Annotated in this window: 62 protein-coding genes and 2 pseudogenes (2 of these 64 cut by a window edge); 53 read left to right on the plus strand and 11 right to left on the minus strand. The window is 50.8% G+C overall.

Annotated elements, in window-relative coordinates:
- From M1F17_RS21575 to M1F17_RS21685, 23 genes are all read left to right on the plus strand, one after another.
- Positions 1-758, plus strand: partial view of a phosphohydrolase gene (locus M1F17_RS21575; protein WP_413242994.1) — the 3' portion only. It extends 25 nt beyond the left edge of the window; 758 of the gene's 783 nt are visible here — the last part of the coding sequence; the start codon falls outside the window, past its left edge; the stop codon is at positions 756-758.
- Between the two features lie 283 nt (positions 759-1,041).
- On the plus strand, positions 1,042-1,386 hold the full coding sequence (locus tag M1F17_RS21580) for a hypothetical protein (protein ID WP_163440207.1): 345 nt from the start codon (positions 1,042-1,044) through the stop codon (positions 1,384-1,386).
- A 77-nt stretch (positions 1,387-1,463) separates the two neighbouring features.
- Entirely contained in the window at positions 1,464-1,766 is a 303-nt protein-coding gene (locus M1F17_RS21585) for a hypothetical protein (protein ID WP_000410925.1), read from the plus strand.
- 77 nt (positions 1,767-1,843) lie between these two features.
- Positions 1,844-3,469 (plus strand): DNA cytosine methyltransferase, encoded by a 1,626-nt coding sequence (locus M1F17_RS21590; protein WP_000201432.1) that lies wholly within the window; start codon positions 1,844-1,846, stop codon positions 3,467-3,469.
- A 60-nt stretch (positions 3,470-3,529) separates the two neighbouring features.
- The gene (locus tag M1F17_RS21595) at positions 3,530-3,961 is read left to right on the plus strand and encodes a hypothetical protein (RefSeq protein WP_000687894.1); all 432 of its coding nucleotides are present in this window, start codon (positions 3,530-3,532) and stop codon (positions 3,959-3,961) included.
- A gap of 73 nt (positions 3,962-4,034) precedes the next feature.
- On the plus strand, positions 4,035-4,589 hold the full coding sequence (locus M1F17_RS21600; protein ID WP_275146233.1) for a hypothetical protein: 555 nt from the start codon (positions 4,035-4,037) through the stop codon (positions 4,587-4,589).
- Positions 4,590-4,821: 232 nt separating this feature from the next.
- Positions 4,822-5,208 carry a hypothetical protein gene (locus M1F17_RS21605; RefSeq protein ID WP_223370756.1) on the plus strand — a complete coding sequence of 129 codons (387 nt, stop codon included), beginning with the start codon at positions 4,822-4,824 and terminating at the stop codon, positions 5,206-5,208.
- Positions 5,209-5,296: 88 nt separating this feature from the next.
- Positions 5,297-7,750 carry a phosphoadenosine phosphosulfate reductase gene (locus M1F17_RS21610; RefSeq protein WP_275146234.1) on the plus strand — a complete coding sequence of 818 codons (2,454 nt, stop codon included), beginning with the start codon at positions 5,297-5,299 and terminating at the stop codon, positions 7,748-7,750.
- 484 nt (positions 7,751-8,234) lie between these two features.
- Entirely contained in the window at positions 8,235-9,623 is a 1,389-nt protein-coding gene (gene ltrA, locus M1F17_RS21615; protein WP_275146235.1) for a group II intron reverse transcriptase/maturase, read from the plus strand.
- 245 nt (positions 9,624-9,868) lie between these two features.
- Complete coding sequence (locus M1F17_RS21620) at positions 9,869-10,072, plus strand: hypothetical protein (RefSeq protein WP_223370754.1); 204 nt, start codon at positions 9,869-9,871, stop codon at positions 10,070-10,072.
- A 71-nt stretch (positions 10,073-10,143) separates the two neighbouring features.
- Positions 10,144-10,749 carry a 5'-deoxynucleotidase gene (gene yfbR / locus M1F17_RS21625; RefSeq protein WP_275146236.1) on the plus strand — a complete coding sequence of 202 codons (606 nt, stop codon included), beginning with the start codon at positions 10,144-10,146 and terminating at the stop codon, positions 10,747-10,749.
- Entirely contained in the window at positions 10,742-11,008 is a 267-nt protein-coding gene (locus M1F17_RS21630) for a hypothetical protein (RefSeq protein WP_275146237.1), read from the plus strand. Before yfbR ends, M1F17_RS21630 begins: the two co-directional genes overlap by 8 nt.
- Entirely contained in the window at positions 11,005-11,217 is a 213-nt protein-coding gene (locus tag M1F17_RS21635) for a hypothetical protein (protein WP_013141585.1), read from the plus strand. The genes M1F17_RS21630 and M1F17_RS21635 overlap by 4 nt, the downstream gene beginning before the upstream one ends.
- Before the next feature lie 69 nt (positions 11,218-11,286).
- On the plus strand, positions 11,287-11,844 hold the full coding sequence (locus M1F17_RS21640) for a pyruvate dehydrogenase (protein ID WP_275146238.1): 558 nt from the start codon (positions 11,287-11,289) through the stop codon (positions 11,842-11,844).
- 75 nt (positions 11,845-11,919) lie between these two features.
- A complete protein-coding gene (locus M1F17_RS21645; protein ID WP_275146239.1) occupies positions 11,920-12,771 on the plus strand; it encodes an NgrC in 852 nt (283 codons plus the stop codon).
- Between the two features lie 205 nt (positions 12,772-12,976).
- Complete coding sequence (locus tag M1F17_RS21650) at positions 12,977-13,123, plus strand: hypothetical protein (RefSeq protein WP_001032043.1); 147 nt, start codon at positions 12,977-12,979, stop codon at positions 13,121-13,123.
- 106 nt (positions 13,124-13,229) lie between these two features.
- Positions 13,230-13,616, plus strand: coding sequence for a hypothetical protein (locus M1F17_RS21655; RefSeq protein ID WP_001077337.1), 387 nt, complete (start codon positions 13,230-13,232; stop codon positions 13,614-13,616).
- Positions 13,617-13,793: 177 nt separating this feature from the next.
- The gene (locus M1F17_RS21660; RefSeq protein ID WP_163440188.1) at positions 13,794-15,521 is read left to right on the plus strand and encodes a toprim domain-containing protein; all 1,728 of its coding nucleotides are present in this window, start codon (positions 13,794-13,796) and stop codon (positions 15,519-15,521) included.
- Complete coding sequence (locus M1F17_RS21665) at positions 15,508-15,789, plus strand: hypothetical protein (protein WP_071681612.1); 282 nt, start codon at positions 15,508-15,510, stop codon at positions 15,787-15,789. Before M1F17_RS21660 ends, M1F17_RS21665 begins: the two co-directional genes overlap by 14 nt.
- Positions 15,790-15,861: 72 nt before the next feature.
- Complete coding sequence (locus M1F17_RS21670; protein WP_318837455.1) at positions 15,862-16,101, plus strand: permease; 240 nt, start codon at positions 15,862-15,864, stop codon at positions 16,099-16,101.
- 9 nt (positions 16,102-16,110) lie between these two features.
- Positions 16,111-16,227 carry a hypothetical protein gene (locus tag M1F17_RS21675; RefSeq protein WP_013141592.1) on the plus strand — a complete coding sequence of 39 codons (117 nt, stop codon included), beginning with the start codon at positions 16,111-16,113 and terminating at the stop codon, positions 16,225-16,227.
- Between the two features lie 120 nt (positions 16,228-16,347).
- The gene (locus M1F17_RS21680; protein ID WP_163440186.1) at positions 16,348-16,722 is read left to right on the plus strand and encodes a hypothetical protein; all 375 of its coding nucleotides are present in this window, start codon (positions 16,348-16,350) and stop codon (positions 16,720-16,722) included.
- A gap of 113 nt (positions 16,723-16,835) precedes the next feature.
- Complete coding sequence (locus M1F17_RS21685; protein WP_000988731.1) at positions 16,836-17,561, plus strand: hypothetical protein; 726 nt, start codon at positions 16,836-16,838, stop codon at positions 17,559-17,561.
- Positions 17,562-17,880: 319 nt separating this feature from the next.
- Here the strand turns inward: M1F17_RS21685 and M1F17_RS21690 are convergent.
- A protein-coding gene (locus M1F17_RS21690; protein ID WP_318837456.1) for an IS3 family transposase occupies positions 17,881-19,010 on the minus strand; the annotation gives its coding sequence in 2 pieces (ribosomal slippage) (positions 17,881-18,758 and positions 18,758-19,010; 1,131 coding nt in all).
- Between the two features lie 261 nt (positions 19,011-19,271).
- Complete coding sequence (locus M1F17_RS21695) at positions 19,272-19,682, minus strand: winged helix-turn-helix transcriptional regulator (protein ID WP_105712538.1); 411 nt, start codon at positions 19,680-19,682, stop codon at positions 19,272-19,274.
- 99 nt (positions 19,683-19,781) lie between these two features.
- Here M1F17_RS21695 and M1F17_RS21700 point away from each other — a divergent pair, with 99 nt between their 5' ends.
- Together M1F17_RS21700 and M1F17_RS21705 are read left to right on the plus strand one after the other, a co-directional pair.
- The gene (locus M1F17_RS21700) at positions 19,782-20,618 is read left to right on the plus strand and encodes an enoyl-CoA hydratase/isomerase family protein (protein WP_056511438.1); all 837 of its coding nucleotides are present in this window, start codon (positions 19,782-19,784) and stop codon (positions 20,616-20,618) included.
- A gap of 245 nt (positions 20,619-20,863) precedes the next feature.
- The gene (locus M1F17_RS21705; RefSeq protein WP_109018074.1) at positions 20,864-21,643 is read left to right on the plus strand and encodes an APH(3')-VI family aminoglycoside O-phosphotransferase; all 780 of its coding nucleotides are present in this window, start codon (positions 20,864-20,866) and stop codon (positions 21,641-21,643) included.
- A 507-nt stretch (positions 21,644-22,150) separates the two neighbouring features.
- On the opposite strand, the gene M1F17_RS21710 is transcribed toward M1F17_RS21705, so the two are convergent.
- A protein-coding gene (locus M1F17_RS21710; protein ID WP_318837457.1) for an IS3 family transposase occupies positions 22,151-23,295 on the minus strand; the annotation gives its coding sequence in 2 pieces (ribosomal slippage) (positions 22,151-23,031 and positions 23,031-23,295; 1,146 coding nt in all).
- Between the two features lie 85 nt (positions 23,296-23,380).
- Here M1F17_RS21710 and M1F17_RS22605 point away from each other — a divergent pair.
- Together M1F17_RS22605 and M1F17_RS21715 are read left to right on the plus strand one after the other, a co-directional pair.
- Positions 23,381-23,475, plus strand: a pseudogene (locus tag M1F17_RS22605) (RHS domain-containing protein); the annotation flags it as partial.
- 99 nt (positions 23,476-23,574) lie between these two features.
- A complete protein-coding gene (locus M1F17_RS21715) occupies positions 23,575-24,027 on the plus strand; it encodes a hypothetical protein (protein ID WP_162923918.1) in 453 nt (150 codons plus the stop codon).
- A 15-nt stretch (positions 24,028-24,042) separates the two neighbouring features.
- Here M1F17_RS21715 and M1F17_RS21720 read toward each other — a convergent pair whose 3' ends face one another.
- Positions 24,043-24,645 (minus strand): hypothetical protein, encoded by a 603-nt coding sequence (locus M1F17_RS21720; RefSeq protein WP_163440239.1) that lies wholly within the window; start codon positions 24,643-24,645, stop codon positions 24,043-24,045.
- Between the two features lie 260 nt (positions 24,646-24,905).
- Between M1F17_RS21720 and M1F17_RS21725 the strand changes: the two genes are divergently transcribed.
- The 6 genes from M1F17_RS21725 to M1F17_RS21750 all read left to right on the plus strand — a co-directional run bounded on the left by M1F17_RS21725 (position 24,906) and on the right by M1F17_RS21750 (position 29,589).
- The gene (locus tag M1F17_RS21725; RefSeq protein ID WP_000575657.1) at positions 24,906-25,187 is read left to right on the plus strand and encodes a hypothetical protein; all 282 of its coding nucleotides are present in this window, start codon (positions 24,906-24,908) and stop codon (positions 25,185-25,187) included.
- A 298-nt stretch (positions 25,188-25,485) separates the two neighbouring features.
- Entirely contained in the window at positions 25,486-26,022 is a 537-nt protein-coding gene (locus tag M1F17_RS21730) for a hypothetical protein (protein WP_080783715.1), read from the plus strand.
- Between the two features lie 2 nt (positions 26,023-26,024).
- Positions 26,025-27,035 (plus strand): tyrosine-type recombinase/integrase, encoded by a 1,011-nt coding sequence (locus M1F17_RS21735; protein ID WP_000543934.1) that lies wholly within the window; start codon positions 26,025-26,027, stop codon positions 27,033-27,035.
- A 4-nt stretch (positions 27,036-27,039) separates the two neighbouring features.
- Positions 27,040-27,909 carry a 3'-5' exonuclease gene (locus M1F17_RS21740; RefSeq protein WP_080783714.1) on the plus strand — a complete coding sequence of 290 codons (870 nt, stop codon included), beginning with the start codon at positions 27,040-27,042 and terminating at the stop codon, positions 27,907-27,909.
- Positions 27,906-28,397, plus strand: a complete 492-nt coding sequence (locus M1F17_RS21745; RefSeq protein ID WP_000139717.1) for a hypothetical protein — start codon at positions 27,906-27,908, stop codon at positions 28,395-28,397. Before M1F17_RS21740 ends, M1F17_RS21745 begins: the two co-directional genes overlap by 4 nt.
- A 316-nt stretch (positions 28,398-28,713) precedes the next feature.
- Entirely contained in the window at positions 28,714-29,589 is an 876-nt protein-coding gene (locus tag M1F17_RS21750; RefSeq protein ID WP_080783713.1) for a DNA replication terminus site-binding protein, read from the plus strand.
- 336 nt (positions 29,590-29,925) lie between these two features.
- Here the strand turns inward: M1F17_RS21750 and M1F17_RS21755 are convergent, their stop codons facing one another.
- Both M1F17_RS21755 and M1F17_RS21760 read right to left on the minus strand, forming a co-directional pair.
- Positions 29,926-30,930, minus strand: a complete 1,005-nt coding sequence (locus tag M1F17_RS21755) for an IS110-like element IS5075 family transposase (protein WP_000427614.1) — start codon at positions 30,928-30,930, stop codon at positions 29,926-29,928.
- Between the two features lie 99 nt (positions 30,931-31,029).
- Positions 31,030-31,464: a mercury resistance transcriptional regulator MerR gene (locus M1F17_RS21760; RefSeq protein WP_000414383.1), complete on the minus strand. Its 435-nt coding sequence runs from the start codon at positions 31,462-31,464 to the stop codon at positions 31,030-31,032.
- 71 nt (positions 31,465-31,535) lie between these two features.
- On the opposite strand from M1F17_RS21760, the gene M1F17_RS21765 reads away from it, so the two are divergent.
- The 15 genes and pseudogenes from M1F17_RS21765 (at position 31,536) to M1F17_RS21835 (ending at position 50,508) form a co-directional block, all read left to right on the plus strand.
- Positions 31,536-31,886, plus strand: coding sequence for a mercuric transport protein MerT (locus M1F17_RS21765; RefSeq protein ID WP_001294666.1), 351 nt, complete (start codon positions 31,536-31,538; stop codon positions 31,884-31,886).
- Positions 31,887-31,901: 15 nt separating this feature from the next.
- The gene (gene merP, locus M1F17_RS21770) at positions 31,902-32,177 is read left to right on the plus strand and encodes a mercury resistance system periplasmic binding protein MerP (protein WP_000732290.1); all 276 of its coding nucleotides are present in this window, start codon (positions 31,902-31,904) and stop codon (positions 32,175-32,177) included.
- A gap of 71 nt (positions 32,178-32,248) precedes the next feature.
- Positions 32,249-33,934, plus strand: coding sequence for a mercury(II) reductase (gene merA / locus M1F17_RS21775; protein ID WP_000149288.1), 1,686 nt, complete (start codon positions 32,249-32,251; stop codon positions 33,932-33,934).
- A 14-nt stretch (positions 33,935-33,948) separates the two neighbouring features.
- Positions 33,949-34,587: an organomercurial lyase MerB gene (gene merB / locus M1F17_RS21780; RefSeq protein ID WP_000761850.1), complete on the plus strand. Its 639-nt coding sequence runs from the start codon at positions 33,949-33,951 to the stop codon at positions 34,585-34,587.
- A gap of 111 nt (positions 34,588-34,698) precedes the next feature.
- The gene (merD, locus tag M1F17_RS21785) at positions 34,699-35,064 is read left to right on the plus strand and encodes a mercury resistance co-regulator MerD (RefSeq protein WP_000995361.1); all 366 of its coding nucleotides are present in this window, start codon (positions 34,699-34,701) and stop codon (positions 35,062-35,064) included.
- Positions 35,061-35,297: a broad-spectrum mercury transporter MerE gene (gene merE / locus M1F17_RS21790; protein WP_001087810.1), complete on the plus strand. Its 237-nt coding sequence runs from the start codon at positions 35,061-35,063 to the stop codon at positions 35,295-35,297. Before merD ends, merE begins: the two co-directional genes overlap by 4 nt.
- Positions 35,294-36,283, plus strand: coding sequence for a DUF3330 domain-containing protein (locus M1F17_RS21795; protein WP_001276635.1), 990 nt, complete (start codon positions 35,294-35,296; stop codon positions 36,281-36,283). The genes merE and M1F17_RS21795 overlap by 4 nt, the downstream gene beginning before the upstream one ends.
- 183 nt (positions 36,284-36,466) lie before the next feature.
- On the plus strand, positions 36,467-37,027 hold the full coding sequence (locus M1F17_RS21800) for a recombinase family protein (protein ID WP_034064682.1): 561 nt from the start codon (positions 36,467-36,469) through the stop codon (positions 37,025-37,027).
- A gap of 3 nt (positions 37,028-37,030) precedes the next feature.
- Positions 37,031-39,998, plus strand: a pseudogene (locus tag M1F17_RS21805) (Tn3 family transposase).
- Between the two features lie 78 nt (positions 39,999-40,076).
- Positions 40,077-41,081: an IS110-like element IS5075 family transposase gene (locus tag M1F17_RS21810; RefSeq protein WP_000427614.1), complete on the plus strand. Its 1,005-nt coding sequence runs from the start codon at positions 40,077-40,079 to the stop codon at positions 41,079-41,081.
- Between the two features lie 375 nt (positions 41,082-41,456).
- The gene (locus tag M1F17_RS21815; protein ID WP_080783711.1) at positions 41,457-42,497 is read left to right on the plus strand and encodes a DNA-binding protein; all 1,041 of its coding nucleotides are present in this window, start codon (positions 41,457-41,459) and stop codon (positions 42,495-42,497) included.
- A gap of 286 nt (positions 42,498-42,783) precedes the next feature.
- Entirely contained in the window at positions 42,784-44,295 is a 1,512-nt protein-coding gene (locus M1F17_RS21820; RefSeq protein WP_011872866.1) for a UvrD-helicase domain-containing protein, read from the plus strand.
- A gap of 110 nt (positions 44,296-44,405) precedes the next feature.
- Positions 44,406-45,446 (plus strand): conjugal transfer protein TraF, encoded by a 1,041-nt coding sequence (gene traF / locus M1F17_RS21825; protein ID WP_069369949.1) that lies wholly within the window; start codon positions 44,406-44,408, stop codon positions 45,444-45,446.
- 1 nt (position 45,447) lies between these two features.
- Positions 45,448-46,881: a conjugal transfer protein TraH gene (locus tag M1F17_RS21830; RefSeq protein WP_000256129.1), complete on the plus strand. Its 1,434-nt coding sequence runs from the start codon at positions 45,448-45,450 to the stop codon at positions 46,879-46,881.
- 12 nt (positions 46,882-46,893) lie between these two features.
- Positions 46,894-50,508: a conjugal transfer protein TraG N-terminal domain-containing protein gene (locus M1F17_RS21835; RefSeq protein WP_109913385.1), complete on the plus strand. Its 3,615-nt coding sequence runs from the start codon at positions 46,894-46,896 to the stop codon at positions 50,506-50,508.
- A gap of 36 nt (positions 50,509-50,544) precedes the next feature.
- On the opposite strand, the gene M1F17_RS21840 is transcribed toward M1F17_RS21835, so the two are convergent.
- Complete coding sequence (locus tag M1F17_RS21840) at positions 50,545-50,907, minus strand: hypothetical protein (protein ID WP_000683483.1); 363 nt, start codon at positions 50,905-50,907, stop codon at positions 50,545-50,547.
- Positions 50,908-51,622: 715 nt separating this feature from the next.
- On the opposite strand from M1F17_RS21840, the gene M1F17_RS21845 reads away from it, so the two are divergent.
- Genes M1F17_RS21845 through M1F17_RS21860 form a run of 4 tightly spaced genes read left to right on the plus strand, consistent with a single transcriptional unit; the run spans position 51,623 to position 53,595 of the window.
- Positions 51,623-51,895 carry a helix-turn-helix domain-containing protein gene (locus M1F17_RS21845; protein WP_000356489.1) on the plus strand — a complete coding sequence of 91 codons (273 nt, stop codon included), beginning with the start codon at positions 51,623-51,625 and terminating at the stop codon, positions 51,893-51,895.
- Positions 51,895-52,428 (plus strand): transglycosylase SLT domain-containing protein, encoded by a 534-nt coding sequence (locus tag M1F17_RS21850; RefSeq protein ID WP_000790610.1) that lies wholly within the window; start codon positions 51,895-51,897, stop codon positions 52,426-52,428. Before M1F17_RS21845 ends, M1F17_RS21850 begins: the two co-directional genes overlap by 1 nt.
- A gap of 10 nt (positions 52,429-52,438) precedes the next feature.
- A complete protein-coding gene (locus M1F17_RS21855) occupies positions 52,439-53,047 on the plus strand; it encodes a hypothetical protein (RefSeq protein ID WP_000891157.1) in 609 nt (202 codons plus the stop codon).
- Positions 53,044-53,595, plus strand: coding sequence for a FlhC family transcriptional regulator (locus tag M1F17_RS21860; protein WP_001020646.1), 552 nt, complete (start codon positions 53,044-53,046; stop codon positions 53,593-53,595). Before M1F17_RS21855 ends, M1F17_RS21860 begins: the two co-directional genes overlap by 4 nt.
- A gap of 58 nt (positions 53,596-53,653) precedes the next feature.
- Here the strand turns inward: M1F17_RS21860 and M1F17_RS21865 are convergent, their stop codons facing one another.
- The 4 genes from M1F17_RS21865 to M1F17_RS21880 are packed head-to-tail and all read right to left on the minus strand — an operon-like array spanning position 53,654 to position 55,645.
- A complete protein-coding gene (locus M1F17_RS21865) occupies positions 53,654-54,073 on the minus strand; it encodes an H-NS family nucleoid-associated regulatory protein (RefSeq protein WP_000651490.1) in 420 nt (139 codons plus the stop codon).
- Between the two features lies 1 nt (position 54,074).
- Positions 54,075-54,368, minus strand: coding sequence for a hypothetical protein (locus M1F17_RS21870; RefSeq protein WP_080783722.1), 294 nt, complete (start codon positions 54,366-54,368; stop codon positions 54,075-54,077).
- A gap of 16 nt (positions 54,369-54,384) precedes the next feature.
- Positions 54,385-55,368, minus strand: a complete 984-nt coding sequence (locus M1F17_RS21875; RefSeq protein WP_000077457.1) for a ParM/StbA family protein — start codon at positions 55,366-55,368, stop codon at positions 54,385-54,387.
- On the minus strand, positions 55,304-55,645 hold the full coding sequence (locus tag M1F17_RS21880; protein ID WP_318837460.1) for a hypothetical protein: 342 nt from the start codon (positions 55,643-55,645) through the stop codon (positions 55,304-55,306). Before M1F17_RS21880 ends, M1F17_RS21875 begins: the two co-directional genes overlap by 65 nt.
- A gap of 221 nt (positions 55,646-55,866) precedes the next feature.
- Here M1F17_RS21880 and mobI point away from each other — a divergent pair, with 221 nt between their 5' ends.
- Positions 55,867-56,042: the beginning of a conjugative transfer protein MobI(A/C) gene (gene mobI, locus M1F17_RS21885; protein WP_001447712.1), read on the plus strand. 364 nt of this gene lie beyond the right edge of the window; the window shows 176 of its 540 coding nt (coding positions 1-176); its start codon is at positions 55,867-55,869; its stop codon lies off the right edge, out of view.

Genomic DNA, 56,042 nt, shown 5'->3' on the forward strand with positions numbered 1-56,042 from the left:
AGCATGGCTTCAAGGGAGAGATGCTCAAGAATAACTCTCGGAGTCATCCGCACATGGTTGGTACGCCGAATGGTATTGTTGAGTTAGCCCGAGATGCAGCAAAGGAAGCGACTCGACGCAAATTCCCACAACAGGCGGCAAGTCTTCAAACTCGCTGGTGCTCTAGTGCCTTGAAGATTGATGTTGGCCGTAGAGCGGTCACTTGCCAAGAACGATTCATCGACAAAAAGGTGTTATTCGTTACGGGTGAGCGTCGTGAGGAATCAAGTAATCGAGCCAAGTACAATCAGTTGGAACCTCATTCAACTGACACTGTTCGCAAAAGTGCAAAACCATTGAAACCGCGTCATGTTGATGCGTGGAGACCAGTGTTACACCTGAGCGAAGAGGAAGTATGGCAGATGCTCTGTGACTGGCGCATTAATCCACCTGTGCCGTATCGGCTTGGATGGGGACGCTCTAGTTGCCAGACTTGCATCTTTAACGGTGATCGTATATGGGCAACCATAGCGCATTACTGGCCTGAACGAGCCCTTGCTATTTCTCAGTACGAGGAAGAGTTTGGGACAGCAATCAGCCGGAATGGTAAAACAGTCATCGAGAGAGCTGCGATGGCAGAGCCATTAGAAATTGCTGATGAGTTGGCGCTACGTCAATCGATCTGCAAAGAGTATAAGCTGCCAATCTTTGTTCCAGAAAAACAACCGTGGATACTGCCTGCTGGCGCGTATAGCGGATTGTCGGCTGGAGCTAATTGAGAAACCAATCCTGCCCTCCTGGGCAGGATTTTTACTCACTACATTAAAGTGACGCTTGCCGTGTGTCAGATCTATTTTTCTGGGGTAATATGAAAAACTGTTTCCCAAGTTGTTTATGTTTAAGCCGTGAGAAGTTAAATAACTTGGAAAGCGAGATTTTGCTCTCTGACGAGAGTGAATAGTGAGGTAGCTGGCCTCCCCAAACAAACAGCATTCTACATAACCCTTGGGGGATCATTGCCCCTCGGGCTGGTGGTTCCCTGACAAACATGGAGCCACAACTATGACTACTCTTGCCAGCTTTGCGAATCCGATTTCTGTTATTCAACGCTCACCAACCAGTGGGGTGTTTGGCACAAATCAGTTCGTAGGAGACAAAGAGGGATTTGTACAAAAGGTGCTCGGAAAGTGGTACTGCAATCCAGGGAATACCATTCCCGTTGAGAGCATGTCCCACCTTGAGCAGGCGGAGAAACTGTATGACTTCTATGTCAAGTATCTCCAAGTGAAAGAAAAGAACTCTGTGAACCTTGGCCGGGTGCTGCATAAGCTGTACAGCACTGGTTCTATCAAGGAAGCAGAGATCGTGCTTGAAGCAATAAAGGCTCAGGCTGGCGTAACAGCTTGAGCAATCTACTAACCCTAAACCGGGTGCATCCGCCCGGTTCGGGACGTGGTGCGCCCCCAAACTATTTGGAGTGCATCATGGAAAAACATAACCTCAAATCCGGATTCAGCATCTATTTCGCTGACGTCCATTTCGAGAAACAAGTCTACGCATTCGGCTCAGGACTTGGCTTCACCTCTGTGATTTACGCCTACTCGCTGGGCCGAGATCCGGAAGAAGCTGAGAAGCTGGCGCTTGAAAAGTACGACTCTGACGAAACGAAGGTGAAGAAGGTGCATGTCAATCTGGCTCGCAGCCAGGACATCAACCGCTACACCTTCCCTGAACAAATGGCTGGCTTTGCTAATGCCATTCAGTCTCACGGCATCGCTGTGAACTGAGAACCACTTTAAACCCATCGGGGCCATTACTTCCCGATTGGGACGGTAGTGGCCTCTCAACCGAAAGGAGAGAGCTCATGGCTACTATCGTAAACACCAAGTTAGGAGAACATCGAGGCAAGAAGCGCGTCTGGCTGGAAGGCCAAAAGCTACTGCGTGAAGGTTACTATCCTGGCATGAAGTACGATCTGGAGCTGAAAGATTCCCAGGTTGTGCTTCGCGTCAAAGAGGAGGGTAAGTTCACCATCAGTAAGCGTGAGCGCAATGGCCGGGTGTCTCCAATCATCGATCTGACCGTGCAGGAGCTTGCTACCGTTTTTGACGGTGTAGAGATGCTCCGCGTGTTCATCCGTAACGGCGCAATTGTGATCTCTGCTCACCATCAACAAGAGCGAGTGATCGAGCGCGTCAACCGGCTTATCAGTAAGCTGGAGAATGGAGAATCGCTTTCGGTATGCAGCCTCTTTCATGGGGGTGGTGTGCTTGATAAAGCGATTCACGCCGGTTTTCACAAGGCGGGAATTGCCAGTGCCATATCTGTGGCCGTGGAGATGGAAGGGAAATATCTCGATTCGTCTTTGGCAAATAACCCGGAGCTTTGGAACGAAGATTCTATTGTTATCGAATCGCCAATCCAGGCTGTGAATCTCAGCAAACGCCCACCACAGGTGGATGTTTTGATGGGGGGCATACCGTGTACCGGCGCGTCAAAGTCAGGTCGCAGTAAGAACAAGTTGGAGTTTGCCGAATCGCATGAGGCGGCAGGTGCCATGTTCTTCAACTTCCTGCAATTCGTAGAAGCGCTAAACCCAGCCGTTGTGCTGATTGAGAACGTGCCTGAGTACCAGAACACCGCTTCGATGGAAGTGATTCGTTCGGTGCTCTCTTCGTTGGGTTACTCCCTACAAGAGCGCATTCTCGACGGCAATGAGTTTGGGGTTATTGAGCGCCGCAAGCGTCTTTGTGTTGTTGCGCTTTCCCACGGGATCGACGGGTTTGAACTTGAGAAGGTTCAGCCTGTTCGCACCAAGGAAAGTCGCATACAGGACATCCTGGAGCCAGTTCCGCTCGATTCTGAACGTTGGAAGTCATTTGATTATCTGGCTGAGAAGGAGTTGAGAGACAAAGCTGCTGGCAAGGGGTTCTCTCGCCAGCTTCTGACTGGCGACGATGAGTTTTGCGGCACCATAGGTAAGGACTATGCAAAATGCAGAAGTACCGAACCTTTCATTGTTCATCCAGAACAGCCGGAGTTATCTCGCATCTTTACACCGACAGAACATTGTCGAGTGAAAGGGATACCAGAGGAACTCATCCAAGGTCTGTCGGACACTATTGCCCACCAGATTCTCGGGCAATCGGTAGTCTTTCCCGCGTTCGAGGCTTTAGCCCTCGCATTAGGGAACAGCCTGTGGAGCTGGGTTGGAATGATGCCAATCATGGTCGAAGTCGTGGATGAATCACAGCCGGTGATCGGTGGTGAAGACTTCCATTGGGCAACGGCACTGGTTGACGCAAAGGGCACTCTCAAGCTGTCACCGGCAGCGAAAAAACAGGGGATGCCCTTCAACATTATGGACGGTCAATTGGCTGTCTATTCACCTAACGGAACTAAAAAGAGCTGCGGCCATGAGCCTTGCGAATATCTCCCGGTAATGATGTCCGGAGACGCAATCATGGTCACTTCATCTTTGGTTCATTAGTAACTTACCGGGGCAATGCCGAAGGGCCTTTGCTCCGGCCTATCCGAAAGGAGAGTAATCATGAAAATCGAAACTGTTGTGCCTTTACCTCCCGAGGATTCAGGCCTTCAACACTGCATTGCCAGGTTCCATAACCGCAACATGGATTCCAAGCGAAAAGACAAGACCCGTTTTTTCAGGAGGGAGCCGGTTATGATCGTAAACCCAGAGACCAAAGCAAAGGTTCTCCGGTATGCGATGGGCAACCCTGGGAATTTATCCATCACAAAGCTGGCGGTCGCGCTGGATTACGATGCGGTAGATGCTCTGGGTGTTCGTTTTAAAGACACTGTAAATCTTGAGGTTCGCAGAGCCAGGCGCTGGGAAGTCTGGCAGTGGTTCTGGAACCATCCGGATCAAAGTGTCCAACTGTCAATCAAATTGGGCGTGGTTGGCGCTGTGTTGGGAGTCATGGGCTTCCTGACTGGCGTAGCTCCGTACCTCTTGGGATAAACCAATAAAGCCGTTAACGGGCAATGTAAGTCCGGAGACGGCTTGCATTGCTCTCTCGAAAGTGGAGAGTTAAATGAATATGTTAAAACAACTTGTAGATCAGATGGTACTTGAGGATGGGCTGAAAAAGGCGAAGCCGTTGGCCGCGCAAATGGGACTTGAATCAGTACCTGATGAGATGCTTGAAATGATCTGCCCGAACTTAAACTACTCTGGGCAATTCACGCCAACTTTGTACGCAAGATTTCAAAGCGTAAAGCGATTGCTGAAACAGTTGTCGGAACAAACCTTACCCAAGCACGGACATATTGTGAAGTTTACCAATCAATATGGGAGCTACGATGAGTCTGCTTTGTTGATCAAAGAAGGGGAAGTCAGAAACCAGAACCTAATTGCTTGTGTAGGTGGAAAAACGCTGAACCTCGGAGAATTAGAGCTTCGAGATTATGGGCTCGATATGCACATTGGTTGCGGTGGCCCATTTGAGCCGATCTCAGAATCGCAGATTCAGTCGTTGTCTGAGTTTGACTTTTATGAGACGACCTACAGATTTTGGGGTCAGAATCCATGTGGAAATGGGTTGATAGAGATCACCGTTCCTATGAAGCGTTGGTTCTTGACTGTGTAGGTTCAACCTGAGTGCGCCGAGAAATCGGTGTACCGGCCCCTTAAAAAGGGTAATCAGCGCAGGGGGAAACCCCGCGCTTTCCCAAGCCTCTCGGATTTCTTGGAGGCTTCGGAAAGTGCCTTAGGCGCTCAAGTGCGGTAGCTGGCTGCCAAAAACAAACAGCAAATCATCAACCCTGACGGGAGCACCTCCTGTTAGGGGGTCTCCGTCATAAACTGAATGGAGATATAGCATGTCTAAAAACGTCAACGATGTTTTTTCAAACCGAACTTCTTTGAAATGTACTGTGAATGCAGCGCTGGATCGTCGTATCGGTCTGCGTGTCGGGTTCCCTCATTACCGAGAAGGAGCAAACGGTGTGGTTTGTGAGATCGAAGCAGAGTACCCATTGCTCAACACTCATTCGAGTGTTGCATGGCCCCTGATCGATGAGCTCAACAGTTACACCATCCAAAAAAACCAATCGCTCATTGATCACATTGATAATGCGGTTGCTGAGTTGTTGAAACACAAGGCTCGTCTACAGCTTGATATTCAGAAGCTGCAAGACGGTGACATTGATCTGGTTAAACAGGCCAAGCGGCAATACGACGACAATCAAATGTCGAGTACAAGCTAGTGAGGTTCTGATAGGCAGTTTCAATTTCAACCCTACCGGGGTGCTTTATCCCGGAAGGGATGGGCACCCTGCTAATCCAGGAGGCCCTATGCAACAAACATTAAACTTTGATCTATCAGAACAACCCATCCCAGTGCTTTTGCGTGGGGATAAGTGGGATTCTGTTTGGTCAGAACTGACTGATAACGAGGATTTGAACTTCGTTGATGCCAGTAGAGGAACCAGTCTGTCATCGTTGATCACGTCATCGGTTGAGTCCATTCACACGGCCTTAATTGATGGGTGGACCATGATGATCGGCTATTCCAGTGGTAAAGATTCTGAAACGGTCTTGCACCTGTTCCTGATGGCCCTGATCCGGGCTGTAAGGAGTGGGGCGACCATCAGCCAGCACCACTTCATCTTGCACACTGACACACTGATCGAAAGCCCAGAGGTAAGGTGGCTGGCGGATCAGAAACTGGCCGAGCTGGAGCGTTTCATTGCGAAGGAAAACCTTCCTCTGACCATCGTTCTAGCAAAGCCTGGGATCTCGCAGAGTTGGACGGGCCGAATCCTTACTGGGAGGGGGTTGCCTACGTTTTCCAACTCCACGGCCCGCCAGTGTAGCCAGGATTTAAAAATCACCTCTGCCAAAAGAGCGAAGGCAGCTTATATGCGAGAGCTTCCCAAAGAGGTTCGACAGAAAGTCTGCCTTTTGCTGGGCAGTCGTGATGCTGAAAGCACTATTCGTGCGGCCAACATTGCAAAACAGCGAGGAAGCTCAGATCGCGTCATTAAGACGAAAGATGGGGGGGAGCTGTATGTGGTGAAAAACTGGTTGGCGAGTGATGTCTGGGAGTTCTTACTATCCGCTGGCATGGGCTCAGCATATCCTCTGCCAAGTTACTTGGAGAGCAATGTCACTACGGCAGAGCTTTACAAGGCGGCAACAGGGGAGTGCGTGTGGTCGGCAACAGAGAAGAAGGCCAGTGACGCCTGTGGCGCTCGCTTCGGTTGCTGGGCTTGCCAGGCTGTTGGGTTGGATAAGTCAATGGAGACGTTGCTTGCCACGGACCCTGAAAGGCATGGCTATATGTCGGGGCTGAACCGCATCCAGCGCTACTTGGCAAAACGCCGGTACGCATGGGAAGACCGCCATCCCGTAGGTCGAACGATTTACGAGGGCGGATACATCAAAATACAGCCGGACGTTTACAGTCCTGTTTTCCTTGAACGATTGCTTCATGTCTGTTGCAGCATGGACTACATGGAGCAAAAGAGAGCTGATGAGCTGGCATACAAGCTGGCTACTGGTCAAGCAGAGGATAACGACTGGAACCGTCGAATGGCAGAGCCACAATTCCGGATCATATCGGAAGAGGCTTTAGTCCATATCGACTTCATGTGGGCCTTCCATCATTTCAATGATAAGCCTTTCCATGCCCTGGAGATTTACCACAGGGTTTGGTCGATGGGTGATCTGGACTTGCTGGAAGACGAGCCGCAGTGTGAAACCGTTCCTCAGTCACCAATTCCGAAGCCATTGTGGTTGAAGGTTGGTCGCTGGGGAGATGGTTCGCTTTCTGATGGCTTGGCCGATCCGTTAGCGGAAATGGCTTACTTTGACGGCGGGGATGACCCGTTGGCAGCGCAAGTGATCAATACCGCAGACGGAAAGAGAAGGGTGGTTTGCTTCGCAGAAGATGATGAAGTGAAAGTCGATCCCGACTCCGCTGCGTTCATCATCTGGAACGAATACCCGCGACTAAGGGAGTCTGTACTAAAGGGACATTATACGCCCGGTAGTGCAGCGCAGTTCTACCTTCGGTTCGGAGCAATCCAGCTTGCGAAGGGAAAAGGCGCTTTGTATCACCGTATGATGCAAAGAGGTCAAACCTACCACCAGATGGGCCTTACAGGGCTACAGACGATGGAAGGAATCCAACAGCGCAAGGATGTCAAAGTGCTTAGCGATGCTAAGTACAAAGATCTGGTGAAGCGAAAAATCAAGGGAAGACTGGCAACGGTACGCTGGTGGGTCAACTTGCACTTAACGTTCAAGTACCATCTGCACCACCGGACTCCGACGGGGTTGTTCATCGAGAAGCAACTTAACCAGGAAGCAATGGAAGAACAGAAACGGCATCAGGCGCGATGGTTTAACTACGTGACTGACGCTATGCTTTGTTACTCCAGCGCATTCTGTATGAGCGTCATGGAAGGGCGAGAGGGGAGCGGAAACGCCAACATTCGTCGTTACATGGCCGCGACCAGAAGGAAGGCTTATACGGCCCTCTGCGAGCTCTTGGACAACACTGACGCCCTGTGGGTGAATGATGTTGTCCAGGGTGCCGTAGGGCAGTATGAGGCGATACAGGCAGCTCTAACCGAAGGTTCCGCGCTTGCTATCTATCTCGACTGGATCAACCTACTGTCAAAACGTCATCCAGCCTCTTTGGAGCGACATGTCAGAACGATGATCAAGGCGGCTCAACGCTTACATCGCCGCGACGACACGGAGCTGCAAAGAGGACAGCAAGGCTTGTCCTTGGCCGCATAAAAGGCCCTCCTTCGGGAGGGCTTTTTCTTTTGGTGCGCCGGGCACGGCGCGTTGCGCGTAAGCGCAACTGGGTTGACTGAGGTAGTCAAACCGGTGACTTGGAGGTGCAAGTCCTCTACACACCCGGCAAGGGGAAGTGTTAGCTGAACGGCAAGGGTGTTCACCGTGAGGTTAAATCTGAAGGAAGCCGAAAGCAAAATGCTGGCCTGACGAACAGGAAGCGATTTAGGCGCTGTAGCAGGGTAAGGTGGCCAATATCACCAAAGCCCAATACTTGCACGGAATGTTACAACGTAGAGTCGACAGGTATAAGCAGGAAGGTCGCGCGAATTACCCCGGGAGGTCTGAGTGTCTGCCAGAGTGCTACTGACATCGGGAGGTGTTGGGATGGATGCTCAGAAGTCAGCCGAGGCCGTAGTAGTGCTCTTAACCAACAGCACGAAGGGCTGAACATAGTTAACCGCGATTAGGACTCTGGACCTCGATGTTGATTGATGATGCACAAGCGCAGGCGACTGCGGCCATGAACAGAGGAAGCGAACAGAATTCGCCGGGGCTGGTTGATGGTGTTGAAATTGATACGGTGGCCAGTGGGCGAACGAAAGCGGAAATGTCGTTGACGATGGACGCAGTGATAAGCCGCGAGAACCTGATGCTGGCGTATCAGCGGGTGGTAGAAAACAAAGGTGCGGCGGGGGTGGATAACCTCAGTGTGCTGGAGTTAAAACCATGGCTGAAACAGTATTGGCCGAGCGTCAAAAGTACACTGATGGCGGGCAGTTATCTGCCACGGGCAATCCGCAAAGTGGATATCCCAAAGCCAAATGGCGATGTGAGAACACTGGGTATCCCAACCGTGGCAGACCGATTTATCCAACAGGCGATAGCACAAGCATTAACACCCTACGTGGAACCGACATTCTCGAAGTCCAGCTACGGCTTCAGACCCAACCGCAATGCGTGGCAAGCGGTGCGACAAGCACAGCAGTTCATTCAAAGCGGCAAACGCTGGGTTGTAGACATGGATTTGGAGAAATTCTTTGACCGTGTCGACCACGATATTCTGATGTCGAGACTGGCACGGACTATCAAAGATGAGCGGCTGCTCAAACTTATCCGCCGTTATCTGGAAGCAGAAATGGTGGATGGAAAAGAGGTCTTAAAACGCGATAAAGGCATGCCGCAAGGCGGCCCATTGTCCCCGTTGCTATCGAATATCCTGCTGGATGAACTGGATAAAGAGCTGGAGCGACGAGGTCACAGCTTCTGCCGCTACGCCGATGACTGCAACATTTATGTCAGCAGCCAAAAGGCGGGCGAACATTTACTGAAAGACATTAGTGAATTCTTAGCGAAAACGCTGAAACTGAAGGTGAATGCACAGAAGAGTGCAGTGGCAAGACCATCGGAACGTAAGTTCCTTGGTTACAGCTTCACATGGCACAAAGTGGCCCGACTGAAAATAGCACCAAGCAGCGTAGGCAGGCTGAAAGACAAAATCAGAAGCCTGACCACGGGAAATGGTTCAAAATCAGTAGCAAAAGCTATCAGCGAACTGACACCGATACTGCGTGGGTGGATAAGCTACTTCCGACTGACCCAAATCAAAGGCGTGCTAGAAGAGCTGGACGGCTGGATAAGACGTAAACTGCGTTGCCTGTACTGGCGACAATGGAAGCGACCTTTTACCCGAGCCAAACAACTGATGAAAGCAGGACTTAATGAAGTCAGGGCATGGGCGTCAGCTTGTAACCAGCGTGGCGCTTGGTGGAACTCTGGTGCCAGTCATATGAATCAGGCTTTAAAGAAGAGCTGGTTCGACATGCTGGGACTGGTTTCACTGCTGGAAAGTCATCGACAGTTCCAGTGTTAACATGAACCGCCGTATGCGGAACCGCACGTACGGTGGTGTGAGAGGACGGCGGGAGTAATCCCGCCTCCTACTCGATCACCCCAAAAGGGCAATTACAGCGTTTTACCCTTTTAGGTGGCTGTCATACTCTTTGCTCATTGTCAGCGCTTGCTGGCTATAACGGTAGCTGGCCCAAAACAGCAATAACCTAACCCCTCGGGAGGCAACCCCTCCTGGGTTCTCTCCCACAAACAAAGGAGAGAAGCATGAGCCTAGACAAGTTAAGTCGGCTGGTGGACCAACAGCGAAAGACCCAGGATGAAATCGACCATGAAATCATTCTGGCCGTCAAAGAGGTGTTGGCTACAAACTCAGTCGGTTTAGCCCGTGAGCTTGTTGGGTGTGTCCCGCAAGATCATCCATTCCATCCGTTTTTACTCGCTATAGCAAAGCAGCTTGACCCGAGATAACTAAGTAACCCAACCGGGTACACCAAGGCCCGGTCGGCTTTGGTGTACCTCCAACCAATTTTGGAGGCACTATGTCTAATTCAAATTTCGGCTTTTTAGCTCTGGCCTTGCGCCAACGCCTGATCAAACGCTGGTCACTGATGCACTCTGTTCAACCGGAGTCTGTGTTGGAACACAGCGCTGTTGTTACCCTGCTTTCCTACCTGGCGGGCAATATTGCCATTCAGCAAGGCAAGTCGGTGGATCTGGCAGTCATGCTTGCTCATGCTTCGTTGCATGATGCAGCCGAGGTTCTCTGTTCGGATGTTGTAACACCGGTCAAGAAAGCAAACGCTGTTTTGCAGCGTGAGTTTGAACGACTGGAAAAGGCCGCAGAGGACAAACTCATCCAGACTCTTCCCAAAGAACTCCAGGATGCAGTCGCCATAGCCTTCGCTCCCGGTGGCTATGAACAATCACTGGTTAAGGCCTGTGATACCTACTCCGCTTACATCAAGTGCAAACTTGAGGTGGCCGCAGGTAATGGCCTTGAGTTCCAAGATGCTCTCAGCAAAATGGAACGTGTTGTTGCTCAGGTGAAATTGGACTTTCCGGAAATCGACGCTCTGGATAAATGGTTTGGTAACGGACTCGGCCATTCAGTAGATAAACTGCTGTCAGGGGGTAACGATGACTAACCTACAACCTGGCGACATCAAGATTAAGGACTTTGGCCGCGACCGGAAATTCCGTTCGGTTGATGAGCTTCAAAGCACTTTGTCTGAACAGTACAAAGGTCAGCATGTCAGCATCGTTTACCCTGCAAAGCCCAGCGGTTTACTCCGCACGGTTTTTGTCAGTGTCGATGATGCTGGTGGCGTGAATCGAACCTATGGGGACCAGTCTCCAGTCGATTTTTCTGCCATCAAAGATGACCTTTTTGGTGAAATGCTATGAAAGCATCACTAAAATCCTTATCAAAAGAGCAGGTTAATACACTGGCATGTAAGTTAGGGGAAATTCAAAGGCATTTGGCCGAAGATACTGAATTACTCTCCGATTTAAGTGAACTAGGTATTGATTTGTCGTCTGAGATTGATGGCTACGATTGTGTGATAGAAGCTCTATTTGAGTTGCAACAGTTCGCCAATCAAAATCTGTCTTAATAAGTTAACCCTCACTCGGGCGCATCATCCCGAGAGGGTGTGGTGCGTCCTAACTATAAGGAATGCACTATGTCTAACTTTGAACAAGCTCTGGAACGTACTGACGGCAAGACACTGATTCTCAGCAACGGGAGTAAGTGGGCAGGCCAAGACCCGGATAACATTCAGACTTTGCTGGATGTTCTCGGCAACAACGTTCTTGATCCAATGTTTGAGCAGTATCACTGCTACCGTTCTTATCCGTTTGAACCCCTGATTAAGACGGGGCGCAATGATAAGATATTCCAGCCTTGGCTGGGAGCAGCTTGTTTCTTTGGGAACTTTCTTACGGTCTCTCATGTTTTCAACATCATCACGAAAGATGACAGTGTTGTTGAGGCGTTAAATGAGGCGATCCAGAAGAACATAGCGACTGAACAATACCAGCAGTATGCCTATGAGCGTTACGCCGGTTGGTTCTACGCTGAAACTAGCGAAGGGTTTAGGCTTGTATCTCCAAGTGAGGCTGCCGACATCCGTGTTGGCGCAGTTTCAAAGCTGCGTTACCCAAGAAACTTCGAGGTTATGAAAACTGCGGTTATCAAAGGACCTCGATTCGATGCTGAATTAAGCCGCAAGGCTTCTTAAACCCAAATATTAACCCCACGGGGGACATTAGTCCCTGCGGGGGTGGTGTCTCCCTCTGAAACTAAGGAGATACCAATGATTAAACAGCATTTTCAAAACGAACTGGTTAAGTGCGGATACCCGGATGATCTGAAAATTGAGTACAGTCTCGGGTACTGCCAGGGCGATGGAATGGCATTCTATGGAGACTTGGGCGTTGATGACGTAAAAGCACTCATGAAGCGCCTATTCAGCACTGAGCTCGGCCAAGTAGATGCTGTCAGTCGCGTGAAGAACCTGATGGCACAGAAAGACATTGAGAATATGCTTTTTGTCCTCCGTGAGTATGGTTCCTGTGACTTGTCCATTACCCGGAACAGTTATGGGCATCACTACAGCCACTGGAACTGCATGAACATCGACGACAACGTGGACTTTACAGGGATCTTCCCTGATGATGACACCATGCTAGGAACCGGCATTGAAGCGATTAACCAGGATATGATCGAGCGTTGGCAAGACATCTGGGATCGTTTTGTGTTGGAGCTGGCGGATGATGTGAAAAGCATTTCCAAGAAGCTCGAATCCGACGGATACTCGCTGATAGAGGCATCTCCATGCGAAGAAGAGGTGGTTTGGGAACGGACCACTGAAAACTACCTGGTGCGTGTGACTGAACTCCCTGAGCGGGATTTCGATATGGGCCACTGGGATGACGAAGTAAGAGACCAAACAATTTGTTCTATCCTGGAAGGGAAAGAGCGAGTGCTTGGCCTACGTGTTGAGGTACTCTCTCGTGAAAACGAGATTGTCCTGGGTGAAGAGAGTCTGCACGGCTTGACCGTTGCCAGTGATGACAAGAGCTACGCTGGCTACAGACGAGAACTTCTCCGGGGCGCTATCCAGCAAACCAGGGACTTTTTCTCTCGCCACCTCAAAGCGGCATAACAAGGCAGGGGGAAACCCCTGCTTTACTTCCCAAGTCTTCTTACTCATGGTGAATACCATCAGTAAGCAGATTTTGTTCTCTTCGGAGAGCGAAAAGTGCGATAGCTGGTCGCCAAAAACAAACAGCAAATTAACGTTAATTTATTAATCCCTGCGGGAGTCTATCTCCTGCTGGAGATACCTCCCGTTATTTCTGGAGGTATCCATGAACAAATTCCAAGACTTTAAGTTGGTTTATCGTCAAGGTGGTCGTCGCTTAGAGCGTGTCTTTACGGACACTCTTTACGCGAATGTGAAGCGTGTCGCTGACTCGTTTCCTCCGACCGTTCTTTGGCGCATTCAGCCAGCGTAAAACTCGGAACCTTAAAGCTCGGCTTTGGCCGTGACCTTTCAATAACCCATGCGGGTACACTTCCCCGCACGGGGTAGGTGTACCCATTAACTTTGGAGTACACCTTATGAACCAAGTAGCTAAATTGGACCTCGCCCAAATCCGTCAACAAGCCATCAATGATGGTCTGCTGGTGGACCAATCTTCCATCGGTAAACAAGCTGGTTTCCTGACCAATGTGGCAGTGACCCCGGCAATTGTCGATGGAGTATTTGGTGCAGATGGTAAGCACTCGGTAGAAGACTTCCTTTTTATGTTTTTGCAGCTTTGTGTTGCTCAAACAAAGGTCGCTTTTACCGACAACAAGAATTGGGGAAAGATTCGTCTTTATTACCCCATGCCCACTGTAGATGGCTTTTTCAAACCCACTGAGGTTGTGATTAAGTCAGATCCTGTAACCGCAGATGTCACAATCATGATGGCCTCGGAAGAGGGCACTCATTTGTGCTTGTGATATTCACAAAATTCGCCTCCGTTTCGGGGGCGACCTTTTTAAACCCCTCGCCGGGGAGTTCTCCCCGGCTGGGGAGCCTCCTTGGCACATTCTCCCGGTGTCGGGGTTTCCTTAAAACCCTGGCGACGGGGGTTTAAGGAAGCCTCGATGCTGGGGTTCACGCTAAGGAGAAAACCTATGTCTTACTACAAAGCTGACACCGTTCGTGAAGCTGCAAACGGAAACTGGCTATTCATCCTGGCGGCCCTAGCGCCCCATCTTGAACCAGCTCTCCGTAAACCTGGTCGTCATGTTTCTTGTCCTATCCACGGCGGGAAAGATGGCTTCCGACTGTTCAAGGATGCCCACCTGACTGGTGGCGGCGTATGCAATACATGCGGTGCCAATCATGATGGTTTTGAGCTGCTGATGTGGCTCAATAACTGGGACTTTAAACAGTGCCTGAGCGAGGTTGGTGATTATCTAGGCGTTGAGAAAGAGCAACCCCAGTATCAACAAGCCGCTGCACCGACACGAGCTCCTGTCCAGGCCAAAGCGCCTGTTCAGCAAGAGCCTATGAAGGTGAATAACAAGGTTCTCGATTCCAAGAATCGTAAAAAATCCATTGCCGGTACTCTGATTGCCCACGGTAAAGCTCCTTATGAGCATAACGAAGACAACGAGCTCAGCTACTTTGCCTTCATCCGTGACAAGAGCGGTTTGGAACGCACCATCTGGGGCGTGGATCTTGAAAGAGCCATTGGTGAAAGTGAAGCCAAGTATGGGGATGAGATCGTCATGACAAACCTCGGGCGCGAGCCTGTAACTGTCGTCGTTGAAGTTAAGGACGAGCAGGGGAATGTTGTGAGAGAACAACCTATGCAAACGCATCGCAACTCCTGGCTGGTGGAACGTCGCGGCGCTACGGTAACGCAGTTCCGCGCTCGCTCGAACGGTGGTGTTGAGCCGGTGAGTCACCATGTAGAGTCGGCCCCTGTGGTCAACCGCACGGTAGAAGCTCCGGCACCGCAAGTACAACCTGCGGCCACACAACCGGAAGAGCAAAGCAGCGAAAATAAGCCGAAAGTTGTTCCGATGTTTCGTGAACAACCTAAGCCTTGGCTGCTTGAGCTCCAAGAGGAAATGGAGAAGAGAATGGAGCGCGAACGCGCTTACAGTGCTCGTCTCCGTGAGAAAATCGAGAAGGCATGGAACGAGTGTTTACCGTTCTCCAGTCATGTGACTGAGCCAATGCGTCTGTACTTCAAAAACCGTGAGCTTCTGTTCAAGGTCGATGAAGTAGAAAAAACAGACTGTCTGCGGTTCAATCCGGCTATGGCCTACTACGACGAAGATGGCAATGAAGTTGGGAAGTTCCCGGCTATAGTCTGCGCTATCCGAGATGTGGAAGGCAATCTGGTAACGCTCCACCGCACCTATCTCACCCCAAACGGTAAGAAAGCTAAGGTCGGCAACGCCAAGAAAATGATGCCCATTCCGGAAGGTTTGGATGTCAATGGTGCGGCCATCCGCCTTGGTGAACCGACTGAGGGTATCCTGGGTGTTGCAGAAGGGTTGGAAACAGCTCTATCCGCTTATCGAGTCACTCAAATCCCGGTTTGGTCAACGGTCAATGCGACCCTGATGGAGTCCTTCGAGGTTCCGGAAGGTGTTCACACCGTACTGATCTGGGCTGACAAAGATAAGTCTGTGACTGGTGAGAAGTCAGCGAATGTGCTGAAAGCCAAGCTGGAGAAGCGCGGCATTCGTGTGTACATCCTGCTGCCTAAGCTCCCTATCCCGCCCAGAGCGAAAGGGATTGACTGGAACGATGTCCTGATGAGTCAGGGAAGCCTCGGCTTTCCAAATGCTCGCTACCTGCGCGATTTTATTGCGAGAAGGAGAGATGAGTATGCCCGTCATTGATGTCTCAAAGGTTGATACCACGCCTGGTAACGACGAAGTGTGCTCCTTCTCACCCCCTGAGGGGTGGGAGGGTGACTCTGCGGCTTACATTGAGCTTATGCGGTCTCGGTATCGTAATCTGATGCACTGCCAGAGAATGATGGTGACGGCTTCTTTCGCAAGAAGGGAGTCCATCCAAGTTACTGGTCCTTTTGCTGACGAAGCGACTAAGATCATTAACTCAATGAAAATGAACAAGGCAAAGCCGCCATCGGCTTTGTCTGCTTAAAACTTTAACCCTGAGGGGGTGTTCATGCCCTCTCGGGCATGATTCGCCTCCTCTTCAACTGTGGAGGTAATTATGAAAAAGTTTTTGCGTATTAAGACGTGGTTTGTGCGTCTTTTCTCTCCTGACAAGAAGACTCTGGGAGCTATCGGTGAAGACCTGCGTAAGGTCGCCGTAACAGCCATCGGTGTTGGTATTATAGGATTGGCTGTATCTGGGGACACTATTACCGTCAAAGAAGCCGGTTTAGTGTTGTTTGTTGGGGTTATACTGTGGATCTATGGTATAATCTTAACCAAGGTCAGCAATTCCTAAGGGGGTCAAATGGACGCTTTCACATTAGGTATGTTAGGGTTGCTTTTATTTTTCACTGTCGTCACTGGCGGCAGTCTGTATCTCTACCATGAGAAACAGAAAGAAAAAAAGCATCACAATGCCTAAAGAATAACTGCGAAAATGAACGAAAAGGCCAGCAATAGCTGGCCTTTTTTTATACTTGAAGTTTGAGGTGTTACATGTCACGATAAGGTAAGTGTGACATGTAACGGAAAAGGTGATTTTTTGAAAGTATCCAATGAAGACGCTCATTCGACGTCAATCTACCTCCTCAGAGCCGCTTCACGTCCAGCGTTTTGGCGTGACGTTCCATTCGATAAGAAACTTGAAGCTGTCAATAGTCTGAATAGCATAGGACGTTCACCCTCAGAACTTACCGAATGGATTAATAAATATCTGACAGCAGAGCAAATTAATAAGCTCGGGACATCTATTAGGCAACGTCGCAGAAGGGGATATGGTGTTGGTAAAAGCATAACTATAAGCGATAACGCTCACAGGATCTTGAAGCGGTTGTCAGAAGTCGATGGTTGCAGTTTGTCAGAAGTGATCGAGAATCGCCTAGCCCGAGCTTATAAAAATACATGGGACCATAAATAGAGTGACACGAGGGGTTGCATTTCTAAAACCCGTGATAGCATCTAAATGAACCCAAACGAATAGGGTTGCTGGCGGCGATGCCGACCATTATCCCGACAATGGAGAAATAGACCATGATGACATTGACTACCGTCTCGAAGAAAACTTCAAATAATTCAGCCCTTGTATTCTGGCGCGTTGGTACAAAACGGAAAGGCATCCTTGATGTCCATATTGATTTTGACCACGAAGAAGCGGATCTTTTGGCTGAGCTCGTAGCAATTCGCTATCTGGCGCTGGACAAACAGGTTTTTTGCAGAGAGCCAGGTGCTGGTGCTGGTTACAAGCTGGTGGTATCCAAAGGTGCGATCAAGAAGCTGGCGCTGGGCAAATCCACCAAGGCTTTTGCTTTCAAGTTTGCGGCTTGCCTCACTGGGCGTTTAAAGGGCGCTACTATTGAAGTCTCGCAGAGCATGGAGTTTATGGATGAGCCGGGAGAGGGCAACATTGAGCTCCTCGATGTGGACAAGCAAGCCTATACCCAGACCCATGACGAAATATCTACACCGGCCATTGGCCCCGTCCTGGTTACTCAACATGCCATCGATCAGTATCAGGCCCGGATAACCTCTGGAGATCCTAAAAAACCGTGGGCCTCACTTGTTGGCCGCCTCCAGCATCCAGAGTTACAGGTTCAGCCCTTTGACGAGAAAGTGGCTCGCCATAAAGCCAGAAAGTATGGCCGCGTAGATAATGTGGAAGTCTGGGGCCATAGAGATTCCAAGTTCAAGTACCTGATGGTAATCAACGACGACAACCAAAAACGTGTTCTTGTCACGGTGTTTGAGCGAAATGAGTAACCTGTTTGGTGAGTCTTAACCTGCTTCTCATTTGTTCTGAATACACAACCTCTCCAAATCACGTATTCATACCCTAAGATGGATATGAAAGTGACTTAACGCTATCCGCTGATGTGCGAAAGGGCGACTCTGGGAACTTTGTAATTTCAATTGACGACATTCATGTGCTTTGAGGTGGGGCTATGACTAGACGCGGCCACTGGAGACGTGCTGGCGGAGTATATCTGGCTCGATGGAACACCCTTGGGCTGATGTGGTTCCGTTAATTAGACCACTCAATCTAGTTTTATAAGTGATAAATCCGCTCTAAATATTTAAATTATGCTGCCATTACTTTTGGTAAATGTCGATCATAAAATTCATTTGGTGTTGCCTTATTCAAGCTTGAATGAGGACGTATCGTGTTATAAAAATCCAAATATTCAGCAATTGATTGTTTTGCTTGTTTAACCGTATCGTAAGCCTTCAAATAGACTTCCTCATGCTTCACACTGCGCCATAAACGCTCAATCATTACATTATCCATCCATCGTCCTTTCCCATCCATACTGATACGGATATTTCGCAATTTTAACTCATTCAAAAATGCCTCGCTTGTGAATTGACTGCCTTGGTCTGTATTAAATACCTCTGGACAACCATATTTCACAATTGCTTCTTGCAACGCATCTATGCAAAAGTCTGTTTCCATACTGATCGATACTCGATGAGCCAGTACTTTACGACTATGCCAATCTATAATTGCACACAGATAGACAAAGCCTTTAGCCATAGGAATGTACGTGATATCTGTACACCAGACTTGATTAGAGTGATCGATGACCATGTTTTTCAACAGATATGGGAAAATACGGTGTGCAAGATTAGGCTTACTGGTATTGGGTTTTGGATACAAAGCATGTATTCCCATCAAGCGCATTAAACGTCGGACTTTACGCCGACCTATTTGATGCCCTTGACGCTGTAGCATATCTCGTATCATTCGACTGCCCATAAATGGGTAGTCGAGATGAATTTCATCGATTAGACGCATCAAACTCAAATCAGTTGATGAAATCTCTTTGGGCTTGTAATACAACGTACTGCGATTGATTTGAATCAATTGCGATTGTTGTCGTACCGAAAGTTGATGGGTCTTATCGATCATTTTTTGCCGCTCAGCTGCCCTATTTTTCTGAGCGCACCTTCTAAAAAATCAATTTGCAATGCCTGATGTCCTATCTTGGCATGTAAAGCTTTGAGGTCAATCTCAGGTTCTTGTTGTGCTGTTGGTCGTGAAAAAATATTGATTGATTGCTCAAGCAGTTGATTTTTCCAATCGATGATTTGGTTTTGATGTAAATCGAATTGAGTAGAAAGTTCAGCGAGTGTGTGGTCGCCTTTAATTGCTGCGAGAGCAACTTTAACTTTAAACTCTGCTGAATGATTACGACGTTTTCTTCGTGTCATGGTTGACTCCAAAAACAAGCATTTCCCATGCTTATTGGGGAGTAGATTATCACTTATAGACGTGGTCTAAAATCCTAGAACCACATCAAATTCAAGATATGAACCACCTTTGCGGTGGTTTTTATTGTATAGATGAAAGTGGAACAAAATTAAGTAAGCAAAACAGGTGGTAGTTTTAAAACCTAAATAATCTTTTCCATATTCATCAGATTTTGGACGAGCAAGCCAAGTTCTCATATTTTTAGCTAGCGACTACACACGTTATTTCAGTGTTATGCCTGATTGCTGGGTGGTAGCTGTGCGAATAATATCATCAGATTGGTCATAGTGAGATTGGCACACCTGAATGGTATCCATATTCTCGACGGTCCAGTCGTAGAGCGCGTTAAAAGGCAATTTGAGTGATTGACCAAGTGGCGTCAAGGCATATTCCACCCCTAGCGTTTTCCCATCTATAACGGTGCGTGTCACCATACCATTGCGTTCTAACTTGCGAAGTGTCTGTGTCAATACACGTTGGGTAATACCATCAAGACGCCGTTTGATGGCGTTGAAGCGGCGTGGTTCATGTAACACCATCAAAACCAGCATTGACCATTTATCTGCGATTTGATCGAGAATGGCACGGCTTGGGCAGTCGGCACGGTAGATTGGATCGTGATCAGGGTTCATAGGTATGCTCCAAGATACTTAGGATGCTTAAGGTGCGTAATTGACACTAAGTATACATAAGATACCATGATTGCACACAGCTAAAATCAAGGGTATATGATGACCATTCCAACTTATTCCACACTTCACATTGAGCATGATCAAGGCGTGGCGACTGTCAGCATTAACAATCCACCAGTTAATGTATTGGATGTTGCATTGATGAGTGATATTCGAGCTTTTCTCACTCAGGTACGTGATGACCCACAAACACGTGTAATCGTGTTCCAAAGCGCCGATCCTGAGTTTTTCATCGCTCATGTAGACATGACCTTAATTGATGAGCCAAACGCTTTTGACCAGTTCGCAAAAGATGTACCTAATGGATTGAATCCATTTCAGGCTTTGGGAGAGATGATTCAGGCACAGCCGCAAGTGACAATTGTTAAGCTCGAAGGCTTGGCGCGTGGTGGCGGTGCTGAATTTGTGGCAGCAGTGGACATGGCATTTGCTGCTATTGGGCGCGCTGGTCTCGCCCAATGTGAGGCATTGATGGGGATTATTCCTGGCGGTGGTGGTACTCAATATCTTTCACAGCGTATGACACGGGGGCGTGCATTAGAGGTAATTCTTGGTGCTGACCTTATTGACGCTTTGCTAGCCGAACGATATGGTTGGGTAAATCGTGCGCTTCCGGCAAATGAGTTAGACGCTTTTGTTCATCGCATCGCCACAAATATTGCAGCTTTACCTGAAGGGGTCATCGCCGCTGCAAAGAAAGCAATCCCACCAACGGATTTAAGTGAAGACTTCCTTCGAGAGCACAAGGCATGGGCTGGTCTGTTTGCGCGTCCGGCTGCTGAAAAACTCATTCGTGGCGGCTTGCAGGCAGGTGCTCAAACAAAAGTGGGCGAACAGGATTTGGAGCAACTACTCCGCGATTTGTCTGCATCCTGAGGTCTTGCTGCTGTCTAATATTCTGCTCTAGCTTATTCTTGAGATTTGAGACAGAGAAATACAGCAACCCATTTTCCTTAAGCCTAGCGCTATTTATGCAATTGAGAGGTAATGACAAAAGTTTGATGCATTGACCCTCTATAGACAATAAGCCATATTTTTGCTACAGTGAACCTAATTAAGATCATCTATTTACTAGGCCTCGCATTTGCGAGGTTTTTAATGCTGAATAAAAGGAAAACTTGATGGAATTGCCTAATATTATTCAACAATTTATTGGAAACAGCGTTTTAGAGCCAAATAAAATTGGTCAGTCGCCATCGGATGTTTATTCTTTTAATCGAAATAATGAAACTTTTTTTCTTAAGCGATCTAGCACTTTATATACAGAGACCACATACAGTGTCTCTCGTGAAGCGAAAATGATGAGTTGGCTCTCTGATAAATTAAAGGTGCCTGAACTCATCATGACTTTTCAGGATGAGCAGTTTGAATTCATGATCACTAAAGCGATCAATGCAAAACCAATTTCAGCGCTTTTTTTAACAGAGCAAGAATTGCTTTCTATCTATAAGGAAACACTCAATCAGTTAAATGCAGTTGCTATTTTTGATTGCCCATTTATTTCAAGCATTGATCATCGGTTAAAAGAGTCAAAATTTTTTATTGATAACCAACTCCTTGACGAGATAGATCAAGATGATTTTGAGGCTGAATTATGGGGAGACCATAAAACTTACCTAAGTCTTTGGAATGAGTTAAATGAGACTCGTGTTGAAGAAAGATTGGTTTTTTCTCATGGCGATATCACGGATAGTAATATTTTTATAGATAAATCTGGTGAAATTTACTTTTTAGATCTTGGTCGTGCTGGATTAGCAGATGAATTTGTAGATATATCTTTTGTTGAACGTTGCCTAAGAGAGGATGTATCTGAGGAAACTGCTAAAATATTTTTAAAGCATTTAAAAAACGATATGCCTGACAAAAGGAATTATTTTTTAAAACTTGATGAATTGAATTAACTCCAAGCAATATCTAAAAATACTTAGCTGTATTTTTAAGTTGCTAATTTTTAAATAAATAAGTGAAAAAAGTTAGTGGAACTACTGATTTAAAGTTTTATATAGCCAATAAATCTAAATTTTGGTTTTTAAAATGAACTTATTTAAAATAGCTAAAGCTGTTTATTAGCTTAACTTGTGATTTAAGTTTTTTTGAATATAAAATTGTTAATTTATTAGCTTTACAAGTTTATTTAAATTTCATCGTGCAACATTTTTAACCAATTTTATTATCGATGGTATTTTTTTGTCTGCTTTTCTTTTCCTAGTCTTTTATCTATCCGTCAACCATATAGTATTTTATTAAATTCTTATGGGAAATGACGAATGTTAAATTATCTTAAGAGCTTTAATAATATCAATACTTATTTGATTTTATCGATAATTCTGCTGTTAATTATAATATCAGAGGTGGTCCCACTTGTTTGAACAACTAAAAGCGTATTTATAAGTGATATTCCGCTCTAGTTAAGCCACCTTGTTTTGTTGGGGTAGCTGATCATAGTAAAAATCATTTGGTGTCATTTTGTCTAGACTCGAATGAGGTCGTTTCAAATTATAAAACTCAAAATATGCACTTAATTGCTTTTTCGCATCTGTGACACTGCTATAAGCTTTGAGATACACCTCTTCATATTTAACGCTCCGCCATAATCGTTCAACCATCACATTATCTACCCATCGACCTTTACCATCCATACTGATTTGAATGCCATTTGATTTCAATACATCAATAAATGCATCACTGGTGAACTGACTGCCTTGGTCTGTATTCAATATTTCAGGTGATCCATATTTTTCAATCGCTTCATTTAAAACCGAAATACAAAAATCCACCTCCATACTAATCGATACCCTATGCGCAAGTACCTTGCGGCTATGCCAATCAATCACAGCACATAAATAAACAAAGCCTTTTGCCATAGGGATATACGTTATATCCGTAGACCACACTTGATTACTGCGCTGAATAGCCAACCCTTTGAGCAGATATGGATATTTACGGTGAGCTTGATTAGCCTGGCTTAAATTTGGTTTGCAATATAACGCCTGAATACCCATTTTCTTCATTAAAGTACGTGTATGACGTCGTCCTATATGATGCCCTTGACGATTCAACAAATCACGCATCATACGACTGCCTGCAAAAGGATATTGCATATGTAATTCATCAATACATCGCATCAGCTTCAGATCTGATGAGCTAACAGGTTTTGGGCGATAATAATAACAACCACGGGAGACTTTCAGCAGCTTAGCTTGCTTAGATACTGAAATCTGAAGTGAGTCGTCGATTAACTTTTGTGGTTGAAGCGGCCCAGTTTCTTCAACACACCTTCTAAAAAATCAATTTCTAATGCCTGCTCACCGATTTTTGCATGTAACTTTTTAAGATCAATGGGGGGTTCTGATGGAGCTTTTGATTGATCGAAAGCTTGCGAGGAAGCTGAGATCAATTGATTTTTCCAGTCAATAATTTGGTTTTGATGAACATCAAATTCAGCACTCAATTCAGCAAGTGTTTTTTCTGCTTTAATCGCAGCAAGTGCTACCTTAGCTTTAAAATCATTTGAATGATTTCTTTTTGGTCTACGTGCCATAAAATACTCCATATATTGATGTTTATAACATCATTTGAGGAGCAGAATATCACTTATAGGAGTTGTTCAAATTTACGGATCCATCTCTGGCGTTTTTCAATCAGGACAGCCCTACCAAGTCCACGTCTATCACCTGGGCACCCCGAAGGCACTGACCGACGTCAGCGGCCAAGTGTTTGGAAGGCGAGCCATCATAGAGTCAGTAGAGAGAGATACTTTTGGAAATCAATAGTATTATGATTGGTACAAATGAGTTGTAGCTCCATATTTTAAAAGGGGAATTTCAGAGAAATGAAGAATAAGAAGGTAATAGCTTTGATAATGGCCGCAGCCGCATCATGCTCGTCAGTCTACGCCGCGACATTACCGACCAGTGAGGTGGACGCATACATACTTGCGATGAACACCATGTCACCTATCACTGCAAAGTACACCATCCAGTACAAGCAAGCGGTTGAGCAGAAATGCAATACAGCCCTGAGCGTTGAGCAGCTCAACTCAAAGGCATTCACCAATGTTGTCCAGGCAATGGTGAGTAGTGAGACCGTCGATAGAATGGGGCTTGATGCTGCTGGTGGATCACTCCAGGATACCCTGTCTGTGATCGGCAAGAACGTCACATGCAGTGACCTGAACGCGCCATTTAAAGCACTCTTGGATGATAAAGACTTCACCAGAAAGCATCAGCACCTATCAAAGGTTTTGCATACGTGGGACGAGGTGGTTTCGCAGAGCAAGCCTTGAATAATAAAATGGAGCCTAACTGGCTCCTTTTTTAATGGGGATGATGTTACGTTCGTGGACGTTATTTTCACTCGGGATATGTAACGTTGAAAAAGGCGTACCGACAAGAGAGTGGTCACACAGCTCTCCATAATAGATCAGCGACAAAATCTCTTGCTCATTGATTTTACCCACCTTGAAAAGGTAATTGATTATAGCTGTGTCCAGTAGGTCGTGACATCCATTAAGAAGATCAACAATACTGGCCGCAGCCTCATTTTCCTCATCGTCTTCCCTACTGGTTAACACTGACTCTACCCATTCCTCAAGGCTTTCATGTTCCTCAGCCAGTTGTATTTGTCGGCATTCCTTTTCAATTAGGCTAGTAATCGCTTCATTGAGCATTCCGCCATGCGTCGGAATATTAAGAACAACACCAAACCCCGGGATCTTCTTTTGAATGGGTTTTGCTTTTTTGGGGGCTGATTTAAGCCAAAGAAAAAACCAAATTCCTGAGTTTATTTCTTCTGTCTTAACCTGATTGGCCGCAAGGAACTTGGAAACTTCGTTATAGATTACGCCGTCTGGCGCGGCCATCTCGTAAATACCGGCCATCAGATCTTCAAGGCTCTTATACATATTATTTCTCGCACCTGCACATGATGTGTTCACTATCGTTGTTAAGCGTTTTTTCAGCAAGTATGTTCCAGCGAGACATCTTATACCATTCCATCTAAATCTGTAAAAGTATCGTATTACCGTAATTATGATAATTACGGTAAATAGTTTTGAATTCCCCTGTTGTTGTTCTACTTATTAAAATGTATCTTTGAAAAAGTAGAGTTTTTGGAATAGGATAGGTGGTGCTGAATGCCCACTTTTTACAAGGAGCGCGACCAGTGATTTTTGATGTAAGAGCGACCTTTGAAGTGGCACTCCAGACGGACACCCACCTGGTACTTATCGATCTGGATCAGGGAGCATCAGTTACGAACGATGCTGATGCAGTGATCGCCTGGTTGGCCGCAAACCTCGAAGGTGGAATTGGAAAACGTAAGGTGTACTACCGGGACACCGATGGACGCTTTGATGAGCTCAAGGTTAATGCCGGTGCTTTTGCCGGATTTGCACCTTGTAGCGAAGGCCAGCAGACCACCTTGGCTGGGATGCTCGGCCAGTAACTTTGTGTGGAGAACTCGATGTTAAACAAAAACAAATTTGAGAAAGTTTTAAAGAGAATCCTCGATAAGAACTTTGAGCGCTGCTCTATTTGCAGGAAACCATTCCCTGGACCGTGCCATACTTTTGCTGGTTTGGATTCGGACAATAAAGTTCAGAACGTAGGTTCTTGCTGTCGGACCAGTATTGTGGACTTGCGGCATGGAGGTGTGTATACGACCGCTCCTGTAGACACTCAAGAGGGGCAAAGTCAGGCGCGTGAGCTGCTCGCAACACATCCTTGTAAGGGGATGATGGGACATGCTTAGCAAAAAAGTCTTTTTCATTAGTCAAGCGGAGGCCGAAAGACTGGAGCCGGTTCCCGGTGCGGCCATGATCTCCATAACTGACCCAGACAAGTCCCCTGCCGCTCTCGGACAGTGGGGGCAGTTGTACCGCGATAGCTTCTATGACGGCGGCTATTCTGAGAACACCATCCACACGATGAAGGCAGCGTTCCGGATGAATTACGCCTCTTACATTGACTCATCCCAGGCTGAAAAGCTGTCCACCTTCCTGGATGGATTGGTTGGTAGCGGTATCGATCAGATCTTCGTTCATTGCTATTACGGAGAATCCAGAAGTGGCGCGGTAGCGCTGCACCTCCAGAACAAACATGGATTCACTCCGAATAAGCCGATCACCAAGCCCAACCGAACAGTTTACGAATTGCTGTGCAATCCAACCAAGTTTGAACCACTGATACAAAGCTACGAAACGCAACATATGGAGGAGGAACTACCTCTTCACCTCAAAATATGGGATTTTCTTCTCGTTGCGGTCGGGCTTAGGAGGTGACTTTGCACGACACAAACAATGACAAGGAAGAGCTAGTTTCACATGCGAAAGTAAATGTTCCGGCAGAACAAAGCATTCGCGGTGAGCTATTGCCGTCATCGAGCTCGCTCCGGAACATCCAGGACAACCCCGCCGTCGCCTATCTGGTGAGCCTCGGGTCAAAGCGAAGCAGGCAGACCATGAGCTCATTCCTCAACATTGTCGCCAAGATGATCGGGTTTCAGAACCTTCGTGACTGTGCATGGAGCTCAATGAGGCGGCACCACATATTGGCGGTGCTGGAAATGCTGGGGGATGCAGGGAAGGCTCCGGCAACGATCAACACCTACCTGTCAGCGCTCAAAGGGGTGGCTCTTGAAGCCTGGACGATGAAGCAAATTGATACGGATAGCTTCCAGCACATTAAGCAAGTCCGTTCAGTACGTGGATCTCGACTTCCTAAAGGGCGAGCACTTGAACGCCATGAGATTCGCAGCCTCTTTTTCACATGTGAAAGTGATTCAAGCGCCAAAGGGCTTCGGGATGCGGCCATTCTCGGGGTGCTCCTCGGGTGTGGCTTGCGCCGATCGGAAATCGTTGCGCTGGACATGGGAAGCATGATCTACAAGGACCGCGCTCTCAAGGTTCTTGGCAAGGGCAACAAAGAGAGAATGGCGTATGTGCCTGGTGGCGCATGGAAAAGACTGGATAAGTGGGTTGAAGAGGTTCGAGGAACGCATGAAGGGCCTTTATTCCCGAGGATCAGGCGGTTTGATGATGTGACTGGAGAGCGGATGTCGGATCAGGCCATCTACCACATCTTGGAGACCAGAAGAGTTGAAGCCGGTCTGGAGATGTTTGCGCCCCATGACCTGCGACGCACCTTTGCCTCCTCGATGCTGGATAACGGTGAGGATATTGTGACCGTGAAGGACGCAATGGGCCACTCAAGCATTGCAACTACCCAGAAATATGACAGACGAGGCGATGAGCGCTTGAAGAGAGCGAGCCAACGCCTCGATATAGCGGATTAACAGCATGAATGATGATGAACTCGAACTTGCCAGAGCCGAAGCCATGAAAGCCGATAGGTGCTTTTCAAAAGGACGGCTCAGGGACGAATTTCGGATGAAGCCTAAGCCAGGAGTAGAGCCAGTTTCGTTCTACAAAAACGGGTATGGAGGCCAATTTGGAGTGTACCGGATAGCAGATTGCCAACCAATGCGGAGAAGGGGTTGTTCACCGGCATCACAAAAGCAAATAAGGGCGCAATCCATCCTTTCGGTCAAGGCAAGAATGCGTAGCAACCTGGCAAAGGCCTCTGTCATGGCACAAAGGTGGGTCGCTCTGGAACCTCTGGTTCTCGATACCGAGACGACCGGACTTGGTGAAAGAGACCAGGTGATCGAGCTGGCTGTGACTGACATCAGAGGCGCGGTTCTCCTCTGCACCAGATTACGGCCAACCGTGGAAATTGACCCTCAGGCAATGGGTGTTCATGGCATCACCGAGACTGAGCTGTCGAATGAGCCTACGTGGACTCAAGTTGCGCCAGCTCTCGCCAGGCTTTTGTCGGGCCGTCATCTGGTGATATTTAACTCCAGTTTCGACAGTAGGATGTTGAGGCAAACAGCCAGTGCATTTGGAGACCAACTCTCTTGGTGGCAAGAGCAGAACTGTCTGTGCGCGATGAAGCTGGCGGCTGATGCCTTTGGCTCAACCAACCGGCACGGCACAATCTCACTTGCGGATGCCACCTGCGAGGCAGGTGTGAGCTGGAAAGGTCGAGCCCATTCAGCAGCGACCGACGCTATTGCCACCGCCGACTTGGTGACAGAGATAGCTAAAGTCCAACGTGACCTCGTGGTCCAGCTCCAGGAGCTTCAAAGCAAAGGTAATTTGGAATGACAGAACAATCCTACGGCGAAAGCCTCAAATTTTTCTCAGACTGGCAGAAGGACCCCGCGAAACGCACCGGCCTGAATGTGCAACACACGCTAACCAGAGGTGAATATCCTACGGTCAGCATCGAGATTGCGCCGATCAGGGCATCGGGGTCCAGCCCAGACTGGAAAAGCAAGATCACGGTGCAGCTCACTCGCGGCGAACTGACGGCGTTTTGCAGCGTTCTCTTTGGTTTGCGTAGCAAGGCTGAGGGTTCCTATCACGGCGACGCGAAGAATAAGAGCTTTGCGGTTTACAACAACGGCAAGGCCGGTGTTGCGATCATCCTTAGTGAGCGAGGAAACCAGCTCCAGAATTTCATCAATGATGACGACCGAATGGAGCTCGCAGTCTTCGCAGTTCGCCAGCTTTCCAACGCATGGAAAGTTACCCCTTCTGATGCCATCGCGCTGCTACGCCAATCAGCGTGGATGGACCGAAATTTGTCCTAATCGAGCAAATCTAGGCACCCTAAAAGTCGTCCTATAACCACAAAGTTAGACCATCATGCAAAGTGGGGTATAGAGGGTGCCAGCCCCACCCAAGCAGTCCCACTCAGCCACGTTTCTGGCTTGCCCCGCGCTTTTCTTCTTTCTCTCTTTTTCTCTCTCTTTCTCAATCTTATCTCACACACGAAGGTCAAACAGGGCACCCGCCGACGCGAAGCGGAGGCGTATTCTTGCCCCTCCCCCTCGTTGCATGATGGTCTAAATCTGTCTACTATGTAACCAATGAACTGTTAGAACAAACCCACACATAGGCGGCAACATGGCTAAAAACTTCATATCAGAACAATTCTCGGCCATGTGCCGCGACTTAACGAACCTGTCCTCTCTTATCAAACGACTACCGCCACGGTACGCAAAAGTTGCGGCCATCCCTCCTACCAGAAAAGGAATGGAGAACGAGCCCGTCAACAAGATTGTCGTAACTGAACAAACTGGGCGCGAAGCTCTTGAGCTGGCAGCGCACAGCTACAGAGATCTTCACATCAACCCAGACTATTCGCAGAAGTCTGCCAGGCGCACCGTGGGGGTACTCTGGTTCTCCCCTTCCAGGATTGGTGTAGCTGACGAAATTGCGGCGACGGTTGAACGCATCAACGCGGCCAAAGCTGGTATCGAGGAGTTCATTATCTCGACGTACCCCACCAGGCAAGAGAGGTTTGAAGCACTTCGAGCGGACTGCCCTGGTGTCATGACTCTCCACCTTTACAGACAAATTCGGTGCTATACCAATGGCGACATCGACTCTATCCGCTTCACCTGGCAACGGAAGGACTCCTTGAAGAAGCCCGTAAAAGAGGAGCTTTTGCAACGCATCAGAGAGGAGCTGGAGCGATCTGGGCCAGACTATCAACTTCCCCTGGAGCAGCTTATCCAGAAGATCGCCAGCACCCCGGAGCCTTATCTCCGGGAGCGAAGGGAAGTAAAGGTTCAACCGGTGGCAAACGTCATGGCCGCAGGGGTACTCAAAACCGTTACCGCGCCAATGCCCCTGATCGTGCTCCAGGACAAGGATGTTCAGCTCAAATTGCTTCGTAACTTTGACGCCTCAGAACAACGCAAAACTCGATCTGATAAAGCGGCATCGGAAATCCTTGGCACCTTCGGTGGAGTCACTATCGAATCCTTCCCTGGATGAATCAGCGTGACCGCGTAACAAGGCTTTTCCGCAGCCGGAAGGGCTTTGTCCCACACAAAGGGGTCGTCTCAGAAAACGGAATCTATGGTCACTCCCGTTTTTGCAACACCGATTTTGACGACAAGTTGGCTTGCTTGAATCTATCCGGCGTCTGAATGGGATTTTATTCCCGCGCCTCGATGAGTTCCGCGCCTGATGAACCTCCAGAAAATATACGGCTTCAATGAGCCTTTCCGTTTTACAGGTTCCTCAACAGGCCGGTGGGCCGTTAGTATCATCAATATCAGTATTCGCAAAACCAGATGAATGATTGTTTAAACTGGTGTATTTCTGCCTTTATGCTTCGTAAGTTTGCTGTCGCGCCGTCAGTGCCCAGGCTATTCTGGCCAGCTTGTTTGCCAGAGCACAGGTGACGACAAAGTTGCTTTTCCGACACAACAACTCCCTGACCCAGTCGGCCAACTTGCCAGACTGGTGTTCCAGTTTTTGTATGAATACCCTGGCACACTGAACCAACAAAGTTCGGATCTTTTTGTTGCCCCGCTTGCTAATCCCTAACAATGTCGTCCGACCTCCCGTGCTGTACTGTCGGGGTACCAGCCCTGTTGCCGCCGCAAAGTCACGGCTGCTGGCGTACTGCTTCCCGTCGCCAATCTCAGTTGAAATAGTACTGGCAGTCAGCGTTCCAACGCAGGGAATACTCAGCAAGCGCTGTCCAACCTCATCTTCGTCCAACTTTCGTTTCAACTGAGATTCCAGATCTTTAATCTGCTCAACAAGATAGTGATAATGCTGTTGTAATTTCAGCAGTAACTGGCTGAGATAAAGAGGCAAACTACTGTCCTCAAGAAGGGTACTCAGTCGACTAATAACGGCAGCACCTCGCGGAACGCTGATACCAAATTCCAGCAGAAAAGCATGCATCTGATTAGTTGTTTTCACCTTATCCTGAACCAGGGATTCACGGACACGATGCAGAGCTCGCATTGCCTGCTGAGATTCGGTTCTGGGCTGCACGAAACGCATAGATGGACGTGATGCTGCTTCACAGATAGCTTCAGCATCAACGAAGTCATTTTTGTTGCTTTTAACGAATGGGCGGACAAATTGCGGTGATATCAGCTTTGGAAAATGCCCTAACTCTGCCAGCTTGCGTGCCATAAAGTGAGAACCGCCACAGGCTTCCATCGCGATGGTTGTTGCCGGGCATGTCGCCAGAAATTCGATTAGCTTTGGTCGGGTGAATTTTTTACGGTAAACGGCCTTCCCACGATGATCCTGACAATGAATATGGAAAGAGTTCTTACCCAGATCGATACCAATAAGCGCAATGTTTTCCATGATGGTTCTCCGAATGAAAGCCTGTCCTCAGCATAGTACTGGGAAGGAGGGAGTGACCATCTCATTAAATAAAGCACGCTAAGGCGTAACTACCCTCGGCTACACCGCGTCGGCACCACGCGGCTCTTTCTCCCCTTGCAGCGAAGCAATCAGCGGGCAAGAAACGTTCCCTTGCCGCGCATGGCAGGCGAACACAAGTTCGGATAGCACGGTTTCCATGCGCGCCAGGTCGGTCATTTTTTCGCGCACGTCCTGAAGCTTGTGCTCGGCCAGGCTGCTGGCTTCCTCGCAGTGGGTGCCGTCATCCAGCCTCAGCAGCTCTGCGATCTCGTCGAGGCTGAATCCGAGCCGCTGGGCTGATTTCACGAAGCGCACCCGCGTCACATCCGCCTCGCCATAGCGGCGGATGCTGCCATAGGGCTTGTCCGGCTCCGGCAACAAGCCCTTGCGCTGATAGAACCGGATTGTTTCCACGTTGACCCCGGCCGCCTTGGCGAAAACGCCAATAGTCAGATTCTCCAAATTTTTTTCCATATCGCTTGACTCCGTACATTGGTACGGAAGTAAGCTTAAGCTATCCAATCCAGATTTGAAAGGACAAGCGTATGTCTGAACCTCAAAACGGGCGCGGGGCGCTCTTCACTGGCGGGCTAGCCGCCATCCTCGCCTCGGCTTGCTGCCTGGGGCCGCTGGTTCTGATCGCCCTGGGGTTCAGCGGCGCTTGGATCGGCAACTTGACGGTGTTGGAACCTTATCGCCCGATCTTCATCGGCGCGGCGTTGGTGGCGCTGTTTTTCGCCTGGCGGCGCATCTACCGACCGGCGCAAGCCTGCAAACCAGGGGATGTGTGTGCGATTCCCCAAGTGCGCGCTACTTACAAGCTCATTTTCTGGGTCGTGGCCGCGCTGGTTCTGGTCGCGCTCGGATTTCCCTACGTCATGCCATTTTTCTATTAATCACAGGAGTTCATCATGAAAAAACTGTTTGCCTCTCTCGCCATCGCTGCCGTTGTTGCCCCCGTGTGGGCCGCCACCCAGACCGTCACGCTGTCCGTACCGGGCATGACCTGCTCCGCTTGTCCGATCACCGTTAAGAAGGCGATTTCCAAGGTCGAAGGCGTCAGCAAAGTTAACGTGACCTTCGAGACACGCGAAGCGGTTGTCACCTTCGATGATGCCAAGACCAGCGTGCAGAAGCTGACCAAGGCCACCGAAGACGCGGGCTATCCGTCCAGCGTCAAGAAGTGAGGCACTGAAAACGGCAGCGCAGCACATCTGACGCCCTTGTCTGCTACCACAAACGAAAAAGGATCTGTCGCATGACCCATCTAAAAATCACCGGCATGACCTGCGACTCGTGCGCGGCGCACGTCAAGGAAGCGCTGGAAAAAGTACCCGGCGTCCAATCTGCCATAGTGTCCTATGCCAAGGGCGCGGCCCAGCTCGCCCTTGATCCAGGCACAGCGCCGGACGCACTGACCGCCGCCGTGGCTGGCCTGGGCTACAAAGCGATGCTCGCCGATGCCCCGCCGACCGACAACCGCACTGGGCTGTTCGACAAGGTGCGCGGCTGGATGGGTGCCGCCGACAAGGGCAGCGGCGGCGAGCGCCCGTTGCAAGTCGCCGTGATCGGCAGCGGTGGAGCCGCGATGGCGGCAGCACTGAAGGCCGTCGAGCAAGGCGCGCAGGTCACGCTGATTGAGCGCGGCACCATCGGCGGCACCTGCGTCAACGTCGGTTGTGTGCCGTCCAAGATCATGATCCGCGCCGCCCACATCGCCCATCTGCGCCGGGAAAGCCCATTCGACGGCGGCATGCCACCCACACCGCCGACGATCTTGCGCGAGCGGCTGCTGGCCCAGCAGCAGGCCCGTGTCGAAGAACTCCGTCATGCCAAGTACGAAGGCATCCTGGACGGCAATTCAGCCATCACCGTTCTGCACGGTGAAGCGCGTTTCAAGGACGACCAGAGCCTTATCGTTAGTTTGAACGAGGGTGGTGAGCGCGTCGTGATGTTCGACCGCTGCCTGGTCGCCACGGGTGCCAGTCCGGCCATGCCGCCGATTCCGGGCCTGAAAGAGTCACCCTACTGGACTTCGACCGAGGCCTTGGTCAGCGACACCATTCCCGAACGCCTAGCCGTGATCGGCTCGTCGGTGGTCGCGCTGGAACTGGCGCAAGCCTTCGCCCGGCTGGGCAGCCAGGTCACGATCCTAGCTCGCAACACGCTGTTCTTCCGCGACGACCCGTCCATCGGCGAGGCCGTCACAGCGGCCTTCCGTGCCGAAGGGATCAAGGTACTGGAACACACGCAAGCCAGCCAGGTCGCGCATGTGAACGGCGAATTCGTGCTGACCACGGGACACGGTGAAGTACGTGCCGACAAGCTGCTGGTCGCTACCGGACGGACACCGAACACGCGCAGCCTGGCACTCGACGCGGCGGGAGTCACCGTCAATGCGCAGGGTGCCATCGTCATCGACAAGGGCATGCGCACCAGCACGCCACACATTTACGCGGCCGGCGACTGCACGGACCAGCCACAATTCGTCTATGTGGCGGCAGCGGCCGGCACCCGTGCCGCGATCAACATGACCGGAGGGGATGCTGCCATCAATCTAACCGCGATGCCGGCCGTGGTGTTCACCGATCCGCAAGTAGCAACCGTGGGCTACAGCGAAGCGGAAGCGCATCACGACGGGATCGAAACCGACAGTCGCACGCTCACGCTCGACAACGTGCCGCGTGCGCTTGCCAACTTCGACACACGCGGCTTTATCAAGCTGGTCATCGAGGAAGGTAGCGGACGGCTCATCGGCGTGCAGGTCGTCGCCCCGGAAGCCGGCGAATTGATCCAGACGGCTGTTCTCGCCATTCGCAACCGCATGACGGTGCAGGAACTGGCCGACCAGTTGTTCCCCTACCTGACGATGGTCGAGGGGCTGAAGCTCGCGGCGCAGACCTTCACCAAGGATGTCAAACAATTGTCCTGCTGCGCAGGATGAAAGGAGATGGAACCATGAAGCTCGCCCCATATATTTTAGAACGTCTCACTTCGGTCAATCGTACCAATGGTACTGCGGATCTCTTGGTCCCGCTACTGCGGGAACTCGCCAAGGGGCGTCCGGTTTCACGAACGACACTTGCCGGGATTCTCGACTGGCCCGCTGAGCGAGTGGCCGCCGTACTCGAACAGGCCACCAGTACCGAATATGACAAAGATGGGAACATCATCGGCTACGGCCTCACCTTGCGCGAGACTTCGTATGTCTTTGAAATTGACGACCGCCGTCTGTATGCCTGGTGCGCGCTGGACACCTTGATATTTCCGGCGCTGATCGGCCGTACAGCTCGCGTCTCATCGCATTGCGCTGCAACCGGAGCACCCGTTTCACTCACGGTTTCACCCAGCGAGATACAGGCTGTCGAACCTGCCGGCATGGCGGTGTCCTTGGTATTGCCGCAGGAAGCAGCCGACGTTCGTCAGTCCTTCTGTTGCCATGTACATTTCTTTGCATCTGTCCCGACGGCGGAAGACTGGGCCTCCAAGCATCAAGGATTGGAAGGATTGGCGATCGTCAGTGTCCACGAGGCTTTCGGCTTGGGCCAGGAGTTTAATCGACATCTGTTGCAGACCATGTCATCTAGGACACCGTGATCGGATATCGACCCAATGTTCTACGGCACCGGCATCGGATTCGCAGCGCGCGGATTGAACTCGGCGAAACGGTATATGCATTGCCGTGAACCGACCAAAAGGAGGTGTTCGATGAACGCCTACACGGTGTCCCGGCTGGCCCTTGATGCCGGGGTGAGCGTGCATATCGTGCGCGACTACCTGCTGCGCGGATTGCTGCGGCCAGTCGCCTGCACCACGGGTGGCTACGGCCTGTTCGATGACGCCGCCTTGCAGCGACTGTGCTTCGTGCGGGCCGCCTTCGAGGCGGGCATCGGCCTCGGCGCATTGGCGCGGCTGTGCCGGGCGCTGGATGCGGCGAACTGCGATGAAACTGCCGCGCAGCTTGCTGTGCTGCGTCAGTTCGTCGAACGCCGGCGCGAAGCGTTGGCCAATCTGGAAGTGCAGTTGGCCGCCATGCCGACCGCGCCGGCACAGCATGCGGAGAGTTTGCCATGAACAGCCCCGAGCGCATGCCGGCCGAGACACACAAGCCGTTCACCGGCTACCTGTGGGGTGCGCTGGCGGTGCTCACCTGTCCCTGTCATTTGCCGATTCTCGCCATTGTGCTGGCCGGCACGACGGCCGGCGCGTTCATCGGCGAGCACTGGGGTATTGCAGCCCTCACGCTGACCGGCTTGTTTGTCCTGTCTGTGACGCGGCTGCTGCGGGCCTTCAGAGGTCGATCATGAGCGCTTCCCAGCCAATTGAATGGACAGTGGCGCAACTGGCGCAGGCGGTCGAGCGCGGGCAGCTTGAGCTGCACTACCAGCCGATTGTCGATTTGCGCAGTGAGCAGATTGTCGGCGCGGAAGCCCTGTTGCGCTGGCGTCATCCGACGCTCGGACTGTTGCCGCCGGGCCAGTTCCTGCCCGTGATCGAATCGTCCGGCCTGATGCCGGAAATCGGCGCATGGGTGCTGGGCGCAGCCTGCCGTCAAATGCGCGACTGGCGGGTGCTGGCATGGCAACCGTTCCGGCTGGCCGTCAATGTTTCGGCGAGCCAAGTGGGGCCAGATTTCGACAAGTGGGTAAAGGGCGTGCTGGCCGATGCCGGGTTGCCCGCCGCGTATCTTGAAATTGAGCTGACCGAATCGGTTGCGTTCGGTGATCCGGCGATCTTCCCCGCCCTGGAAGCTTTGCGACAGATCGGTGTGCGCTTCGCCGCCGACGACTTCGGCACCGGCTATTCCTGCCTGCAACACCTGAAATGCTGCCCCATCAGCACGCTCAAGATCGACCAATCGTTTGTCGCCGGACTCGCCAACGACCACCGCGACCAGACCATCGTGCGCACCGTGATTCAGCTTGCGCATGGGCTTGGCATGGAAGTAGTGGCCGAAGGCGTGGAAACATCGGCGAGTCTTGATTTGTTGCGACAAGCGGACTGCGACACAGGACAAGGCTTCCTGTTCGCCAAGCCGATGCCGGCGGCGGCATTCGCCGTCTTCGTCAGTCAATGGAGGGGTGCCACCATGAATGCAAATGATCCGACTGCCACCAGTTGCTGCGTGTGCTGCAAGGAAATCCCGCTCGATGCCGCCTTCACCCCGGAAGGCGCGGAATACGTCGAGCACTTCTGCGGGCTGGAGTGCTATCAGCGCTTCCAGGCGCGCGCCAAGACCGGGAGCGAAACCGATGCCGATCCGAACGCCTGCGACTCATCACTGTCAGACTGAGGCATACCCTAACTGGATGTCAGGCAAGGCCGCACCGCGCCGTCAGAATAGAGTCCGCTTTCACATTCTTTGACACATGCTTGCCAAGGTCATAGATTTCAGCCTGACAAATTCAAGGCTTCGGGCGCAATGGAACCAAAAACCAACGTAAGCCCTACCGCCCATCCAGCCTATGGAGGCATCTTGCAGGGACAACGCATCGGTTACGTCCGAGTCAGCAGTTATGACCAGAACCCGGAACGCCAACTTGAGCAGGTCGAGATCGGCAAGCTGTTCACCGACAAGGCCTCAGGCAAGGACACCCAGCGCCCGCAACTGGAGGCTATGCTCGGATTCGTCCGCGAAGGCGATACCGTGGTGGTGCACAGCATGGATCGCCTGGCGCGCAACCTCGACGATCTGCGCCGTCTGGTGCAAAAGCTGACCAAGCGCGGTGTACGCATCGAGTTCTTGAAGGAGGGGTTGGTGTTCACCGGCGAGGACTCTCCCATGGCCAACCTCATGTTGTCGGTCATGGGTGCCTTTGCCGAGTTCGAGCGCGCCCTGATCCGCGAGCGGCAGCGCGAGGGCATCGCCCTGGCCAAGCAGCGCGGTGCCTACCGGGGCCGCAAGAAAGCCCTCTCCGACGAGCAAGCCATCACGTTGCGGCAGCGGGCCGCTGCGGGCGAGCCGAAGGCTCAGCTCGCCCGCGAGTTCGGCATCAGCCGTGAAACCCTCTACCAGTACCTTCGCACGGACGACTGAACCATGCCGCGTCGCTCGATTCTCTCGGCCACTGAGCGAGACACCTTGCTTGCGCTGCCAGAAAGCCAGGATGACCTGATCCGCTACTACACCTTCAACGACTCCGACCTGTCGCTGATCCGCCAGCGGCGCGGCGACGCCAACCGCCTGGGCTTTGCGGTGCAGCTCTGCCTGCTGCGCTACCCCGGCTACGCACTGGGTACTGACAGTGAGCTGCCCGAGCCGGTCATCCAGTGGGTGGCCAAGCAAGTTCAGGCCGACCCGGCGAGCTGGGCGAAGTACGGCGAACGCGACGTGACTCGCCGCGAGCACGCCCAGGAACTGCGCACCTACCTACAACTGGCCCCGTTCGGCCTGTCCGACTTCCGCGCCCTGGTGCGCGAGCTGACCGAGTTGGCCCAGCAGACCGATAAGGGTTTGCTGCTGGCCGGCCAGGCGCTGGAGAGTCTGCGGCAGAAGCGGCGCATCCTGCCGGCGCTGAGCGTGATTGACCGGGCCTGCTCGGAAGCCATTGCGCGGGCCAATCGCCGGGTCTACCGCGCCCTCGTCGAACCACTCACGGACTCGCATCGGGCCAAGCTGGACGAGCTGTTGAAGCTCAAGGCCGGCAGCAGCATCACCTGGTTGACCTGGTTGCGGCAGGCCCCACTAAAACCGAACTCCCGGCACATGCTCGAACACATCGAGCGGCTGAAGACATTTCAGCTGGTGGATTTGCCCGAAGCTCTGGGCCCGGCACATCCACCAGAACCGCCTGCTCAAGCTGGCCCGCGAGGGTGGGCAGATGACGCCCAAAGACCTCGGTAAGTTTGAGCCGCAGCGGCGCTACGCGACCCTGGCCGCCGTGGTGCTGGAGAGTACGGCGACCGTGATTGATGAGCTGGTCGATCTGCACGACCGCATCCTGGTCAAGCTGTTTAGCAGCGCCAAGAACAAGCATCAGCAGCAGTTCCAGAAGCAAGGCAAGGCGATCAACGACAAGGTGCGCCTGTACTCCAAGATCGGCCAGGCCCTGCTGGAGGCCAAGGAAAGCGGCAGCGATCCCTACGCCGCCATCGAGGCGGTGATTCCCTGGGACGAGTTCACCGAGAGCGTCAGCGAGGCCGAGCTGCTGGCCCGGCCGGAGGGCTTCGACCATCTGCACCTGGTTGGCGAGAACTTCGCCACCCTGCGCCGCTATACGCCGGCCTTGTTGGAGGTGCTGGAACTGCGCGCCGCCCCGGCTGCGCAAGGCGTGCTGGCGGCCGTGCAGGCCCTGCGCGAGATGAACGCCGACAACCTGCGCAAGGTGCCGGCCGATGCGCCCACCGCCTTCATCAAGCCGCGCTGGAAGCCGCTAGTGATAACCCCGGAAGGCCTCGACCGGCGCTTTTACGAAATCTGCGCCCTGTCCGAGCTGAAGAACGCGCTGCGATCCGGCGACATCTGGGTCAAGGGCTCGCGGCAGTTCCGCGACTTTGACGACTACCTGCTGCCGGCAGAGAGGTTCGCCGCGCTCAAGCATGCGCAGGCTCTGCCCCTGGCGATCAACCCGAACAGCAACCAGTACCTGGAAGAGCGCTTGCAGCTGCTGGACGAGCAGCTGGCCACCGTCACCCGCCTGGCCAAGGACAACGAGCTGCCCGATGCCATCCTCACCGAGTCGGGGCTGAAGATCACCCCACTGGATTCCGCGGTGCCCAATACCGCGCAGGCGCTGATCGACCAGACCAGCCAGTTGCTGCCGCGCATCAAGATCACCGAACTGCTGATGGACGTGGACGACTGGACGGGCTTCAGCCGCCACTTCACCCACCTGAAGGACGGTGCCGAGGCCAAAGACCGGACATTGCTGCTGTCAGCGATCCTGGGCGATGCGATCAACCTCGGGCTGACCAAGATGGCCGAGTCGAGCCCCGGCCTGACCTACGCCAAGCTATCCTGGCTGCAAGCCTGGCACATCCGAGACGAAACCTACTCGGCGGCCCTAGCCGAGCTGGTCAACCACCAGTACCGTCATACCTTCGCCGCTCACTGGGGCGACGGAACGACCTCTTCTTCCGATGGCCAGCGCTTCCGGGCGGGCGGTCGGGGTGAAAGCACCGGGCACGTCAACCCGAAGTACGGCAGCGAGCCGGGGCGGCTGTTCTACACCCATATTTCCGACCAGTACGCACCGTTCAGCACCCGCGTGGTGAATGTCGGCGTGCGCGATTCCACCTATGTGCTTGACGGCTTGCTGTACCACGAGTCCGACCTACGGATTGAGGAGCACTACACCGACACGGCTGGCTTCACCGATCACGTCTTCGCCCTGATGCACCTGCTGGGCTTCCGCTTCGCACCGCGCATCCGCGACCTCGGCGAAACCAAGCTGTATGTTCCGAATAGCGTCCAGGACTACCCGACATTGCGCCCAATGGTTGGCGGCACCCTGAACATCAAGCATGTCCGCGCCCACTGGGACGACATCCTGCGCCTGGCCAGCTCGATCAAGCAGGGCACCGTCACTGCCTCGCTGATGCTGCGCAAGCTCGGCAGCTACCCGCGCCAGAACGGTCTGGCCGTGGCCTTGCGCGAACTGGGCCGGATTGAGCGCACACTGTTCATCCTCGACTGGCTGCAAAGCGTAGAGCTACGTCGCCGCGTGCATGCCGGACTGAACAAGGGCGAGGCGCGCAACTCCCTGGCCAGGGCGGTGTTCTTCAACCGCCTCGGCGAAATCAGGGATCGGAGCTTCGAGCAGCAGCGCTACCGGGCCAGCGGTCTCAACCTGGTGACGGCCGCCATCGTGCTGTGGAACACGGTGTACTTGGAACGCGCCACCCAGGCGATGAGCGAAGCGGGGAAGTCGGTGGATAGCGAGCTGCTGCAATACCTGTCGCCGCTGGGGTGGGAGCACATCAACCTGACCGGCGATTATGTCTGGCGGCAGAGCCGCAGGCTGGAGGACGGGAAGTTTCGGCCGCTAAGGCTGCCCGGAAAACCTTAACGTACGATTTTTAATGAGATGGTCACTCCCTCCTTCCCAGTACTATGCTGAGGACAGGCTTTCATTCGGAGAACCATCATGGAAAACATTGCGCTTATTGGTATCGATCTGGGTAAGAACTCTTTCCATATTCATTGTCAGGATCATCGTGGGAAGGCCGTTTACCGTAAAAAATTCACCCGACCAAAGCTAATCGAATTTCTGGCGACATGCCCGGCAACAACCATCGCGATGGAAGCCTGTGGCGGTTCTCACTTTATGGCACGCAAGCTGGCAGAGTTAGGGCATTTTCCAAAGCTGATATCACCGCAATTTGTCCGCCCATTCGTTAAAAGCAACAAAAATGACTTCGTTGATGCTGAAGCTATCTGTGAAGCAGCATCACGTCCATCTATGCGTTTCGTGCAGCCCAGAACCGAATCTCAGCAGGCAATGCGAGCTCTGCATCGTGTCCGTGAATCCCTGGTTCAGGATAAGGTGAAAACAACTAATCAGATGCATGCTTTTCTGCTGGAATTTGGTATCAGCGTTCCGCGAGGTGCTGCCGTTATTAGTCGACTGAGTACCCTTCTTGAGGACAGTAGTTTGCCTCTTTATCTCAGCCAGTTACTGCTGAAATTACAACAGCATTATCACTATCTTGTTGAGCAGATTAAAGATCTGGAATCTCAGTTGAAACGAAAGTTGGACGAAGATGAGGTTGGACAGCGCTTGCTGAGTATTCCCTGCGTTGGAACGCTGACTGCCAGTACTATTTCAACTGAGATTGGCGACGGGAAGCAGTACGCCAGCAGCCGTGACTTTGCGGCGGCAACAGGGCTGGTACCCCGACAGTACAGCACGGGAGGTCGGACGACATTGTTAGGGATTAGCAAGCGGGGCAACAAAAAGATCCGAACTTTGTTGGTTCAGTGTGCCAGGGTATTCATACAAAAACTGGAACACCAGTCTGGCAAGTTGGCCGACTGGGTCAGGGAGTTGTTGTGTCGGAAAAGCAACTTTGTCGTCACCTGTGCTCTGGCAAACAAGCTGGCCAGAATAGCCTGGGCACTGACGGCGCGACAGCAAACTTACGAAGCATAAAGGCAGAAATACACCAGTTTAAACAATCATTCATCTGGTTTTGCGAATACTGATATTGATGATACTAACGGCCCACCGGCCTGTTGAGGAACCTGTAAAACGGAAAGGCTCATTGAAGCCGTATATTTTCTGGAGGTTCATCAGGCGCGGAACTCATCGAGGCGCGGGAATAAAATCCCATTCAGACGCCGGATAGATTCAAGCAAGCCAACTTGTCGTCAAAATCGGTGTTGCAAAAACGGGAGTGACCATAGATTCCGTTTTCTGAGACGACCCCACAAACAATTCCAATCGACAGCAGCATGATATATAATCATGACAATTACCGTATTATCGTAATTATCGTAAACATTACAAATTAAAAGGAACGTTCTCATGGCAAGAAAATTGGTTGAGTTTGACGATGTAGCGGCTGCGGCCCAAAAGCTCAAGGACGCCGGTAAACGCCCAACGGTCATCGCTATCAGAGACATCATTGGCAAGGGGAGCTTTACCACCATTTCAACGTATCTCAAACAGTGGTCAGAGGAACACTCCCTCGATGAAGAGCTGGTAGAGGTAGTCCTTCCAGAATCGGTTATGAGCGATGCTGAGCTCTTCCTACAGAAGATCTATACGGTAGCCAAAGCAAGCGCCGATGAACAGCTTGAGCGCGAGCGTGAACTGCTACGACAGAAAGAGATTGAGTACCAGGAAGATATGCAGCAAGCCGTGGACATGGCAAATGATGCCACCGAACGGGCTGAGCTACTGGAAGAACAACTTGAAGCTCTCACCAACAAAAAATCAGAGCTCGATGCGGCCCTTGGTAAGGCAGAAAACTCGCTATCCCTCAAGTCTGCGGAGCTAGAACGCTCACTGGCTGACATTGATAAGCTGGAAAAGCGGATCGTTGAGTTGGAGGGCAAGCTGGAGGCGAAAGTCGCAGATCTGACCCGAGCACAGGATCATCTGGAGCAAGCTAAAAGCGAAAATCGCTCTTTGAGCCAAAAATTGGCAACTACAGAGGGTGAGTTGGAGGAGCAAAAAGGCAAGAGTATAGAGCAGACAGAAAAGCTCCGGGCCGCTCAGGAACAAAAAACATCGCTGAAAGAGCAGCTCGAAAATGTACAGGCCAAACTGGCCCAATCACAGGACTCCCTTGCCACAGCCAAAGCTCATGGCGAATCCGCTGAACGAGAGTGCCAGCGCCTATCTGGAGAGGTAGAAAAGCTGGACGCCAAATTATCCAGCGCCGAAGCAGAAGCTCGCACTCTTGTTCAAGACAAAGGCATGATGGCTGGTCAGTTGCAGGAAAAAGACCAGCAGGCCAAGAGCCTCGAACAAAGACTCAATGATGCACTGACCAAAATTTCTGGGTTGGAGCAAGAGCTCGTTAAAGCTGGTAAGGGAGGGAAAAAGAAAGAGGAAAACTGATGGCGCGAAAGGCTAAATATTCAGAAGAGTGGCGACACAGAGCTGCGGCTCTTCAAACCAAGATTGAGGAGGCTATGACACTAGCCACCTCATCTATTGGCGACTATCGCTGGTTACACCGTCTCCATAGTTGGGTTACGGAGGTGGCTCAAGGTAAAGCCCCAGACTGGTGGACAGATCTGGATTGTGAAGTATCTCTCCCCCGAGAAGAAAAGCGGATCAGTACGTTCCTCTCGACACAAAAGAAGCGCATCACTCTCCAGATGTGTTTGTCGTAGGGGGCATCATGAAACAACTTCCTCCTGACACACCAGAACAATCACTGATCACTCAGTACAAAGGGCCTCGCCTTGTCGTTAAGGCCTACGCTGGAACGGGTAAAACCACGACACTGGTGAAGTACGCCCACAACAACCTCGATTCACGTATCCTCTACTTGGCATACAACCGGGCTATCCGCGACGAGGCAAGAGAAAAGTTTCCTGCAAACGTAGACTGCAAAACGTCCCACCAGCTTGCCTACGCCACTATAGGAAGAGGCTACCAGCACAAACTCTCCGGCAACCTAAGGCTCACCGATATTGCCCAAGCGGTGAATACCAAGAACTGGACGTTTGCCAAAGATATTCTCGATACGCTCAACGCCTTTATGTGCAGTGCAGACATGCGGATTCTTTATACGCATTTTGCTCGCGCCGATACGGGTAAAGTGCTTACGTCCAAACAGGAGAGATACCAAATCCAGGTGGTCGAAGGTGCTGAGCTCATATGGAAACGGATGACAAACGTTCAAGATCCGTTCCCGACCGTACACGACTGCTACCTCAAACAGTATCAGCTCGGGATGCCGAATCTGTCTCGCCGGTACACCACCATTCTTTTTGATGAGGCACAAGACGCTAACCCCGTAACAAGTAGCATCGTCCTACAGCAGAACTGCAAGGTAATCCTGGTTGGAGATCGCCACCAGCAGATCTATAGGTTCAGAGGCGCAAATAACGCCCTTGATAGCAAAGAGCTCATGAACGCCGACCAACTCTATCTCACTCATAGCTTCCGCTTTGGACCTAACGTTTCCCTGGTGGCAAACGCCCTTCTTGAACTCAAAGGTGAAACACGACCTGTTGTTGGCCGGGGACCAGCAGATCAGGTAGTCATGTTTTTACCAGGTGATGTGGGCCATCGCGCAATACTTCACCGAACCGTCATGGGGGTTATAGAGACGGCGCTCTCTGCGACCGAATCCGGAGCGCAGGTTTTCTGGGTCGGTGGAATCGACGCTTACCAGATCAATGAGCTCCAGGATTTGTACTGGTTTTCGATGGCAGAGCCAGACCGGGTAAAGAATAAGAAACTGCTTGATGAGTATGAAGACTACTTCGAGTATCAAGAAGTAGCGAAGGCGACCAAAGACCCTGAGATGATGAGGGCTGTCAAGATCATCAACAGCTACGATGAAATCCCTGAACGACTCACCACTCTACGACGCAATACAGTCAAAGAAGAGTTTGGGGCTGACATTACGGTCTCAACAGCTCATCGGTGCAAGGGGTTGGAGTGGGACTTTGTTCAGCTCTATGACGACTTTCCGGATGTCCTGGACCCAGAGCTCGACCCAATGGCCCGTGACGATGAAATAAACCTGCTCTACGTCGCATCCACCAGAGCGATGCGAATCCTTGCATTGAACAGCGCTGTCGAGATGGTTATCCGCTACATCACCCAAAAACGCATGGTCGAGAAGCAGATGAAGATGGCCGCAGAAGCGACAGAAGTTGAAGAGGACACGACCAAATAGTTTGGTCAATTCTTTCACATGTGAAAGTTGACAAATAAAACGCTCTAAGCGCCCTAAATGGGCGCTTACACCTGCCTAATTTCACGCCTCCCACCTCTACCATATCGAGCATGGGAAAATACGTGCGTGAGACTATGAAAAAATCACCTTTGAATTTACTGCTCCTTGCAGCGCTCACGCTGGGGGCATCACACCAGGCTTGGGCTCAAGATGGCACACGGCCTGGTTTTTATGAGCGAAAGGAAGAGGGTTGGTTCTGGTACAAGGAAGAGCCCAAAGAACCAGAGAAAAAACCCGAAAAGCCCAAACCAAAGCCTGTGGCAGAAGCGAAGCCTACACAGCCGAAGCCTGCTGCTCCGCTACCGAGCGGCCCAGAAATGTTCTCAGCGGAATGGTTCCGGGAAAACTTACCCAAATACAAAGACCTTGCTTGGAACAATCCTACCGTCGAAAACGTCAGGACATTTCTCTATTTGCAGCGATTTGCGATAGATCGCTCTGAACAGTTTTCAGATGCTACAGAGCTGGCGGTCGTAGGTGATCCTTTCTTGGATGAAATTACTCGACGTCCTGCTGCCACGTTTGCCTCACAACAAGTTGATCGTGACGCTGGTAACGCCAAAAACATGCTACTCAAAAGCGTAGCCGACCGCGTAGGGATATTCTTCTTCTACAAGTCCGACGATGACTACAGTGACTTGCAAGCACCGCTCATCAAGATGTTGGAACAAGGAGAAGGATTCTCGATCATTCCTGTATCTATGGACGGCAAACCACTCCCCAGTGGGCTTTTCCCCCATTACAAAACCGATGAAGGCCATGCCAAACAACTTGGTATCGTAACTTTCCCTGCTGTTTACCTCGCATCTCCAGACGGTCAGTTCGCTCCTATAGGACAAGGGCCAATGTCTCTTCCTGAGCTGAATCACAGGATTTTGGTCGCAGCAAAACGCAATGGTTGGGTCACAGACGAAGAGTTTAACCGTACACGTCCGGTACTCAACCTGGAAAACAACATAGCCGAACGCTTGGCCTCACCAGAGCTGGGCTCTGACCTCAAACAGCTATCTCAAGCGAGCGGTGATAAAGACAACTTTGTGCCACCGGAACAACTCATGAAGTACATCCGGGACAAATTACAGGAGAACTAAGATGGTCACGCACAAGACATTAAAAAGGAGCCTGCTTGCCCTGAGTGTGGCGGCCAGTCTCGTCATGGCACCGACAGGGGCGATAGCCGCTAACGGCCTCCAATCACAGATGGACAAACTCTTCAATGAAATGAGCAACACAACACCACCTGGGGTTTATGAAAGCCAACGACGTGGCGTTTTAGCTGGTGGCCGGTTCACTGCAAAGACACGAATCTTCGACGAGAACCTGGTGAGCTTTGCCCCTCCATCATGGAAAGCTGGTTGCGGTGGTGTAGATCTGTTCGGCGGTTCGCTTTCCTTCATTAACGCGGATCAAATTGTCCAACTCCTTCGGGCTGTAGCAGCCAACGCCAAGGGCTATGCCTTCCAGCTTGCGCTCGATAACGTTTTCCCGGACGGAGCGAAGTGGATAGAGAACTTCCAGAAGAAAGTGCAAGCGCTCAACCAACATCTGGGCAACTCCTGCCAGCTCGCTCAAGGTTTCGTGAACGACCTAACCAGCGGCATGGACCTTAAACACAAAACTGATGCTTCTATAACCGCGACAACTTCCGGCCTGTATGAAGACTTCTTCGGGTCCAAGCAGGAAACCAGCGGCAAGAGTCCCCTGGAAGAACTGAAAGCCAACAAGCCTGACGAATACAACAAGATGATTGGCAACATCGTCTGGAAGCAACTCAAGAGCAATAACGCCAACACCTGGTTCCAGTACGGGGATAACACCCTTCTTGAAGCGATCATGTCTTTAACCGGCACAGTCATCATTGGTGATCTGGTAAACGACCCGAACTCAACCGGCACTGGTGCGAAAACAACCCCTCTGACGACCCTACCAGGTAACAAGATCACCTTGTCAGACCTGATTTCAGGCGGTTCTGTTGAGATCTATTCCTGTGATTCTGATACGACCAACTGCCTGAGTGCTGGCTCCAGCAATAAAACTGTCGTGCTCAAAGGTATCAAGAACCAGATCACCGATATGCTGTTAGGAACCAGCTCTACACCTGGTGTGATCTACAAATACGCAACGAACTCTGGAACCTTAACCGACCCAGAAAAGGCCTTTGTTTCTAACCTCCCCGGAGGGATTGGCACCATTGTTCGTAACTTGTCTGTCCTTTCGCAGGACGGCGCTAACCTGTTCGCAACAGAGTCATCAGGAGCGATAGCCCTAACCATGATGTATAGCTTCTCGGAAGAGTTCTTCCGCGCAGCTCGCATTGCGATGGCTAACAGCAAATCACCCTACAAGAAAGAGGCACTAGAGCTTCTCGCGCAATCGCAACAGCAAATCCGTGCTGAATACACAATCCTGTCCTCTCAATACGGCGATCTGGCAAGCCAAATTGAGAAATACAACAACCTACTGGACAACATCCGCAAGCAAAAATACATGCTGGCAACTTTGTCCAATCCTCCTAGCACGAACTAAGGAGCTATTGGAATGGGATCTTTTTCAATCCACTCTATCGGTGACTCTGCTTTTCTGGAGCAAATCCTGATTGCAGTATCAATGATCACTGGCACCGGGGATTTCGAGAAGATGGTCAGTATTGGCCTGCTTCTTGGGGTCTTGATGATCTGTATTCAGTCCGTCTTTCAGGGCGCAAAGCAAATCAACCTCCAGCAAGTGCTGGTAGGTTGGATTCTATATGCCTGTTTCTTCGGCCCAACCACAACGGTGACTATCGAGGACGCTTATACAGGGCAGGTTCGAGTCGTCGCCAATGTCCCTATTGGGGTAGGCTTTGCTGGAGGTGTCATATCCAACGTGGGATACACCATCACCAATTTGTTTGAAACTGGATATGGGGTAATCGTACCAAATGTCACGGAAAGCCACTTTTCCGAAACACTGAAACTATTGAATGACGTCAGACGGCGAGCCTATGACACGGGGGTTTTTACTGCGCTTAACTCAGCAAATGGGGGCGGCTATGTTGACGTGAGGCGTTCCTGGAACAATTACATTCGGGAATGCACGTTAACCAAAGTTGATCTCAACCTAATGTCCCTTGATGAGTTGATGAACCGTTCAACTGACTCAGCTTTGCGATTCAACTCACAGCTCTACGGAACTAGGTTGTATTTGTCTACAGCAAACCCTGACGGCGCTGACTACACATGTACTGACGGATGGGTGGCTATTAGCACTGCAACCGCCAACCTAAGCAGCCCGGTTGTTGTTGATGCTCTTAACAGCCTACTTGGTATTGATACATCAACTGGAGACAACGCTCTAACGAAGCTGACCGATTCGCTTCAAGCGATGGGTGCCACAACTACGTCATCAATCGACTATCTGAAAGCCGCCGTTCTGGAGCCCCTCTATTATGAAGCCGCAGCAGGACGTTATCAGGACCTCCAGGATTATGGCTCTGCATTGATGGTCAACCAAGCTATTCAGCAACGGAACACCCAGTGGGCCGCAGAGCAGTCGATGTTCATGACCGTCGTCCGACCAATGCTGACGTTCTTTGAAGGCTTTATTTATGCTATAACCCCGATCATTGCTTTTATTATCGTGATGGGCAGCTTCGGCCTCCAGTTAGCCGGTAAATATGTGCAAACCATCCTCTGGATTCAGCTATGGATGCCAGTCCTCTCAATTATAAACCTGTTTGTTCATACCGCCGCGTCAAATGAGATGTCTAGCCTCAGTGCTGGTGGTCTCAACTCCATGTACGCTCTTTCCTCAACTGGAGATGTTCTGCAACACTGGATTGCAACCGGCGGTATGTTGGCTGCGGCCACTCCGGTGATTTCCCTGTTTATCGTCACAGGTAGCACCTACGCCTTCACCAGCTTGGCATCGAGAATAAGTAGTTCTGACCACGTTGACGAAAAGATGCAAACGCCAGATCTACTCAAGCAAGGTCCGGTTATGCAAAGTCAGCCAGCGTACAATCACAACCAGTTCAGTGGTGCGATTGCAAACGGCGCAGAAAGCATGATCAGTACCTTCTCGCTTGGCTCCACTTTGGCATCAGGCGTGAGCTCCGCACAGGCATTACAAAGTCAGAAATCGGAGGCTTTCCAAAGCACTCTTGGTCGAGGTTTTTCTGATGGAGTAAGTCAGGATCAAGCCTATTCAAGACTCTCCAATGTCGGGCGCAACGTTTCGTCGCAAAACACAGCTCAAAGCCAATTGATCAACCAGCAAGCCAAGAACTTCATGGATAAGTTCCAGGTGGATGATAGCCACTCTGATGCTGTCAAAGGTGCTTTTGCCATGCAGGCTATGGGCACACTCGATGTTGACGAAGCTGCGTCCATGCTTATGCCTATGGTTGGCAAGGCCAGGGCAGCAATGAAGGCCGCTGCTGGTGTGAAATCAAACAGTACAGCCCTAGTTCCTGCTGGTGGTAATGGCGAATCAGGCGGCGGCAGTGATGTCCTGGACATCAAAGCGCAAGCAAAGGGAGCAACAGAGTCATCAACTCAAGACTCTTCAAGCTGGTCAGCGAGTGATGTGTCCCAGTTCATGAAGGGTGTGAGCTATTCGCAAACCGATAGCCAGGCGTTGACAAATCAATTAGCGCAGGGTTTCAGCCGTTCTGGAAGCGAGTCATTCAAGCAAACCTGGGGCGATAGCTTATCCCAGAACCTATCCAAGTCCGCTTCTGAACTGGTGTCTGCATCGGACACCTTCACAACAATGAGTCAGCTCCAAAACCAAATGGGCTCCATGACTAATACCGACTTTAAAACTCTCGGTGGTGCAGTAGCACAAACCCCTGCGGCCATGAACCAACTGAATGACTATTTCCGAAATGCCGCGCCGCAATCGGTTAAAGACGAGGCGGCTTCACTACAGCAAAGATACCAAGCCTACGGAATGTCTCCTCAAGTGGCCCAGGCAGCAGCGCGAATGACAGCAATGACCAACTCCAAAAATTACGAACAGGGTAAGGAGCTTGGCGGGTATCAAGCCGCACTACAGGCGATCAATACCGCGTCCGGTCGCAACGGAGCATTTAGTGGTGATGCTTACGGAAATAACGGCATTGAAGGCCCGAATGTTCAAGGCCTACCAGGTCAGGTTCAAGGGGCTGTAGGCAGTGGACCTAACATCCCAACCGGATTCCGGGAGAATGTGGCTGGGATGGCTGGAACTAATCCGGCATCAGAAGCTGGGCAATTACCAACGAATAGCCCCCTTGTTCAAAATGAACATGCAGCCGGTACGTCAGCTCTTCATAACCAAGCACAGCAAACAGAGCGAAATGTATCTGCTCCTGAACTGAAAAAAGCCCAAGATAACCTTATGAACTCGCTTCCGGAAATGTCTTGGAGCGCTTCGGCGTGGGGAGCGTGGGACAACTCCAGTGATTGGATGGGCCGCAGAGCTGAACAAGCAGGTGGAGCTCTCATTGCTGGTGGTCAAGCTGGCGCTGATGCGTTCTCAAGAGCGATGGATCAAATGAGAACGATGACACCTGAACAACGCGACCAATTCATCGCGGCCACTCAACGCGGCGACCAGGCCGTGCAAGAGGAGTTTGGCTGGGCCGGTGATGCGATGGTCGGTATGGCTAAACTTGGCCGCAACGTCATGGGAGCTGCTGCAAGCGGCTATGATGCAGCGAAGGAGTGGTTAACTGGTAAATCTGATCTATCGGAAGCCGCTAAAGGGATGAGCATTGAGGAACGCGGCGCGTTCTATGCAGCAGCGCTATCCTCTGCCGCAGAAGCTGGTGGTGGAGCCGCGCAGCAGTTTATGAACCAGTACGGTGATGAGTTCAAAGAAACGATGCAGTCTATCGCTCAAAGCCGTTATGGGCTGACTGAATCCCAAGCCGCTGTTTATGCCGAATCGTTTGACACAAACGAAGGTCGCATGAACCAGGCTGTTCAGAATCTGAAAATGGAGTATGCAGAACGTAACCCGGATGGCTCACCGATGATGCAAGGAGGTCAGCCTGTTCTTTCTCAGCAAAACGAAGAGTTTACGGACAAGCTGGTAAACGTATTGCAGAACTCGACGGAAGCTGGAGACCGTTCAGGTAGCTATTTGACTGCCGTCAGGGGGTACAACATAGCAAATCAAAGGTTCTAAAAGACCAACCAAATAATAAGGGGGCAGCAGGCCCCCTTATTCGTCTCCAGCTCCAATATGGAAGCGCTGGTCAAAATCATAGGAATCTTGAAACCCACCAGTTTGTTTTTTTCTGCGCCGGGTAGGTGGTGCCTCTTTATATGCTGACCGCGCAACGCGGATAAAGCACGTTAGTCCAAACAGAGCCCCGACAACCAAAGCAACTTGCCACTGGAAGTAAGCGATCCCTCCCCAAAAGATAACAGCAGCCCAAAGGCTTTTGTGAACCAGAAATAGGAAACGAGCACCCCAAACGCCGAAGGGAGCCAGCGCCACACCAAGTCCCCAAGGTGTGTCAGCCATCATGGCTATTCCCAGAAGCACCATTCCCAGCAGAAGAATATTGACCACATGTTTCATATCAACCCCCTTACTCTTTACCCCCAGTTTACCACGGCATCAAAAAATGCAACTGTGAAAATTTGACTATTTTTTGCTAAACAACTATTCCATTGGCAACTTCTTCGATTAGAATTTGCCCTCAAACTTTCACATGTGAAAGTTTGCCCTTACGGAACAAGGCGTTTATTGACAAAGCATTACATAGTTGAACATGTCAAACAAATCGCATACACTATGGAATAGGCCATTGCTAACGCTTTGGTCCCCATCTGCAACACCGCAGAGTTCTCTTTCTCAAATATCTCTTTCTGTAAACACCATCATCCTTGTGTGGTCGGGATGCGCCTTTGCCTTCCCTGCCCTCCTCAGCTCCTGCTGTATTCGCAATTTCAGCCCTCGCTGTATCCCTAAAATCACTTATACATAAACGCTATTTAATATCACAAAATACCGCACTCCCTGTGCGCTATTTCCGCCATTCTTTTGGCGCACTTTCCATTACTATCGCAAAAATATCCGTATCCCATTGATTACTAAAAGTATTGTAACTTTGTTCCGTTGGTACAAAGTTAAGTGTATGTTTTTAAAGGTTTTTTATTGTTGACAGCATCATTATTTGGGCTTGTAAAGGCGCAAAATGTGTCAGTTTGTGACAATAGAAGAACTCTAAAAGCGTTCATTGAATAACGCACTTTTTGTATGGCTAACAACGCAGTTTAAAGGGTGGCAAACAATGGATAAATGCCAATTGATAGACATCCCAAGCGACCCAGAGAAGAAACGTGAGTGGATCAAGTACAAACTCAAGATCCAGGGGCTTTCTCTGGCCGCATTGGGCAGAAAACACAAAACATCTCGGCAGGTGGTGTCTACGGCACTCTATAAGCCCAGTCCACGCTGGGAACATGAGATAGCTACAGCTTTGGGTGTGAAGCCGTCTGAGATTTGGCCGGAGCGGTACGACGAAGAACACGAAATACCCCTCAGACATAAGGAGGCAAGCTGATGAAGAACAAAGCCAAGGCGCTAGTTCTGTCTGCGGCTCTCCTTTCATCAACAGCGAATGCTATTGACCTGAGCGGAACCATCTTCGACAAAGCAGCGAAAGCATATAACCTCGACCCTCTTCTAGTGTATTCGGTCGCATTGGCCGAATCTGCATCAGGGAGAGGTAATGGCTCTATAAGTCCTTGGCCTTGGACGCTTCGCGTTCCTGGGCTTCCTTTCTATGCTAAGTCGGAAGATCAGGCAAAGGCTAAGCTCGCTGAGTTTCAGCAGCAGTACGGTCGTGCCATTGATGTCGGGTTTATGCAAGTGAGCATCCGGTGGAATGGTCATAGAGTTTCTTCTCCAGCAGATCTTCTCGACCCAGAGACCAACGTCATGGTTGGGGCAGAGGTGCTATCAGAAGCCATTCAGTCATCTCCAAATGACTTGGAGCTTGGCGTTGGCCGCTATCACGCCTGGGAAGACGAAATCCGAGCCAGAAACTATGGTAGCCGAGTCTTGGCTATCTATCGCAACCTTCGTGATTTGTGAGGGGGGCGGAATGTTGGAACTGGATATTATTGGTGCGTGGGATGCAAGAGCCGTCAACCTCGATCAAGAAGAAGCTGATAGAAACGTCTACGAGTTCGATCTGACATTGTGGAACCTGCTATCCACTCTGGCAAAAGAACGTCCAGATGATGCGGCCTCACAATTTTCTTTGGGCATGGACACCGTTCAAAAGCTGTCACTGGCAACACCTTCCCAATTGGAAGCTCTGGCCTCTGGCGTGTTGATCTCTTTCAAACTCGAAACAGCAGAGCAGAACATCATCACGCGACTCTCTGGCGACTACGACCCTGTAGTTTTTATCAACCATAGTGTTGATGAATTTGATGCTGCCTACTGGTTGCTATTTAACCGCGTCGCATCGAGAGACCCGGAGATGGCAAAGGAAGTTTTCGGGGTTTCGAGAGAGCTTGCGGAGCTGGTGGCTAAGGCAACAGACAGCCAGTTGCGCCACATGTCTGGAACAACGGTTACGCATTTTACGCTTCGTTTTGCTCCGAGCATCATTGAAGAAATTCTCGATGACAGCCGGGAAGAGTTAACACACCCGGTATTGAAAAAACTGCAACAGTCTCTACAGGGACGTGGGAGGTGGAGATGAACATTGGCAACTCTGGTACATTGGGTCGCTGGGTTACAGCTCGACACATGGCCCTTGCTGGGTACATCACAAAAATCATCATGATCGAGACTGGCCTGACCTACAAACAGGTCAGACGGCTTTACCAGGATCTGGAGAGGGACGGATATACTCTGGAACGAAAATCCAGAACTTTCCGGGGTGGTGCGACACTGATTCATAGTCACACATCCAAGATACAGGCCTCTCTTCTAATGCAGCTCTACTTCAACATTGGTGGAGAAGCCGTGTTGCGGTCTGTGAACATCAAAGCCTTGAACAAGGCATTTAGAATGTATCACGCAATCCGCAAAGAAGTGCCCGGAATGAAAGGTGCTCGGTGGGCTCCGTTTGATATTACTGATGCCTGGTGTCTTGCTTCGGAGCTGAGAAGTGGGGACGCAATGCTGGAGGTGTGCGACAACTGCAAGTGTACGTACTTCACCTCTGTTAATCAAAGAACCTGCGTTGAATGTCCGTTCTGCAAAGAACAAGGAAGGCATGGTGGTGGGGAGAAAGAGTGTGCTTGAGTAGACTATGACATTTCGGACCAGAAGATGAGCGCCCAAACTTTGCGGCGCTCATTTTTTACTTCTTCTGTGGGATACGGTAGCGCTCCAGCTCGACAGCTCCCAACCCCTTGAAAGCATCCGGGCGACGTCCTTGCCCACTCCACGAAACTCCGTCTTTTGAATATTTAGCATTATCAGGTTCTGATCTGCTCGTGAACATTTCGTTGAGCAAGCCGATGTCCACACCGCAGGATTCCATGTCGCTCATTATTCGCTCAGCCTGAGCTCGCTTTTCTTTTTCTTCTTCTTCTCGCTTTTTGTACTCTTCCTCCAGTTCATTGAGAACGCCCTTCATTCTGTCAATGATCTCCCGAACTTCATCTAACGGGAGTCCTCGCAACAGGGTGCGAATGCGGCTTTTACGCTTTAACTCTGCGATTATTAACTCTCTACGTTCAGCCGCTGATAGCGTAGAGAACTCCTCGTGGTCTTTCATGTCATACGGAGCCCATCAGTTTTCCTTTAAGTGAATCACGTTGAGAGTTCAGTTTTTCGTCAGTCTGCACTGGCGAATTTTGATGCTGTGCAGATTGACTCTCTGAACTCTGTTGCTCAAAAGACCCAATGTTGCCAGAAAATCGAAGAGAATAAAGACCCAATAGAGCAAGGGCGCGGAGCCGATCACTACGCGCCTTATGCTGCATCTGGGACAGTTCACGATAGAGCTCCGGAAAGGCTTGCTCCGATATGTTCAGATTAGATATTTTTCCATCCCATTTGCTACCAGCCACAACGACCTCCTATCTATCAGCCGCAGAACCAGAAGCCCCTGGCATTGGATGCCACGGATTCGTTGGGCAGTACGATCCTGCTCTTAGGGAAAAGCTCCTTGGCCGCATCTTGGTAAGCCTCGGCACCGCCACCAGCCAGCAGAACTACGTCAGCATCCATCCCGTCCTCACGCATTGACTTCCGCATAGGGATCAAGGCGTTTTGAGCGACTTTGGTTGAGGCTTTCTTGAAGTAGTCTTTGATCGATACCTTTTCACCGTAGAGGAAGATTTCGGCCTTACCGGCACGAATAGCTTTCTCGATCTTTTCGATGCCAGGGGCACCGCCGTGGTCTTCCTGAATTAGCCGGTCCGTTTCCTGTAGCAACACCGACATCGCCTTGAGGCTGGTGCCAGATGAGTGATAGCGGACCTCTCCCTCTTCAAGAGCTACCCAGTCTACAGAAAAGAACCCAGGGTCAATTACAACGGTTTTTCCTCCCTGGATAATCTCCAGGAGGTCTTCATCTTTGGTTGAACTTACAACATCCATGTAAGCACCGGCAGGTTGAGGTACAACCACGACAGACTTAACCGCTACCGATCGTTTTGGCGTGATCTGGTGTTCGCCCTCAAGCCGAGCTTTCAACGCCTCTCTGCGCTCTACGTCCATGTACTGACTAACAGGCAGGCCAGTCACCAGCACATCGATCTCCTTCTGCTCGGACATCAGGAGTGCAGCGTAGAAAAGAGCCTTGTATGGATTGGTCGAAGGATAGTCGCCGTGAAGCTCACGCTCCCATCCTTGCAATCGGTCAGGCTCGACGCCTGCAACCCATTTCTCTCCATCAATCACAACCTGAATGCAGGTCCCTGCACCGCCAGTTAACTGTTGTGGCATCAGTTCCAATGGACCTGCCCCCACCGGCATGACGACTGTGCGAGCTTCCTCACCTTTATACCCCATTGCCATTTTCAGGTTGGAGTAACCAATATCCAAACCCAGAACAAATTGACTCATGAAATCCTCCAAAGATTGCTTTTAGATTGCTTTTCGATTGCTTGCCGCGTGTTGGATAGAGAATAAGGCTAAAAGCGGGGACAGATGGCCTGTGTAATTGCCCAAAAGGGGCATATAGGTTGCTTTTCGGTGGCTTTTTGATCGTTGAGTAAGGGAACCTATGGGAACGCTGCACGGATAGGCTCAGATAAACAGACCTTACCCTCGCATCGAGAACCGCTTGCCCTCCAGCATCGAGAGACGGTGGTAAAGAGGCAATTGGAATCTTTGATGCCATATCCAATATATCTGGAATCTTTACATATAGATTCATATCTAAAGAGGCTGTGAAAGAATAAGAGCATCAAGATTCCAGATAGATAGAGGGAAATTTGACAAATTCCAAAGATGGGTTAGCCTAGTGACAGAACTAGATTCCAGTATTGGAATAATCAGCTTAAAATTCCAGATAGATAGTTATGTGGATAGGAATTGGATAGGAATTGGGAGGGTATTGAGGTGAGTCTACCAACAGAGCGATGGCTAGATCTGCTAGATCCGAAGCTCGAAGAAGAACGATCCGAGATAACAGAGGATCTGCTAGAGGCAGAGGGACGTGAGTTTGTTGCAGAGGTACGGAGCAAACTGGATCACGCCTTAGCGGTTCTTGCTGTCGAGGCGCAGCAGGAAGCGGA

Source organism: Providencia sp. PROV073, from assembly GCF_033688125.1.
Classification (GTDB): Bacteria; Pseudomonadota; Gammaproteobacteria; order Enterobacterales; family Enterobacteriaceae; genus Providencia; species Providencia hangzhouensis.

What these genes read in the sequence shown, in the direction of transcription:
- M1F17_RS21865 (WP_000651490.1), bottom strand. Translation starts at nt 54,073, where the DNA reads ATGAAAGACCACGAGGAGTTCTCTACGCTATCAGCGGCTGAACGTAGA.
- M1F17_RS21750 (WP_080783713.1), top strand. Translation starts at nt 28,714, where the DNA reads ATGGCTAAAAACTTCATATCAGAACAATTCTCGGCCATGTGCCGCGAC.
- M1F17_RS21760 (WP_000414383.1), bottom strand. Translation starts at nt 31,464, where the DNA reads ATGGAAAAAAATTTGGAGAATCTGACTATTGGCGTTTTCGCCAAGGCG.
- M1F17_RS21740 (WP_080783714.1), top strand. Translation starts at nt 27,040, where the DNA reads ATGAATGATGATGAACTCGAACTTGCCAGAGCCGAAGCCATGAAAGCC.
- M1F17_RS21745 (WP_000139717.1), top strand. Translation starts at nt 27,906, where the DNA reads ATGACAGAACAATCCTACGGCGAAAGCCTCAAATTTTTCTCAGACTGG.
- M1F17_RS21675 (WP_013141592.1), top strand. Translation starts at nt 16,111, where the DNA reads ATGGACGCTTTCACATTAGGTATGTTAGGGTTGCTTTTATTTTTCACT.
- M1F17_RS21855 (WP_000891157.1), top strand. Translation starts at nt 52,439, where the DNA reads ATGTTGGAACTGGATATTATTGGTGCGTGGGATGCAAGAGCCGTCAAC.
- M1F17_RS21660 (WP_163440188.1), top strand. Translation starts at nt 13,794, where the DNA reads ATGTCTTACTACAAAGCTGACACCGTTCGTGAAGCTGCAAACGGAAAC.
- M1F17_RS21875 (WP_000077457.1), bottom strand. Translation starts at nt 55,368, where the DNA reads ATGAGTCAATTTGTTCTGGGTTTGGATATTGGTTACTCCAACCTGAAA.
- M1F17_RS21605 (WP_223370756.1), top strand. Translation starts at nt 4,822, where the DNA reads ATGTCTAAAAACGTCAACGATGTTTTTTCAAACCGAACTTCTTTGAAA.
- merD (WP_000995361.1), top strand. Translation starts at nt 34,699, where the DNA reads ATGAACGCCTACACGGTGTCCCGGCTGGCCCTTGATGCCGGGGTGAGC.
- M1F17_RS21645 (WP_275146239.1), top strand. Translation starts at nt 11,920, where the DNA reads ATGATTAAACAGCATTTTCAAAACGAACTGGTTAAGTGCGGATACCCG.
- M1F17_RS21880 (WP_318837460.1), bottom strand. Translation starts at nt 55,645, where the DNA reads ATGGCATCAAAGATTCCAATTGCCTCTTTACCACCGTCTCTCGATGCT.
- traF (WP_069369949.1), top strand. Translation starts at nt 44,406, where the DNA reads ATGGGAAAATACGTGCGTGAGACTATGAAAAAATCACCTTTGAATTTA.
- M1F17_RS21840 (WP_000683483.1), bottom strand. Translation starts at nt 50,907, where the DNA reads ATGAAACATGTGGTCAATATTCTTCTGCTGGGAATGGTGCTTCTGGGA.
- yfbR (WP_275146236.1), top strand. Translation starts at nt 10,144, where the DNA reads ATGTCTAATTCAAATTTCGGCTTTTTAGCTCTGGCCTTGCGCCAACGC.
- M1F17_RS21585 (WP_000410925.1), top strand. Translation starts at nt 1,464, where the DNA reads ATGGAAAAACATAACCTCAAATCCGGATTCAGCATCTATTTCGCTGAC.
- M1F17_RS21655 (WP_001077337.1), top strand. Translation starts at nt 13,230, where the DNA reads ATGAACCAAGTAGCTAAATTGGACCTCGCCCAAATCCGTCAACAAGCC.
- M1F17_RS21730 (WP_080783715.1), top strand. Translation starts at nt 25,486, where the DNA reads ATGCTTAGCAAAAAAGTCTTTTTCATTAGTCAAGCGGAGGCCGAAAGA.
- M1F17_RS21620 (WP_223370754.1), top strand. Translation starts at nt 9,869, where the DNA reads ATGAGCCTAGACAAGTTAAGTCGGCTGGTGGACCAACAGCGAAAGACC.
- M1F17_RS21820 (WP_011872866.1), top strand. Translation starts at nt 42,784, where the DNA reads ATGAAACAACTTCCTCCTGACACACCAGAACAATCACTGATCACTCAG.
- M1F17_RS21815 (WP_080783711.1), top strand. Translation starts at nt 41,457, where the DNA reads ATGGCAAGAAAATTGGTTGAGTTTGACGATGTAGCGGCTGCGGCCCAA.
- M1F17_RS21860 (WP_001020646.1), top strand. Translation starts at nt 53,044, where the DNA reads ATGAACATTGGCAACTCTGGTACATTGGGTCGCTGGGTTACAGCTCGA.
- M1F17_RS21685 (WP_000988731.1), top strand. Translation starts at nt 16,836, where the DNA reads ATGATGACATTGACTACCGTCTCGAAGAAAACTTCAAATAATTCAGCC.
- M1F17_RS21810 (WP_000427614.1), top strand. Translation starts at nt 40,077, where the DNA reads ATGGAAAACATTGCGCTTATTGGTATCGATCTGGGTAAGAACTCTTTC.
- M1F17_RS21835 (WP_109913385.1), top strand. Translation starts at nt 46,894, where the DNA reads ATGGGATCTTTTTCAATCCACTCTATCGGTGACTCTGCTTTTCTGGAG.
- M1F17_RS21640 (WP_275146238.1), top strand. Translation starts at nt 11,287, where the DNA reads ATGTCTAACTTTGAACAAGCTCTGGAACGTACTGACGGCAAGACACTG.
- M1F17_RS21720 (WP_163440239.1), bottom strand. Translation starts at nt 24,645, where the DNA reads ATGTATAAGAGCCTTGAAGATCTGATGGCCGGTATTTACGAGATGGCC.
- M1F17_RS21795 (WP_001276635.1), top strand. Translation starts at nt 35,294, where the DNA reads ATGAGCGCTTCCCAGCCAATTGAATGGACAGTGGCGCAACTGGCGCAG.
- merA (WP_000149288.1), top strand. Translation starts at nt 32,249, where the DNA reads ATGACCCATCTAAAAATCACCGGCATGACCTGCGACTCGTGCGCGGCG.
- M1F17_RS21610 (WP_275146234.1), top strand. Translation starts at nt 5,297, where the DNA reads ATGCAACAAACATTAAACTTTGATCTATCAGAACAACCCATCCCAGTG.
- M1F17_RS21600 (WP_275146233.1), top strand. Translation starts at nt 4,035, where the DNA reads ATGAATATGTTAAAACAACTTGTAGATCAGATGGTACTTGAGGATGGG.
- M1F17_RS21830 (WP_000256129.1), top strand. Translation starts at nt 45,448, where the DNA reads ATGGTCACGCACAAGACATTAAAAAGGAGCCTGCTTGCCCTGAGTGTG.
- M1F17_RS21715 (WP_162923918.1), top strand. Translation starts at nt 23,575, where the DNA reads ATGAAGAATAAGAAGGTAATAGCTTTGATAATGGCCGCAGCCGCATCA.
- M1F17_RS21665 (WP_071681612.1), top strand. Translation starts at nt 15,508, where the DNA reads ATGCCCGTCATTGATGTCTCAAAGGTTGATACCACGCCTGGTAACGAC.
- merP (WP_000732290.1), top strand. Translation starts at nt 31,902, where the DNA reads ATGAAAAAACTGTTTGCCTCTCTCGCCATCGCTGCCGTTGTTGCCCCC.
- M1F17_RS21670 (WP_318837455.1), top strand. Translation starts at nt 15,862, where the DNA reads ATGAAAAAGTTTTTGCGTATTAAGACGTGGTTTGTGCGTCTTTTCTCT.
- M1F17_RS21635 (WP_013141585.1), top strand. Translation starts at nt 11,005, where the DNA reads ATGAAAGCATCACTAAAATCCTTATCAAAAGAGCAGGTTAATACACTG.
- merB (WP_000761850.1), top strand. Translation starts at nt 33,949, where the DNA reads ATGAAGCTCGCCCCATATATTTTAGAACGTCTCACTTCGGTCAATCGT.
- merE (WP_001087810.1), top strand. Translation starts at nt 35,061, where the DNA reads ATGAACAGCCCCGAGCGCATGCCGGCCGAGACACACAAGCCGTTCACC.
- M1F17_RS21630 (WP_275146237.1), top strand. Translation starts at nt 10,742, where the DNA reads ATGACTAACCTACAACCTGGCGACATCAAGATTAAGGACTTTGGCCGC.
- M1F17_RS21850 (WP_000790610.1), top strand. Translation starts at nt 51,895, where the DNA reads ATGAAGAACAAAGCCAAGGCGCTAGTTCTGTCTGCGGCTCTCCTTTCA.
- M1F17_RS21580 (WP_163440207.1), top strand. Translation starts at nt 1,042, where the DNA reads ATGACTACTCTTGCCAGCTTTGCGAATCCGATTTCTGTTATTCAACGC.
- M1F17_RS21700 (WP_056511438.1), top strand. Translation starts at nt 19,782, where the DNA reads ATGACCATTCCAACTTATTCCACACTTCACATTGAGCATGATCAAGGC.
- M1F17_RS21590 (WP_000201432.1), top strand. Translation starts at nt 1,844, where the DNA reads ATGGCTACTATCGTAAACACCAAGTTAGGAGAACATCGAGGCAAGAAG.
- M1F17_RS21765 (WP_001294666.1), top strand. Translation starts at nt 31,536, where the DNA reads ATGTCTGAACCTCAAAACGGGCGCGGGGCGCTCTTCACTGGCGGGCTA.
- M1F17_RS21595 (WP_000687894.1), top strand. Translation starts at nt 3,530, where the DNA reads ATGAAAATCGAAACTGTTGTGCCTTTACCTCCCGAGGATTCAGGCCTT.
- ltrA (WP_275146235.1), top strand. Translation starts at nt 8,235, where the DNA reads ATGTTGATTGATGATGCACAAGCGCAGGCGACTGCGGCCATGAACAGA.
- M1F17_RS21845 (WP_000356489.1), top strand. Translation starts at nt 51,623, where the DNA reads ATGGATAAATGCCAATTGATAGACATCCCAAGCGACCCAGAGAAGAAA.
- M1F17_RS21755 (WP_000427614.1), bottom strand. Translation starts at nt 30,930, where the DNA reads ATGGAAAACATTGCGCTTATTGGTATCGATCTGGGTAAGAACTCTTTC.
- M1F17_RS21650 (WP_001032043.1), top strand. Translation starts at nt 12,977, where the DNA reads ATGAACAAATTCCAAGACTTTAAGTTGGTTTATCGTCAAGGTGGTCGT.
- M1F17_RS21705 (WP_109018074.1), top strand. Translation starts at nt 20,864, where the DNA reads ATGGAATTGCCTAATATTATTCAACAATTTATTGGAAACAGCGTTTTA.
- M1F17_RS21695 (WP_105712538.1), bottom strand. Translation starts at nt 19,682, where the DNA reads ATGAACCCTGATCACGATCCAATCTACCGTGCCGACTGCCCAAGCCGT.